Annotated in this window: 33 protein-coding genes and 10 tRNA genes; 5 read left to right on the plus strand and 38 right to left on the minus strand. The window is 44.0% G+C overall.

Annotation, left to right across the window (positions count from 1 at the left end; translation table 11 throughout):
- Window positions 1–267: 267 nt before the first annotated feature.
- The 5 genes from rplS to ffh all read right to left on the minus strand — a co-directional run bounded on the left by rplS (window position 268) and on the right by ffh (window position 3,882).
- A complete protein-coding gene (gene rplS / locus AB4503_RS00940; protein ID WP_004735514.1) occupies window positions 268–621 on the minus strand; it encodes a 50S ribosomal protein L19 in 354 nt (117 codons plus the stop codon).
- 59 nt (window positions 622–680) lie between these two features.
- Entirely contained in the window at window positions 681–1,421 is a 741-nt protein-coding gene (gene trmD, locus AB4503_RS00945; protein WP_102319880.1) for a tRNA (guanosine(37)-N1)-methyltransferase TrmD, read from the minus strand.
- Between the two features lie 26 nt (window positions 1,422–1,447).
- Window positions 1,448–2,002 (minus strand): ribosome maturation factor RimM, encoded by a 555-nt coding sequence (gene rimM / locus AB4503_RS00950; RefSeq protein WP_017063236.1) that lies wholly within the window; start codon window positions 2,000–2,002, stop codon window positions 1,448–1,450.
- Window positions 2,003–2,026: 24 nt separating this feature from the next.
- The gene (gene rpsP, locus AB4503_RS00955) at window positions 2,027–2,275 is read right to left on the minus strand and encodes a 30S ribosomal protein S16 (protein ID WP_004410028.1); all 249 of its coding nucleotides are present in this window, start codon (window positions 2,273–2,275) and stop codon (window positions 2,027–2,029) included.
- A 212-nt stretch (window positions 2,276–2,487) separates the two neighbouring features.
- The gene (gene ffh / locus AB4503_RS00960) at window positions 2,488–3,882 is read right to left on the minus strand and encodes a signal recognition particle protein (protein ID WP_010435884.1); all 1,395 of its coding nucleotides are present in this window, start codon (window positions 3,880–3,882) and stop codon (window positions 2,488–2,490) included.
- Window positions 3,883–4,082: 200 nt separating this feature from the next.
- Here ffh and AB4503_RS00965 point away from each other — a divergent pair, with 200 nt between their 5' ends.
- Window positions 4,083–4,877: an inner membrane protein YpjD gene (locus tag AB4503_RS00965; RefSeq protein ID WP_019825854.1), complete on the plus strand. Its 795-nt coding sequence runs from the start codon at window positions 4,083–4,085 to the stop codon at window positions 4,875–4,877.
- A 127-nt stretch (window positions 4,878–5,004) separates the two neighbouring features.
- Window positions 5,005–6,276, plus strand: a complete 1,272-nt coding sequence (locus tag AB4503_RS00970) for an HlyC/CorC family transporter (RefSeq protein WP_017063233.1) — start codon at window positions 5,005–5,007, stop codon at window positions 6,274–6,276.
- Window positions 6,277–6,391: 115 nt separating this feature from the next.
- On the opposite strand, the gene luxS is transcribed toward AB4503_RS00970, so the two are convergent.
- From luxS to AB4503_RS01130, 32 genes are all read right to left on the minus strand, one after another.
- Window positions 6,392–6,910, minus strand: a complete 519-nt coding sequence (gene luxS, locus AB4503_RS00975) for an S-ribosylhomocysteine lyase (RefSeq protein WP_017056597.1) — start codon at window positions 6,908–6,910, stop codon at window positions 6,392–6,394.
- A gap of 24 nt (window positions 6,911–6,934) precedes the next feature.
- On the minus strand, window positions 6,935–7,585 hold the full coding sequence (locus tag AB4503_RS00980; protein ID WP_372113387.1) for a hypothetical protein: 651 nt from the start codon (window positions 7,583–7,585) through the stop codon (window positions 6,935–6,937).
- Between the two features lie 10 nt (window positions 7,586–7,595).
- Window positions 7,596–9,164 (minus strand): glutamate--cysteine ligase, encoded by a 1,569-nt coding sequence (gene gshA, locus AB4503_RS00985; protein ID WP_372113388.1) that lies wholly within the window; start codon window positions 9,162–9,164, stop codon window positions 7,596–7,598.
- Window positions 9,165–9,263: 99 nt separating this feature from the next.
- The gene (locus AB4503_RS00990; RefSeq protein ID WP_372113390.1) at window positions 9,264–12,122 is read right to left on the minus strand and encodes a M16 family metallopeptidase; all 2,859 of its coding nucleotides are present in this window, start codon (window positions 12,120–12,122) and stop codon (window positions 9,264–9,266) included.
- Between the two features lie 9 nt (window positions 12,123–12,131).
- A complete protein-coding gene (locus AB4503_RS00995) occupies window positions 12,132–12,593 on the minus strand; it encodes a YqaA family protein (RefSeq protein ID WP_017059555.1) in 462 nt (153 codons plus the stop codon).
- Window positions 12,594–12,599: 6 nt separating this feature from the next.
- Window positions 12,600–13,553 carry an NADP-dependent oxidoreductase gene (locus tag AB4503_RS01000; RefSeq protein ID WP_017065778.1) on the minus strand — a complete coding sequence of 318 codons (954 nt, stop codon included), beginning with the start codon at window positions 13,551–13,553 and terminating at the stop codon, window positions 12,600–12,602.
- Between the two features lie 170 nt (window positions 13,554–13,723).
- The gene (locus AB4503_RS01005) at window positions 13,724–14,854 is read right to left on the minus strand and encodes a sodium ion-translocating decarboxylase subunit beta (protein WP_372113392.1); all 1,131 of its coding nucleotides are present in this window, start codon (window positions 14,852–14,854) and stop codon (window positions 13,724–13,726) included.
- Between the two features lie 9 nt (window positions 14,855–14,863).
- Window positions 14,864–16,639, minus strand: a complete 1,776-nt coding sequence (oadA, locus tag AB4503_RS01010) for a sodium-extruding oxaloacetate decarboxylase subunit alpha (protein WP_017059560.1) — start codon at window positions 16,637–16,639, stop codon at window positions 14,864–14,866.
- Between the two features lie 31 nt (window positions 16,640–16,670).
- Window positions 16,671–16,928 carry an oxaloacetate decarboxylase subunit gamma gene (locus tag AB4503_RS01015; protein ID WP_372113394.1) on the minus strand — a complete coding sequence of 86 codons (258 nt, stop codon included), beginning with the start codon at window positions 16,926–16,928 and terminating at the stop codon, window positions 16,671–16,673.
- Window positions 16,929–17,303: 375 nt separating this feature from the next.
- Window positions 17,304–17,380, minus strand: a tRNA-Arg gene (locus AB4503_RS01020).
- An 81-nt stretch (window positions 17,381–17,461) separates the two neighbouring features.
- Window positions 17,462–17,538: transfer RNA gene (locus AB4503_RS01025), tRNA-Arg, on the minus strand.
- 57 nt (window positions 17,539–17,595) lie between these two features.
- Window positions 17,596–17,672 (minus strand) — tRNA-Arg (locus AB4503_RS01030).
- Window positions 17,673–17,730: 58 nt separating this feature from the next.
- Window positions 17,731–17,807 (minus strand) — tRNA-Arg (locus AB4503_RS01035).
- Between the two features lie 79 nt (window positions 17,808–17,886).
- A tRNA-Arg gene (locus tag AB4503_RS01040) sits at window positions 17,887–17,963 on the minus strand.
- A gap of 80 nt (window positions 17,964–18,043) precedes the next feature.
- A tRNA-Arg gene (locus tag AB4503_RS01045) sits at window positions 18,044–18,120 on the minus strand.
- A 67-nt stretch (window positions 18,121–18,187) separates the two neighbouring features.
- A tRNA-Arg gene (locus tag AB4503_RS01050) sits at window positions 18,188–18,264 on the minus strand.
- 89 nt (window positions 18,265–18,353) lie between these two features.
- Window positions 18,354–18,446, minus strand: a tRNA-Ser gene (locus tag AB4503_RS01055).
- Between the two features lie 44 nt (window positions 18,447–18,490).
- Window positions 18,491–18,567 (minus strand) — tRNA-Arg (locus tag AB4503_RS01060).
- Window positions 18,568–18,610: 43 nt separating this feature from the next.
- Window positions 18,611–18,703, minus strand: a tRNA-Ser gene (locus AB4503_RS01065).
- A gap of 474 nt (window positions 18,704–19,177) precedes the next feature.
- Complete coding sequence (gene csrA / locus AB4503_RS01070; RefSeq protein ID WP_004415691.1) at window positions 19,178–19,375, minus strand: carbon storage regulator CsrA; 198 nt, start codon at window positions 19,373–19,375, stop codon at window positions 19,178–19,180.
- Window positions 19,376–19,467: 92 nt separating this feature from the next.
- Entirely contained in the window at window positions 19,468–20,649 is a 1,182-nt protein-coding gene (locus AB4503_RS01075; protein ID WP_017063224.1) for an aspartate kinase, read from the minus strand.
- Window positions 20,650–20,869: 220 nt separating this feature from the next.
- Entirely contained in the window at window positions 20,870–23,452 is a 2,583-nt protein-coding gene (gene alaS / locus AB4503_RS01080; RefSeq protein WP_372113396.1) for an alanine--tRNA ligase, read from the minus strand.
- Between the two features lie 332 nt (window positions 23,453–23,784).
- Window positions 23,785–24,825, minus strand: coding sequence for a recombinase RecA (gene recA, locus AB4503_RS01085; RefSeq protein WP_017056586.1), 1,041 nt, complete (start codon window positions 24,823–24,825; stop codon window positions 23,785–23,787).
- Between the two features lie 139 nt (window positions 24,826–24,964).
- Complete coding sequence (gene pncC, locus AB4503_RS01090; RefSeq protein ID WP_029235115.1) at window positions 24,965–25,459, minus strand: nicotinamide-nucleotide amidase; 495 nt, start codon at window positions 25,457–25,459, stop codon at window positions 24,965–24,967.
- A 414-nt stretch (window positions 25,460–25,873) separates the two neighbouring features.
- Window positions 25,874–26,068 (minus strand): AlpA family transcriptional regulator, encoded by a 195-nt coding sequence (locus AB4503_RS01095; RefSeq protein WP_017088307.1) that lies wholly within the window; start codon window positions 26,066–26,068, stop codon window positions 25,874–25,876.
- Between the two features lie 210 nt (window positions 26,069–26,278).
- Window positions 26,279–27,409, minus strand: coding sequence for a macro domain-containing protein (locus tag AB4503_RS01100; RefSeq protein ID WP_372113398.1), 1,131 nt, complete (start codon window positions 27,407–27,409; stop codon window positions 26,279–26,281).
- A gap of 82 nt (window positions 27,410–27,491) precedes the next feature.
- Window positions 27,492–28,703: a RelA/SpoT domain-containing protein gene (locus AB4503_RS01105; protein ID WP_076653072.1), complete on the minus strand. Its 1,212-nt coding sequence runs from the start codon at window positions 28,701–28,703 to the stop codon at window positions 27,492–27,494.
- Window positions 28,700–29,167 (minus strand): Panacea domain-containing protein, encoded by a 468-nt coding sequence (locus AB4503_RS01110; protein WP_372113400.1) that lies wholly within the window; start codon window positions 29,165–29,167, stop codon window positions 28,700–28,702. Before AB4503_RS01110 ends, AB4503_RS01105 begins: the two co-directional genes overlap by 4 nt.
- Window positions 29,168–29,325: 158 nt before the next feature.
- Window positions 29,326–31,218 carry a hypothetical protein gene (locus tag AB4503_RS01115; RefSeq protein WP_372113402.1) on the minus strand — a complete coding sequence of 631 codons (1,893 nt, stop codon included), beginning with the start codon at window positions 31,216–31,218 and terminating at the stop codon, window positions 29,326–29,328.
- A gap of 5 nt (window positions 31,219–31,223) precedes the next feature.
- Window positions 31,224–34,442: a type I restriction endonuclease subunit R, EcoR124 family gene (locus tag AB4503_RS01120; protein ID WP_372113404.1), complete on the minus strand. Its 3,219-nt coding sequence runs from the start codon at window positions 34,440–34,442 to the stop codon at window positions 31,224–31,226.
- A 12-nt stretch (window positions 34,443–34,454) separates the two neighbouring features.
- A complete protein-coding gene (locus AB4503_RS01125) occupies window positions 34,455–35,747 on the minus strand; it encodes a restriction endonuclease subunit S (protein ID WP_333011765.1) in 1,293 nt (430 codons plus the stop codon).
- 1 nt (window position 35,748) lies between these two features.
- Window positions 35,749–38,358 carry a type I restriction-modification system subunit M gene (locus tag AB4503_RS01130; RefSeq protein WP_372113406.1) on the minus strand — a complete coding sequence of 870 codons (2,610 nt, stop codon included), beginning with the start codon at window positions 38,356–38,358 and terminating at the stop codon, window positions 35,749–35,751.
- 509 nt (window positions 38,359–38,867) lie between these two features.
- Between AB4503_RS01130 and AB4503_RS01135 the strand changes: the two genes are divergently transcribed.
- The 3 genes from AB4503_RS01135 to AB4503_RS01145 all read left to right on the plus strand — a co-directional run bounded on the left by AB4503_RS01135 (window position 38,868) and on the right by AB4503_RS01145 (window position 41,152).
- Entirely contained in the window at window positions 38,868–39,308 is a 441-nt protein-coding gene (locus tag AB4503_RS01135; RefSeq protein WP_372040772.1) for a DUF2787 family protein, read from the plus strand.
- 99 nt (window positions 39,309–39,407) lie between these two features.
- Window positions 39,408–40,100: a hypothetical protein gene (locus tag AB4503_RS01140; RefSeq protein ID WP_372113408.1), complete on the plus strand. Its 693-nt coding sequence runs from the start codon at window positions 39,408–39,410 to the stop codon at window positions 40,098–40,100.
- A gap of 116 nt (window positions 40,101–40,216) precedes the next feature.
- Window positions 40,217–41,152, plus strand: coding sequence for an LPD25 domain-containing protein (locus tag AB4503_RS01145; protein WP_372113410.1), 936 nt, complete (start codon window positions 40,217–40,219; stop codon window positions 41,150–41,152).
- 226 nt (window positions 41,153–41,378) lie between these two features.
- Here AB4503_RS01145 and AB4503_RS01150 read toward each other — a convergent pair.
- Window positions 41,379–41,834 (minus strand): group II intron maturase-specific domain-containing protein (locus tag AB4503_RS01150; protein WP_372113412.1); only part of this gene is annotated, 456 nt, incomplete at its 5' end.

Here is a 41,834-nt window from a genome sequence, read left to right on the forward strand (position 1 = left end):
GAGTAGCGAGTAGCGAGTAGATTTTGAAGGGTTGGCGTTTAACGTCAATCCTTTTTTATTGCCTATAACACGGCGTTAGTAGAGATTCCCTACTCCTTCCTTCGTCAGTCTAGGGAATGACGGTTAAATATGAGTTTCGTCTGGTTTGTCATCCTCAAGAGTGAGGTACGAGCGAATTGGGGATCTCTTACCTGCTAAGCTCCAAATAACAGACACAAAAAAGCGGAGCCAAATGGCTCCGCTTTTATCGATAGAATGCAAAAAGAATTACTTCTTAGTAAGCTTCTCTTTAATACGAGCTGACTTACCAGAACGCTCACGTAGGTAGTACAACTTGGCACGACGTACTGCACCACGGCGTTTAACTTCGATGCTATCAACCATTGGAGAGTGAGTTTGGAACGCACGCTCTACGCCTTCACCGTTCGAGATCTTACGAACTGTGAATGCAGAGTGTAGACCACGGTTACGAATAGCGATTACAACGCCTTCGAAAGCCTGTAGACGCTCACGGTCACCTTCTTTTACCTTAACCTGAACTACAACAGTGTCACCTGGTGCGAATTTAGGAAGGTCTGATTTTAGTTGCTCTTCTTCAAGAGCCTTGATGATGTTGCTCATTTGTATAAATTCCTAGAATAAACTGATACTAAATTTAATAGGTTACTGCTTGCTTTTCGTTAAGAGCGTTGCTCTTTAATGAATTCAGCCAGTAATTGTTCCTGTTCGTCAGTCAGAGCTAGGTTTTCCAGGAGTTCTGGTCTTCTTAGCCAAGTTCGGCCCAACGATTGTTTTAATCGCCAGCGACGAATGTCCTTATGGTTTCCAGACTTGAGTACCGATGGTACATCTTTATCGTCTAGCACCTCAGGGCGCGTATAATGGGGACAATCTAGCAAACCATTTGCAAAAGAATCTTCTTCTGCTGAAGCGAAATCTCCAAGTACACCCGGAACAAACCGAGATACTGAATCAATCAGCGTCATGGCTGGCAGTTCGCCACCCGTCATCACAAAATCTCCAATCGACCATTCTTCGTCAACTTCAGATTCAATGATGCGCTCATCTACCCCTTCATAGCGACCACAAATAAGAAGTAAATTCTCGTTTGTTGCCAGCTCTTCAACACCTTTCTGGTCGAGTTTACGACCTTGAGGTGAAAGATAGATAACTTTCGTCTTTCCCGGTGCTGCTTGCTTGGCAGTTTTGATAGCGTCGCGCAAAGGCTGAACCATCATTAACATGCCAGGACCACCACCGTAAGGTCTGTCATCAACAGTGCGATGTTTATCATGAGTGAAATCACGAGGATTCCATGTCTCAATAGATAAAAGACCTTTTTTAACCGCTTGACCTGTTACTCCAAAATCAGTAACAGAACGGAACATTTCAGGAAAAAGGCTAATAATGCCAACCCACATGTGTTCTCTCGCTCTGTAATTTGGAGTTAGAATCCAGGATCCCAGTCAACTTCGATCCGGCGAGCTTCGCGATCAACTTTCTTGATCACTTGCTCTTCAAGGTACGGTACTAACCGTTCCTTTTGGCCAAAAGCATCTTTAAGATTTGCTTTGATTACTAGAACATCGTTCGAGCCAGTTTCTAATAGGTCAGTGACCTCACCAAGGTCGTAACCTTTAGTGGTAAAAACTTGCATACCGAACAATTCGCGCCAGTAGAATTCATCTTCTGACAATTCAGGTAACGAAGCAGGGTCAATAGCAATTTCAAAGTTAGTCATCAGTTGCGCGTCTTCACGAACATCTAATCCCGCTAGCTTACATACATAACCTTGGCCATGACGTTTCCAGCTCTCAACTTTGTACTCAACCCACTTACCCTTTAGGTTTAAATACCAAGGGCTGTAATCAAATATGCTTTCAGCATTGTCTGTGTAGGAGAACACTTTAAGCCAGCCACGAATACCATAGGTAGACCCAAGTTTACCCATGACAATTCTATTGTTTTGCTCGCTCATAGTTTCTTTACCCTTCATCGACATAAGCTATTTCTCTTTAAAAAAGAATTAAGCCGCTTTTTGAGCGTCTTTAACTAGCTTAGCTACACGATCAGATAGAGATGCGCCTTGACCAACCCAGTGGTTAACACGATCTAGGTCTAGACGTAGACCTTCTTCTTGACCTTGAGCAGTAGGGTTAAAGAAACCTACTTTCTCGATGAAACGGCCAGTTGCAGCGTTACGGCTATCCGCAACTACGATTTGATAAAATGGGCGCTTCTTTGCACCGTGACGTGCCAAACGAATGGTTACCATGTCGTCCTCTTTGCTTTCTTAATAAAATAATTAACCCCAAGTATAAGTACATAGCTTGGGGTCTCGTGCCAAATTAAAGCCCCGGAATTTTACTCTTATTCCGGTGCAATGCAAGGGCTTTAGCTATTTTTTCACCAACATAGCTGCCGTACACTTTCTGTGACACGGCTAACACTATGAAAAGTAACGTAGCTAAAGCTTACATTTGTAGATTATCGACCAAACGGGTTAAAGCCACCACCCATTCCGCCCATACCTCCACCGCCGCCCATCATGCCTTGCATGTTGCGCATCATGCCTTTCATGCCACCTTTCTGCATCTTCTTCATCATCTTCTGCATTTGGGTGAACTGCTTAAGCATACGGTTTACATCTTGTACCTGTGTACCAGAACCAGCGGCAATACGCTTTTTGCGTGAGCCTTTGATTAAGTCAGGGCGTTGACGTTCTTTCATGGTCATAGAGTTGATGATCGCTTCCATCTGCTTGAACATCTTGTCATCAACTTTATCTTTAACGTTATCTGGTAGCTGAGACATGCCTGGAAGCTTATCCATCATGCCCATCATGCCGCCCATGTTTTGCATCTGACCTAGCTGTTCACGGAAGTCTTCAAGGTCAAAGCCTTTCTTCTCTTTGAACTTCTTAGCCAGTTTCTCTGCTTTCTCGGTATCAACGTTTTTCTGTAGGTCTTCAATAAGAGACAGTACGTCGCCCATACCTAAGATACGAGAAGCAACACGATCTGGGTGGAACGGTTCTAGTGCGTCAGTCTTTTCACCAACACCCAAGAATTTAATCGGCTTGCCTGTGATATGACGAACAGACAGAGCAGCACCACCACGCGCATCACCATCAACTTTCGTCAAGATAACACCGGTTAGTGGTAACGCATCACCAAAGGCTTTTGCAGTGTTCGCAGCATCTTGACCTGTCATTGCATCAACAACGAACAGTGTCTCTACTGGTTTAATTGCAGTATGAAGCTCTTTGATCTCGCCCATCATCTCTTCATCGATAGCCAAACGACCCGCAGTATCGACAAGTAGCACGTCGTAGAATTTCTTCTTCGCGTGGTCGATTGCAGCGTTTGCAATATCAAGAGGCTTTTGATCAGCTGAAGATGGGAAGAAGTCTACGCCAACATCGCTTGCTAACGTTTCAAGCTGTTTGATCGCCGCTGGACGGTAAACGTCGGCAGACACAACCAAGACTTTCTTCTTGTCACGCTCAGTTAGAAGCTTAGATAGCTTACCTACCGATGTGGTTTTACCCGCACCTTGTAGACCCGCCATTAAGATAACGGCTGGCGGCTGCGCTGCTAGGTTAAGAGCCTCGTTAGACTCACCCATCACCGCTTCAAGTTCAGCTTGAACGATCTTAATGAATTCTTGACCAGGCGTTAGAGATTTAGAAACCTCAACACCCACAGCGCCTTCTTTTACGCGCTTAACAAAATCGCGGACAACGGGCAGTGCAACGTCGGCTTCAAGTAACGCCATACGTACTTCACGCAGCGTCTCTTTAATATTGTCTTCGGTCAGACGACCTTTACCGCTGATGTTCTTCAGCGTTTTGGATAGACGATCCGTTAAATTATCAAACATAGTTTTCTCTTCGCTCAAAACTGCGACTATTACTGTGAGTATACATTAGCGCGGATTAGAGTCATACCCGTTGTAGAGCGTTAATCATCCGTGCTTGTGATGTGAGACATTATTCACTTGGAATTGAATGAGGTTCGCCATAGCCCCAAAGAGCGATGCGAGGTATAATTCGCCAATTAGTAATCATTAAAATGGATACCATGGACAGTCTTATTGCGATCGCAGCAGCCTTTCTTTATACAATGGCGATTTCCACGATCATTCCAGGTCTCGTGCACCAAACAGGAATCCGTGTAAAAACGGTGTTTATCAGCGCATTACTTGCTCTAGCTTTCCATGCTTGGTTGCTTGGCGATTTGATTTTTAATGCCAGTGGCCAAAACCTCAGTATCTTGAACGTTGCTTCATTAATCAGTTTAATCATATCTGTGGTAATGAGCGGTGCAATGCTCAAAACCCGTCTGTGGTTTATCTTACCCGTCGTCTATAGCTTCGCTGCGCTGAACTTGATGGCTGCCACTTTTCTTCCAAGCACCTTCATCAAACATCTAGAGAATGACCCAAAACTGCTCGTGCACATCTCTTTGGCTCTATTCTCATACGCAACGTTAACTATCGGTGCGCTATACGCCCTGCAACTTGCTTGGCTAGATCACAAACTTAAAAAGAAAAAAGCCTTAGTGATAAACCCTAACCTACCTCCTTTAATGATGGTAGAGAGACAGCTTTTCAAGATCATTCTGATTGGTAATGGTTTATTAACGGGTACTTTGCTGACTGGCCTTATCTTCGTACAAGATATGTTTGCTCAAGGAAAGGCGCACAAAGCGGTATTGTCTTTTATCGCTTGGGTTATCTACTCCATCCTTTTATGGGGTCACTACCAAAAAGGTTGGCGTGGACAGAAAGTCACTTGGTTCGCACTTGCCGGCGCCAGCATGCTCACATTGGCCTACTTCGGTAGCCGCTTCGTTCAGGAAATCATCCTGAACTAGTCTGTAAAATAAAGGCAAGGTCTCACACACCTTGCCTTTAAAATATTGAGTCCGTTAGATTCAATTGACATCTCGACCATGTTCGGTCATAAATTAATCAAGATACACAAATAGGAAAAGAATAGTTTTGGACGACATATCAACGGGTATCTTATTTGCGCTACTCGCGTGTCTCATTGTAATTTCTGGTTATTTCTCTGGTTCCGAAACGGGCATGATGTCCCTGAACCGCTACCGTTTAAAGCACTTGGCCAATACGGGTCATAAAGGTGCCAAACGTGTAGAAAAACTTCTGAACCGCCCAGACAGATTGATTGGCCTCATCCTCATCGGCAACAATCTCGTCAACATTCTTGCATCTGCGATCGCTACTATTCTTGGTATGCGCATCTACGGGGATATCGGTGTGGCTATCGCTACTGGTACCCTGACTCTCGTGATCCTAGTATTCGCCGAGGTAACCCCAAAGACCATCGCTTCTCTATTTCCTGAACGTGTCTCTTACGCGAGTAGTATCCTTTTGATGATACTGATGAAGGTGCTATCACCATTGGTGATCTTAGTGAACTTCATTACCAACGGCTTCATTCGTATCTTAGGCGTTAAAGCCAGCCATGATGCAACCGACCACTTGAGCTCCGAAGAGCTTAGAACCGTGGTAAATGAAGCCGGTAGCTTAATCCCTCAACGTCACCAAGATATGTTGGTGTCTATTCTGGATTTAGAGCACGTCACCGTGAACGACATCATGGTGCCGCGTAATGAGATTACTGGTATCGACATCAATGACGACTGGAAATCGATCGTTCGTCAACTTACCCACTCGCCTCATGGTCGCGTAGTGCTGTACCGTGACCAAATAGATGAAGTGGTCGGCATGCTTAGGCTGCGTGAAGCTTACCGTCTGATGCTTGAAAAGAACGAATTCAATAAAGAAACCCTGTTGCGTGCCGCGGATGAGATCTACTTTATTCCTGAAGCGACACCACTCAATATTCAACTGCTTAAGTTTCAACGCAATAAGCAGCGCATCGGTTTGATTGTTGATGAGTATGGCGACATCAATGGTTTGGTTACATTAGAAGATATTCTAGAAGAGATCGTAGGTGAGTTTACCACCTCAATCACCCCAAGCTTATCTGAAGAGATTACTCCGCAAAGCGATGGCAGCTTCTTGATTGAAGGCAGTGCCAATATCCGAGATATCAACAAAGGCTTACAGTGGGCACTGCCTACCGATGGCCCAAGAACGCTGAATGGTTTGATACTGGAACATCTTGAAGATATTCCTGAGAGTCACCTGAGTGTTCAGGTTGCCAGCCACCCAATGGAAATTGTTGAGCTTGAAGAGAACCGCATCAAACTGGTTCGCGTGTTCCCACAGATCGTGAACGGCTAACTGAGTTATCACTGAATCTCTGTCTCGCCCTAAAATACGTTGACGAAAAAGGCCCGGTTCATTGAACCGGGCCTTTTAGTATCTAACTCGCCCTATCTAGGGTAGCTATCAATGACTAGTCGATCTTAAGCTCTTGCAGCATAGACTCTGGCAGTGCCAGTTCATCATTCTTGTTTACAGAGATGCCTGCAGCGATGATCGCATTCGCGATCTCTTTCGCTTCATCCAAAGAGTGCATTGCCGCGGTACCACATTGGTATTCGTTCAGCTCAGGGATCTTATTCTGGTTCTCAACTTTCAGTACGTCTTGCATCGCTGCCAACCAACCGTCAGCCACTTGTTGTTCTGTAGGCGTACCAATCAGGCTCATGTAGAAACCAGTGCGACAGCCCATCGGTGAGATATCGATGATCTCTACATCTGAACCGTTCAATTGATTACGCATGAAACCAGCATATAGGTGCTCTAGAGTATGGATACCTTTCTCAGATAGGATGTCTTTGTTTGGCGCAGTAAAACGCAGGTCAAACACAGTGATGGTATCCCCTTTTGGGGTTTGCATTGTTTTAGCAACACGAACGGCAGGTGCGTTCATGCGTGTGTGATCAACAGTGAAACTATCTAATAAAGGCATTGCTCTTCTCCATGACGGCTGGCTTTAGAAAAACCAGCTTCGATTGTCTTCTAGTTCTTTGCGGCACTGTTTCAGCTGCCATCCATAATCTTTTGCTTGCTGTTCGACTTTGCGCGCCACCTTAATTAGCGATGGCTTGCTGTTGTATGACTTACGCTTATAACCACCACGGCCTTCATGATAAGCCAGGTATTGGTTATATGGGTCCCATAGTGAGATGCCCAATTGACGACGCGTCTCGCTGGTATACCAACCGATGAACATCAATGCATCATCAAAGTTGGTTCTTGAACCACCGTTATTGGTCGCCTTTTGGAAGTCTTCCCAAGCAGGATCTTGAGCTTGTGCATAACCGTAGGCACTGCTTACACGCCCCCACGGTATAAAGCCAAGAATGTAATCTTTAGGTGGGCGCGCATCATGACGATAGCTACTCTCTTGTTTCACAAAAGCCATCGCAACGTTAATCGGCGTTCCCCACTCTTCTTGCATATCCAAGGCATCTTCATACCATGGAGGGTGCTCTCGAAAGATGCTACACAAATTATCTTGCTGCTTTGGCGGTGGCGTTGCACATCCAACCAACAGGCTAGAGACAACACCAACAGTCACTACAGGTAACCATTTACTACTCACTCGAGTAGGCTGACCTAATAAGGCTTGCTTCCTTTCCACCAAAGTCTCGCTATGCTTTTAAATACGAAAAATAATCCGCTAAGAAGCTATCAAAATCTTGAGTGCTTGCTTCTTCACTTTGTTGCTGAGCAATCACAGAACGTTGAACTTCTGCTTCCATCAACTCAGCTGAATATACTTTGTATTGATGAGCTTTGTGTTGCTGAGCGTACGTTTTACCTAACGCGCAACCCACTTTACCTAAGCCGCCCAATTTTTTGGTCTCTTCTAGCAACTGGCCAGAAATAGTTAGCTCAGGGTTATCAATCCAAGCCTCAAGCGTATCGCATGTTTCTTGGTATGCACGACCGCCTTGTTCTGCGTCCATCATTTCGGCAATAGAGCGTAGATCTTTAAATACACGCTTCGCCCAATCTTGCAGAGACAAGCGCTCGCCATGACAACCAATTTGCAGCTCTAGACCAGCTTGACGACCTTCTAAGATCACCTTGTTCCAGTTGTCGCGCCAGCACTCAAGTTCGCAGTTATCCATCTCAGCAGAGTCTGTTAGTACACTCCACGTTAGGAATAGATCCAAGAAGCGAACTTGCTGTTCGGTGATACCGATTGAGCTGAATGGGTTTACATCGAGAGAACGCACCTCGATGTACTCAACACCGCCGCGAGCCAACGCTTCAGATGGCTTCTCACCACTTTTCGCGACACGCTTAGGACGGATTGGAGCGTAAAGCTCATTCTCAATTTGCAGTACGTTGCTATTTAGCTGACGGTATTCACCATCAACCTTAGTGCCAATTTCGGCGAATTCTTCTGATGGCGTACGAATCGCTTGATTCAAACCTTCAAGGTACTGACCCAGGCTGTTGAAGCCAATCTTCAATACACTTTGCGCACTGTTCGTGTAGCCAAGGTCGCTCAGGCGCAGTGCCGTTGCTTTTGGCAGATACAGTGTCTCGCCAATCTTTTCAAAAGGCAGATTTGTCTCTCTTCCTTTGATGAAAGAAGAACATAGCGCAGGTGAAGCACCGAAGAAGTATGGGATTAACCAACCAAAGCGGTAGTAGTTACGAATCAAACCAAAGTAAGCATCTGACTTAGATTCACAACGCGCTTCTTCAGTTTGCTCTCCAAACAGGCTATCCCAAAAGCTTTCTGGGAAAGAGAAGTTGAAGTGAACACCAGAGATAATCTGCATCAGGCTACCGTAACGACGTTTTAGGCCTTCACGATATAGGGTCTTCATCTTACCGTTATTCGAGGTGCCGTATTGCGCTAGCTGAATGTAATCTTCACTGCCAACGTAACAAGGCATAGAAAGCGGCCATAGTTTTTCGCCGTCTAACTTGGTTTGCGTGAAGTGGTGGATATCAGACAACTGATTCAAAAGCGTCGGAACGTCGTTAGAAACAGGCGTGATAAATTCCAGTAGCGACTCAGAGAAATCGGTCGTTACCCATTCGTTCATCAACGCAGATCCCAAAGCCTCAGGGTGCGGCCCAGTAGCAAGGTGCCCATCTTCCGTGTAGCGTAATGTTTCCCTTTCAACACCACGACCAAATTGAGAGAAGGTCTTAGGGTTGGTTGCAACTTGCTTTAGTCGCGCAGCAAAATCAGTCAAAATTCAGTTCACTTATCTTATATTGTTCTGATTAGAACTATCATAAATTAGGTTGGAGGAGAAAAGTAGAGTCTCTTCCCTCCCCCTTTAATGTGTACTCTAACGAATGATTTCAAGCTCTTCTATTGGAATATCTAACTTTTCTAATTGCGGGCGAAGCGAAGTCGCGTCACCAACAACGATTATTTGATAATCATTCGGGTCAAACCATTTCTTAGATAGCTCGTTTAAGGTCTCTTTTGAAACCGTTTCAACTATCTGATTACGCTGTTGTAGGTAATCTTCATCAAGGCTCAATGCAACAATATTACTCAACAACCCCGCCTTTTGACTTGGCGTTTCGTATTTAAGTGCATCTTGTTGACCGACGGCAAGGCGCATAAATTTCACCTCTTCGTCAGTTAATCCACTTTGGCTAAACTCATTCAGCTCATTAATAAACTCTTGAATCGATGGAACCGTCGCATTCGCCCTTACCTGCGCGCTAAATACCACTGCGCCAGTTTCACGAGTACTTGCGAAGTAACCGCTTGCACCGTAAGTGTAGGCTTTGTCTTCACGTAGGTTCTGGTTGATACGGCTATTGAAGTTGCCCGCTAAGTTAAAGTTAGCTAACTGGCTCAAATACAATTCGCCCGTCGCATCAAACGGCAGGCCCTTACGAACCAAGCGAACAATGCTTTGCGGCGCACCCGGTTTATCAACTAAGTACAGGTGCTGACCAGAAAGCTCTTTAACGATCTGTGGACGCGTTAATGGTGCCGCATCGCCTTGCCACTCTTCAAAGAATTGTAGCTGTTTCCCTACCTCTTTCTTCGAGATGTCTCCCACCACAACAATATTGGCACCTTCTGGTGTGTAATGTTGCGCATAGAATTTTTTCACATCGTCTAAGGTCAATTTCGATAGAGATTCCTTAGTACCATCACTTGCACGAGCAAAAACAGTGTCACCAAACAGCACTTCACGGGTTGCTTGAGAAGCCATCCAGCTTGGCTGCTGATGCTGATACACAACGCCTTCTAGCATCTGTTTCTTAACGCGCTCAAAATCTTGCTCATCGAACTTAGGATCGAATAGAACCTCTTGCACAATCGCTAAGGTTTGAGGCAAGTTTTTCTCTAGCGTCGAGACTGAAATATCTGTGGTGTAGCTGCCCGCACTAATGCTCACGCTGCTACCAAGTTTATCTAAGGTCGCTTGTAACTCTTCAACGGTTCGTTTAGTTGAGCCTTCTTCCATCATCGAAGCCGTTAGGTTCGCTAGGCCTTCTTGCCCTTTGCGAACATAGCGTTCGCCTGCAGGCAATTGAATTTGCAGCTGTACTGTCGGCGTTTCACTGGTCACGGTACCAATTAAGTCAGTGCCATTTGCAAAGTGCATGCGGTACAACTCAGGCATGGTCGCCTCAACACCAAAGTTCACTTCTGGCATCACACTGCGATCAAAGGTATCCGGTGCCTTTCTGAAATCCAGTTGATCTTCCGTCACCTTGCTGTATTCCGGCAACATACGTGGTGGCGTGGTAAAGGTCGCTTCACGAACCGCCAAATCGAGCTTTTTCTTAGGAACCACACTCAAGGTAACCTTGTGCTTACCTTCGATGAAATCTTGGTATGCCTTGCTCACGCTCTCAGGCGTCACCGCTCGGATTTGATCGAGTTGTGATTCAATGCGATCAGGCTGACCATAGAAGGTTTGGTTCGACGCGAGTTGCGACACCTTACCTTTAACGCTTTGCAATGCAAAAACAGCATTCGCTTCGGCCATGCCAGTGATCTGGTCTAAACGCTCTTGCTCAACGCCCTCTTTCGAGAATTGCTCCAGGGTATCCATCAGCTCTTTATTGAGAACCGTCAAATCGCCTTTTTCACCTGAGTTGCCCATTGCATACACGTACATGGTACACGCCAACTCAGCACAATCATGGAAAGAGCCAGCGCTGACGGCCTTCTGCGTTTTTACGAGGTTTTGATATAGGTAACTGTTGGTACCTGAACCTAACACGTTAGACAATGCATTCAGTGAAGCTTGCGTCTCTTCACCGCGATACGTTGTTGGCCACCCCACCAGCACCATCGGCTGACGAATATTGTCTTCTAAGGTGATGTATTTATCTTCTGTTAGAACAGCAGGTTGCTTCTCTGCCGCCTTCACTTCAGGGCCTTGAGGAATTGAACCAAAGTACTTGTTAACCCATTCTAGCGTGTCATCAACGTCGATATCACCACCAATCGTTAACACGGCATTGTTTGGGCCGTACCAACGCAGGAAGAACGCTTTAAGATCATTCACGTCAACACGGTCAAGATCTTCAACATAGCCGATTGGTTGCCAAGAGTAAGGGTGACCTTCAGGGTAAAGCGCTTCGCCCATGCGTTCCCACATCAAGCCGTAAGGACGATTTTCGTAGCTCTGCGCTCGCTCGTTCTTGACCGTGCCTCTTTGCACCTCAAATTTCTTCTGAGAAACTGCATCCAACAAGAAGCCCATTCGGTCTGATTCTAACCACAGCATTTTTTCAAGTTGGTTAGAAGGAACAGTTTCAAAGTAGTTGGTGCGGTCACGATTGGTCGTGCCGTTTAACGAACCACCCGCTTCGGTAATGATCTTAAAGTGCTGTTGGTCCCCAACGTTCTCAGAACCCTGGAACATCATGTGCTCAAAGAAGTGAGCAAAGCCCGACTTGCCTATCTCTTCACGTGCTGAACCGACGTGATAAGTCACATCAACATGCACCAACGGATCGGAATCATCAGGGGAAAGAATAACTGTCAGGCCGTTTTCAAGCTGATACTTGGTGTAAGGAATCACCACTTTATCTTTAGAGGGCTTTACCTCTTCTAACAGAGTGACACCTTCAGGTAACGAGGAAAAGAAGGGCGTTGAGCTAGGTACATTGTAAGAACAGCCTGCAATGGCGATAAGAGAAAATGTACCAAGTAAAACCTTTTTCATAGGTTCTCCTTAGAAAAAACCGAAGTAGATAGCAGCAAGTAAGCTATAGCGAGCGGCTTTGCCAATCGCTATCAAAATAACGCTAGGGATGAATTTCATTCTTAGCCAACCCGCCGCTAGACACAAAGGGTCACCAATGATCGGTAACCAACTAAATAACAGTGTCCAGTAGCCATAACGACTCAGCCAAGCCATAGCCTTATGACCATGCTTTTCAGATTGAGTTCGATTAGGCAACCACAAACCAATCCAATAGTTAGTCAGGCCGCCTAAGGTATTGCCTAATGTCGCCACTAGAATGATCGATGAGGTTGAAAACTGATCTAAGCTCAATGCAGCCACAAGGCTAGCTTCTGAACCACCGGGGAGTAACGTGGCACTCAAGAAGCCACTAATGAAGAGTACCCACAGCGCCGAGTCCGAGAACCACAGCGCGATATTTTCAAAAAGGGAGTTAAAAAATTCTAACACTGCCTATCAACTTTCTTGCATTTTAAGTAGCACCTTGCCTCTGGTGTGTCCGGTTTCAACCTGCAGGTGCGCCGACTGCGCCTCGTCTAACTGGTAGATACCTTGAATTTCTGTTTTGAGCAATCCGACACTGACCATGTAAAGCATGGTGTCCATTTGCTCAGGGTTTGGTTCAACCAGCATGCCTGATGCAGTAAAACCTAATAGTGTTGCTTTCTCACAGATAAGTTCTGCAGATAGAGTCGGTACTGTCACTACTCGCGCGCCATCTTTTAGGCACTTCAATGCATCAAGCGCGGTATCGCCACCGACCAAATCAATCAACACATCGACATCAGATACTCTTTCTGATGCTGGCGCAAACTTATAGTTAATCGCGTGAGCACCTAGCGTCGCAAGGTAATCAAGATTGGCTTCGCTGCAGGTTGTGTAAACCTCAGCTTTTGCTGCCACTGCAATTTGAACCGCAAGGTGACCAACGCCGCCCGCGCCCGCTAAAATAAGCACGCGGTCGCCTTCTTTCACTTCGGCTTTGTTGAGCGCTTGTGCCGCTGTTTGACTCGCAAGTGGTAATGCAGCTGCCGCTTCTAGAGTGACAGAATCAGGAACCATACTTAATGCAGCTTCTGGAACACACACATATTGGCTGTAACCGCCACCTTGCAGTGGAAAACCAATAAAGCCAGCCACGTTATCACCAACAGTAAAGCGTTCAGCCTGTTCGCCTAGCGAGACAATTTGCCCTGAAATATCGTAGCCAGGCACCCAAGGCAGGTTATCTTTGTTTTGTGCTGCCGCCCAACCAAGACCCGCTCGGGTTTTGACATCAATCGGATTAATGCCTGAAAAGGAAACTTTAACCACCACTTCTCCAGCCTTAGGCTCAGGGATCGCACTGGTTTGAATACTTAGGTTTTCGACGCCGCCGAATTGAGTAATCGCAATCTGTTTATTTTCCATTCCACATTTCCTTGATTGATAAAAGCCCTAGTGAGCAAGCACCCTAATTAATAAAAAGAAAGGGATGCGAAAGCATCCCTTGACTATAAACCATTTAATAAGGCTAAGTTAACCGCTCATTCGTAAATTGACGACCAATTAACGTAACGATACATGACCCAGCAAATCCACTAGCCCACGAGAGCTAATAGAATGCCCGCCGCAACCGCACTACCAAGTACACCGGCTACGTTCGGACCCATTGCATGCATCAATAAGAAGTTCTGAGGGTTTGCCTCAAGACCAACCTTGTTCACAACACGTGCCGCCATTGGAACCGCCGATACGCCAGCTGCGCCAATCAGTGGGTTGATGTCCTCTTTCGAGAATCGGTTCAACACCTTAGCCATCAATACACCACCCGCCGTACCGATACTGAACGCGACCGCACCTAAACCTAGAATACCCAGTGTTTCTAAGTTCAAGAACGTATCCGCTTGAAGCTTAGAACCAACCCCTAGACCTAGGAAAATAGTTACAACGTTAATCAGTTCGTTTTGAGCTGTTTTTGAAAGGCGATCAACCACACCCGCTTCACGCATTAAGTTACCCAAACAGAACATACCAACTAGAGGTGTTGCTGAAGGTAGGAACAAAATCGTCATCAGTAGTACAGCAAGCGGGAAAAGAATCTTCTCGGCTTTGCTAACGTGACGAAGTTGAGCCATCTTAATTTTGCGCTCTTCAGGAGACGTTAACGCTTTCATGATTGGTGGCTGAATGATAGGAACCAAAGCCATGTAGCTATAAGCCGCTACTGCAATGGCACCTAAAAGATCCGGAGATAACTTGCTTGCCAAGAAGATCGCAGTTGGGCCATCGGCACCACCAATGATCGCAATTGACGAAGCATCGGCCATCGAGAACTCCATTCCTGGAACGTAGTTCAGCAAGATCGCGCCAAATAGCGTCGCGAAGATACCAAACTGAGCCGCAGCCCCTAGCCACAACGTTTTAGGGTTCGCAATCAACGCACCGAAGTCCGTCATCGCACCAACACCCATAAAGATCAGCAGTGGGAAAATACCTGTCTCAATACCAATGTAGTAGATGTAGTAGAGCAAACCACCTGGATCAGTAAACCCAGCATTTGGAATGTTTGCTAATACAGCACCAAAACCAATAGGCAGTAGAAGTAACGGTTCAAATCCTTTACGAATTGCCAAAAACAACAGTAAGCAACCAACCAGCATCATACAGATCTGGCCGAACTCAAAGTTCGCAATCCCTGTTTCAGACCATAAGGTCATCAATCCTTCCATGGTACTCCCTTACGCTAAGCTTAGTAGTGGAGCGCCTACAGTAACTGCATCGCCTTCTTTAACATTCAATTCTTGAACGATACCACCACGAGCAGCACGAACTTCCGTTTCCATCTTCATCGCTTCTAGGATTAGTAGAACGTCGCCTTCAGAAACCTCAGTACCCGCCTGAACGTTTACTTTAAAGATGTTACCCGCCAATGGAGCTGGAACCGCTTCAGCGTCAGACGCTGCTACTGGTGCAGCCTGAGCAGGTTTTGCAGATGGCGCCACCGATGTCAGTTCACCTTGTGGGCCAACTTCAACATCGTAAACTTGACCATCAACCTTCACGCTGTAGCTTTCAATACCACCAGAAGCTTGTACAGGAGCTGCAGCAACTGGAGCCGCAACTTCTAGCGTTGGTGCAGGTTCAAATGCTTCAGGATTACGACGGTTCTTAAGGAACTTAAGACCCACTTGTGGGAAGAGCGCGTAAGTCAGTACATCATCAACCGTATCTTCAGCTAGAGAGATACCCTCTGATTTCGCTTTCTCTAACAGATCCGTCGTTAACGTATCCATTTCAGACTTAAGTAAATCAGCAGGACGACAAGTAATCGGCTCTGCACCGTCTAGAACTTTCGCTTGCAGTTCAGCATCCACTTCAGCAGGAGCTTGACCGTATTCACCTTTCAGTAGACCAGCAGTCTCTTTCGTGATGCTCTTATAGCGTTCGCCCGTTAAGACGTTAATAACCGCTTGAGTACCGACAATCTGAGAAGTTGGTGTTACTAAAGGAATGTAACCAAGCTCTTTACGTACGCGTGGGATCTCTTCTAGAACTTCATCCATGCGATCGGCGGCGCCTTGCTCTTTAAGCTGGCCTTCCATGTTAGTTAACATTCCGCCAGGAACTTGAGCGATTAAGATGCGAGAATCGACACCTTTTAGCTGACCTTCCCATTTCGCGTACTTTTTACGTACATCACGGAAGTAAGCCGCGATGGGTTCGATTTGGTCTAGTTTAAGATTCGTGTCGCGCTCTGTACCTTCTAACATCGCAACAACCGTTTCGGTTGGCGTATGACCGTAAGTACAGCTCATTGAAGAAATAGCGGTATCTAGAATGTCGATACCCGCTTCAACGGCTTTAACCGCTGTTGCAGTCGATAGACCAGTTGTCGCGTGGCTATGCAGTGCCAGAGGAACGTCACACGATGCTTTGATACGTGTAATCAGCTCTTCTGCTTCATACGGCTTTAATAAACCTGACATATCTTTGATACATAGTGAGTGACAACCTAGGTCCTCTAGGCGCTTAGCCAAATCAACCCAAGTATCTGAATTGTGGACCGGACTGGTTGTGTAAGACAACGTACCTTGAGCGTGGCCACCAACGTCGATCGTTGCTTTCACTGCTTTTTCAAAGTTACGCACGTCATTCATCGCATCAAAGATACGGAATACGTCCATGCCGTTTTTATGGGCACGTTCAACAAATTTTTCTACTACATCATCCGCGTAGTGACGGTAACCCAACAGGTTTTGACCACGCAGTAGCATCTGCATTGGTGTGTTTGGCATCGCTTTTTTCAGTTCACGCAATCGCTCCCATGGATCCTCTCCAAGAAAACGAATACACGAATCAAACGTCGCGCCGCCCCAAGTCTCTAAAGACCAGTAACCGACTTTATCCAGTTCTGCCGCAATTGGCAGCATATCTTCGATACGCATACGAGTAGCAAATAGTGACTGGTGCGCGTCACGAAGTACCACATCTGTGATAGCTAGTGGTTTAGACATGCTCATAAACTCCTTTTTAATCCTTTAAATGCTACTTAGCAGTTGACGCACGGTATTGATGAACCGCGGCCGAAATTGCTGCCACTACCTGTGGACTAACAGCTGAAGGGTTTGATTGTGATTTTTGAATTTTTTTAGGTGCTGCGATCGGCTCAGGTACTTCTTCTGGTACCAGTTTTGACATCAACCGAACGAGGTAAACTAGAATAGTTAGGAAAATAAAGACAACGGACATCCCCGTTATCATTAGAGTCGCCGCATCTACTAGCAGGCTTCCAATATTAGTCATGTTGCTTCCTTTCTTCGTCATCCTGACATACGTACAGGATTTCAGCGAATAGTGATCCCGACCCATGGATTATCTCGATTGGTAAAAGTTTGTCAATTTTGTTTAAGGTTCTGTTACGGATAACGCACACATAAGGTTAATTATTCGCCTATCAGATCACATAAATCTGTCAAATACGTCATTTTTAGATATTTAAACTGTGACTTAAACGGGGCTTTTCTGGGAATTGATATGAGAAAGGTGGAATAACAAAGAAGCAATCAAGAACTACTTTAAATACAACAAGTTAAACAACTAACAAATTTAACATTGTCGCAACAAATTTACAGCAGACATAAAAAAAGCCTCGTATAAACGAGGCTTTTTCTAATAATGTGGCGCGCTCTGGAGGATTCGAACCTCCGACCGCCTGGTTCGTAGCCAGGTACTCTATCCAGCTGAGCTAAGAGCGCACGGTTTTAATATCAATTCATTGTTACTAACAAGAGATCAATATAAGGATTTCATTCTTATAAGAAAAAAGCCCTAAATAGTGGCGCGTCCTGGAGGATTCGAACCTCCGACCGCCTGGTTCGTAGCCAGGTACTCTATCCAGCTGAGCTAAGGACGCACGGTTTTCGATATCAGTATTTCCAATATCAGGAGTTCACAAGGAAACCCTAAAGAGTGGCGCGTCCTGGAGGATTCGAACCTCCGACCGCCTGGTTCGTAGCCAGGTACTCTATCCAGCTGAGCTAAGGACGCGCAGTTTTCGATATCGGTATTCCCAATATCAGGGGTTCATAAAAGAAACCCTAAATAGTGGCGCGCTCTGGAGGATTCGAACCTCCGACCGCCTGGTTCGTAGCCAGGTACTCTATCCAGCTGAGCTAAGAGCGCACGGTTTTAGTATCAATTCGTTGTAAACAACAACTCAATACAAGGATTTCTGTTCTTATAAGAAAGAAGCCCTAAATAGTGGCGCGTCCTGGAGGATTCGAACCTCCGACCGCCTGGTTCGTAGCCAGGTACTCTATCCAGCTGAGCTAAGGACGCACGGTTTTTGATATTAATTTTCGACGAACGATTTATCAATATCAGGATTCACATTCTTATAAGAACTAAACCCTAAATAGTGGCGCGCTCTGGAGGATTCGAACCTCCGACCGCCTGGTTCGTAGCCAGGTACTCTATCCAGCTGAGCTAAGAGCGCACGGTTTTAGTATCAACTTAGTCAATACAAGGACTTTCATTCTTAAAAGAAATAAACCCTTAAATAGTGGCGCGTCCTGGAGGATTCGAACCTCCGACCGCCTGGTTCGTAGCCAGGTACTCTATCCAGCTGAGCTAAGGACGCACGGTGTTCATTCATTAAGAATGAAGTTGTGAAATATATCACATTCTTCTTGCTACGAAGAAAAAAAAAGGCCATCGGCCTGTAATGAATGGCGGTGAGGGAGGGATTCGAACCCTCGATGCAGCTACAAACCACATACTCCCTTAGCAGGGGAGCGCCTTCGGCCACTCGGCCACCTCACCTAATTCATTATTCTCAAATCACTTACAAGTAAGAGAAGAGAGAATGGCGCGTCCTGGAGGATTCGAACCTCCGACCGCCTGGTTCGTAGCCAGGTACTCTATCCAGCTGAGCTAAGGACGCACATTTACATTGTCTAAATTGCTAATTTTAGACTCGCAAGAAATGGCGGTGAGGGAGGGATTCGAACCCTCGATGCAGCTACAAACCACATACTCCCTTAGCAGGGGAGCGCCTTCGGCCTCTCGGCCACCTCACCGTCTTGCGGAGGCACATATTACGTTTTACCGAAAATATGTCAAACACTTTATTGAAAAAAATTGGACAAAAACACTCAACCGTTTGCTATTTAATCAAAGCGCTTGCAAATTGAACTTATAAGATTCAAATCGCGCTTTTTCCCTTAAAAATTAAGGTGAAAGATTGGCAATAATAAACAGCCGAAAACAATTATCTAATTTCTCCAGCAGCAAGTGCTACAGCTGATGGCACAATACTACGGGATGCGTATTTTCGCCATAGGGGAAGCGAATAAATCTTGAGTTTTGCCAAACAAAATACAGAGCAACAGTTCTGTTCAACCTTGTCTGTATCTCGCAGCATCACAAAGCATTCACTTCACCACTTTGAGACCGATCCGTTATCCAACCCATCTATGTCCCAATCAGTGTTTCGGTTCCCCAAGATCAAAAAAGGCTAGCAACAATGCTAGCCTCTTCTCTACGCAAAAGTATTAGTAGTTGCCAGATGCAACGTTACCATTACCTTTTTCAGCTTGAATGCGCATGTAGATCTCTTCACGGTGAACAGATACTTCTTTAGGTGCGTTAACACCGATACGTACTTGGTTACCTTTAACGCCTAGTACAGTAACTGTTACTTCATCACCAATCATCAGTGTTTCGCCAACGCGGCGAGTCAAAATTAGCATTCTTTGCTCCTTGAGTAATCTCTAAATTTATCTAGCTACGAGAGTATTATCCAACAAAAGTTATATTTTCGTAAACTATCGATTGAGTTTATTTAACCAAAATGCACTTCTTTTTTAGGATAACCCTGTGTTTCACGCGCTACGATGTATGCATTGTGTAATATGTTAGCAGCCATATCGACTTGCGTTGGTGATATCACCAAAGTTAAAGACTGCTGCTGCAATAAGTGATGCTGTACATCAATTTCGCCTTCAGACAACAATCCATGTGAACTGACCACAATTTCTTGTGTTCGGCTTCCTACCACAGTTAACAAACTAACCTGTTCACTATTACGGATTTTCTCAGCAAAAACTAGTTTTAATTTGGCACTTATGTCTTGTTTAATAATGAGTGCTGCCCGTTCTGTTTCCTCGATCACACTACAGACTTCGATCCCCAACAGTTGGCAATGTGAAATGAAAGACGGTAAATCTTCATTCAAACACTCGATACGCACCATATCTCTTTGGATGGCGATGCCAGCAATATCATTCAAACACTGATTACCCGCGATCAATGTGCCCTCGCCTTGTTCAAAGCTTGAAAGCACTCGCAATGACACGTTGTGCTGCCATGCATACTGAACACAAGGAAGGTGCAATACCTTAGCGCCTCGGCGAGCCATCTCTTCCATAGAAGGAAAGTCTAAAGTATCTAATTTCTGAGATTGTTTTACGACTCTAGGGTCACAAGAGTAAACACCATCTACATCAGTATAGATCTGGCATTCTTTCGCCTGCAAGGCACCTGCAAGCGCGACCGCTGTAGTATCTGAACCACCGCGGCCTAATGTCGTGATATCACCTTTCGCATTGAATCCTTGAAAGCCTGCAACAATAACAATCTGGTTGTCATCTAGCAGAGCTTGAATCGGAGCAGTATCAATACGCTCAATCGCCGCATTATTATGATTAGAATCCGTGTGTATCTTGGCTTGATAGCCAGTCATCGATGTCGCTTCATAACCTAACTTGTGTAACGTCATTGCTAACAAGGCCATGGAAACTTGCTCGCCAGCCGTTAACAACACATCCAGTTCTCTAGCGTTTGGTACGCTATCAACTTGCGTGGCTAAATTAACTAACCGATTTGTTTCACCAGACATAGCAGAAACGACAACCACGATCTGGTTCCCTTCATTTTTCGCTTCAATGATTTTTTCTGCTACATGATGGATTCGTTCAATTGAACCCACCGACGTTCCACCAAATTTCTGCACGATAAGAGGCATTTTCACCCGTCCTCACCTTCCCAAGACCAATGTCTATATATGACAAAAAAACACATACTCCGCGTCAGGGCGAAGCAATAAAAAATTAACCAAGGAGTCTAACGCCACCATTAGACTTCTTGGTTAATCTCAATCAAACCTTGTTTAAACACACTTCCAATAGGCAAAATAAAAGATGCCCAATCAACTGATTGGGCATCTTTGTATCAATTACTTAAGCTTAAAGACGCTCTTCTAGCCAAGTACGCACAGATTTAAGCGCTTCTGGCAGTGCTGCAACGTCTGTACCGCCCGCTTGAGCCATATCTGGACGACCGCCGCCTTTACCGCCAACTTGCTCAGCAACCATCTTGACGAGATCACCCGCTTTTACTTTGCCGATTAGGTCTTTGGTTACACCAGCAATCAAGCCAACTTTACCGTCTGCTACGTTCGCGATCAGGATGATGCCGCTACCTACTTGGTTTTTAGCGTTATCAACCATAGTACGTAGGTTCTTGTTGTCTGCGCCTTCAATTGCAGCAACCAAAACTTTAGTACCAGAGATGTCTTCTACTTTGCCCATGATGTTTGCGCTTTCTGCAGCAGCCATCTTTTCTTTAAGCAGTTGGATTTCTTTCTCTAGCGATTTCGCTTTCTTAGCTGACTCAGCCAGTTTCTCTTCGTAAGCGTTAGCTTGAGCTTCTACTGCATCTAGTGCAGCTTCACCTGTTACCGCTTCAATACGACGAATACCCGCAGCAATACCACCTTCAGAAGTGATCTTGAATAGGCCGATATCACCTGTGTTTGAAGCGTGGATACCACCACAAAGTTCAGTAGAGAAATCGCCCATAGATAGAACGCGAACTTCATCATCGTACTTCTCGCCAAACAGTGCCATTGCACCTTTTTCTTTCGCTGACTCGATGTCCATGATGTTCGTTTCAATCACATGGTTCTTACGAACTTGTGCGTTAACTAGACGCTCTACTTCTTTAATCTGTGCTGGTGTTACCGCTTCAAGGTTAGAGAAGTCAAAACGTAGGTTGTCTGGCTTAACTAAAGAACCTTTCTGAGCAACGTGCTCACCTAGCACTTCACGCAATGCAGAGTGAAGTAAGTGAGTGGCAGAGTGGTTTAGTGAGATAGCAGCTCGACGCTCAGCGTCAACCGTTGCTTCTACTTTATCGCCCTTAGCAAATACACCTTCAACTAGCTCACCGTGGTGCGCAAATGCGTTACCTAGCTTCTGAGTGTCTTGTACTTTGAAAAGACCCGACGCTGTTTTTAGTGTACCAGCATCACCACATTGACCGCCTGACTCAGCGTAGAATGGTGTCTCTTCAAGGATGATGATTGCTTTGTCGTCAGCCGATAGTGAAGCAACCTCTTCGCCGTCAACGAATAGCGCAGAGATTTCACCAGCACCTTCAGTTGCTGTGTAACCACAGAACTCAGTGTTGGTGTCTACTTTGATTGTCGCGTTGTAATCCGTGCCGAATTGGCCTGCTTCACGTGCACGCTTACGCTGTGCTTCCATCGCCTTCTCAAAGCCTTCTTCATCGATAGTAAAATCGCGTTCGCGAGCTACATCGTTAGTAAGGTCAGCTGGGAAGCCGTATGTATCGTAAAGTTTGAAAACTGTTTCGCCGTCAAGCTCTTTGCCTTCAAGTGCATCTAGTGCGTCATTAAGAATAACCATGCCGCGCTCTAGCGTACGACCAAAGTTCTCTTCCTCAATGCGAAGTACTTTTTCAACCAGCTCTTGCTGTTTCTTAAGTTCATCTGCCGCAGAGCCCATCACTTCAGCCAGTACGCCCACAAGTTTGTGGAAGAACACGCCTTGTGCGCCAAGCTTGTTACCGTGACGAACTGCACGACGGATGATACGACGTAGAACGTAGCCACGACCTTCGTTTGAAGGCATAACACCGTCAGCAATTAGGAATGAACAAGAACGGATGTGGTCAGCAATAACGCGTAGCGATTGGTTAGATAGATCGTCATGACCAACAACTTCCGCAGTCGCTTTGATTAGCTTTTGGAATACATCAATTTCGTAGTTAGAGTGAACGCCCTGCATGATTGCAGAAATACGCTCAATACCCATACCTGTATCTACAGCAGGCTTAGGTAGCGGTTCCATTGTGCCGTCAGCGTGACGGTTGAACTGCATGAATACGTTGTTCCAGATCTCGATGAAACGGTCACCATCTTCTTCAGGTGTACCAGGACGTCCGCCCCAGATGTGCTCACCGTGATCGTAGAAGATTTCAGTACATGGACCACAAGGACCTGTGTCACCCATCGTCCAGAAGTTATCAGACTCGAACTGTTTACCGCCTTCTTTGTCGCCAATGCGAACGATACGGTCAGCAGGAACACCTACTTTCTTGTTCCAGATATCGAATGCTTCATCATCTGTCTCGTATACCGTTACCAGTAGACGATCTTTTGGCAGTTGAAGAGTTTCAGTCAGGAATTCCCAAGCAAATCCAATCGCTTCTTCTTTGAAGTAGTCGCCAAAGCTGAAGTTGCCTAGCATTTCGAAGAACGTGTGGTGACGAGCCGTGAAACCTACGTTTTCAAGGTCATTGTGTTTACCACCCGCACGTACACAACGCTGAGCCGTAGTTGCTCGAGTGTAGGCACGCTTTTCGGCGCCTAAGAAGCAATCTTTGAATTGGTTCATACCTGCGTTAGTGAATAGCAGGGTTGGATCGTTATGTGGAACTAACGATGAACTGTCTACGATTTGGTGTTCTTTGCTCTCAAAGAACTTAAGGAACGCGTTGCGAACCTCATCAGTGCTCATGTACATGCAGCTCTTCCTGAAAATAGTCGAGTTAGAATTTTGCCGTATTGTAGATCATGGTTAAGGCTTCGACTAGTTTTCTTGTAGAAAAGACACCCTTGGGCAGGATTTTAGTGGGAATTCGATAAAATGAAGAATATTCCACTATATCTTGCCGTGGAAAAGCAGAACTAAATTGACGACCTAGTACCGAAGAAACTCAGTCAACGAGAGAGATTTGACCAAAGACATGCTCGACGGAGCAGATCCAATAAAAAAGCCCCGCATAAAATATGCGAGGCTTTAAATTCTTTCAAAGCGGATGCTTCTTTCAAACATCCACTCTATAAAACGTGAGCTTATAGCTCTTCGTTTTCTTCTTCTTTCTCTACGTCTTTCTCTTCAAGAACAGCAGGAGTCAGTAGTAACTCACGAAGTTTAGTATCGATCTCTAGAGCAACTTCTGGGTTTTCACGTAGGTATTTACCAGCGTTAGCTTTACCTTGGCCGATCTTATCGCCTTTGTAGCTGTACCAAGCGCCTGCTTTTTCTACTAGCTTATTCTTAACACCTAAGTCGATAAGCTCACCTTCGCGGTTGAAGCCTTTACCGTAAAGGATTTGAGTCTCAGCTTGTTTGAATGGTGCAGCAATCTTGTTCTTAACGACCTTGATACGAGTTTCGTTACCAACAACTTCATCACCATCTTTAATCGCACCAGTACGGCGAATATCAAGACGAACAGATGCGTAGAACTTAAGTGCGTTACCACCTGTTGTTGTTTCAGGGTTACCGAACATCACACCAATTTTCATACGAATTTGGTTAATGAAGATAGCCATACAGTTAGACTGCTTAAGGTTACCCGTCAGCTTACGCATTGCTTGAGAAAGCATACGAGCCTGAAGACCCATGTGGCTGTCGCCCATTTCGCCTTCGATTTCTGCTTTTGGTGTTAGGGCTGCTACTGAGTCAATAACAAGAACGTCGATTGCACCTGAACGAGCCAGTGCATCACAGATTTCCAGCGCTTGCTCACCAGTATCTGGTTGAGAAACAAGAAGTGCATCGATATCAACACCAAGCTTTTGAGCGTAGATAGGGTCTAGTGCGTGCTCCGCATCAACGAATGCACACGTCTTTCCCACTTTCTGTGCTGCAGCAATAAGCTCAAGCGTTAGCGTTGTTTTACCTGATGATTCTGGACCGTAAACTTCTACGATACGTCCCATCGGTAGGCCACCAGCACCTAGTGCGATATCTAGAGATAGAGAACCTGTAGAAATAGTTTCTACGTCCATTGTGCGGTTATCACCAAGACGCATGATAGAACCTTTACCAAATTGCTTTTCAATCTGACCAAGGGCTGCGGCTAACGCTTTTTGTTTATTCTCGTCCATTTCTATCTCCACATAATCGGTTGTCTCAACAAGCGATCTAGAATCTATTTCTAACCCACATAGGGGTGACTAATTGGCTTTCATTATACTGTTGATTCATACAGTGTCTATACCTGTATGAAAATAATTTGTACAAATGTTACTTACCTTCCATTGATAGGTAATCATAAATAACTTGCAGGGCATGGTGCGTGGCTTGTTGGCGTACTTGTGATCTGTCGCCTGTAAATACATGCGTTTCTACTTTATCCCAGCCATTTAGCGCTTTCCACGCGAAGCACACCGTACCAACAGGCTTATTTTCGGTCGCGCCACCTGGGCCAGCAATGCCACTGATTGATACAGAGATCGTCCCGTTTGAATGTTGTAATGCCCCGCTCGCCATTTCTATTACGACAGGCTCACTAACAGCGCCAAACTCCATTAAGGTTTTAAGTTGTACACCTATCATCTCTTGTTTGGCTTCATTGCTGTACGTAACAAAAGCGCGATCAAACCACCCAGAGCTGCCCGCAATATCGGTGACTGCACTCGCGACACCTCCGCCAGTGCAAGATTCAGCCGTCACTAACACGTGTTTGTGTTTAGCGAGTAAATGTCCAAGCTGCTCACTAAGGTCTTGAGTCATCTGCATCATCTGCTTCCCTTTATTTACTGTCATATCATTTGGATTCGCATCTTTTCGCATCAGCCGCTTTTCGCACGAAACGCTTTCACGTATCCTAAGCCGCAATAGAAATAAACGAAAGAAGTTAACTGTGAAAGCCGATCAAAAACATACTCCTGATGCATTAGTATGCAATTACTTTAAAAACAACAACTTAAATTAACACATATTTAAAAACCACACTTTTACCTACACTAACCAAAAAAGCTAACTCATTGATAGAAAAGAAACCTTAGTTCTCTATCTCGAATTCCAATCGGTTGCTTTTTGTCCGCACCTGCAAAGTTTCCAGTTACAAACTAAAGTATTCGGCAAACCTAAAACCGTGACATCCTATATCCTCGAAACAAAAAAAGAGGGCCTTAACCTGCCCTCTCAAATCTATATGTTCTGCCTTTCCGCGACTTGTGCTTTTATCCAGTTCTGAATGTCACTTTCAACCCAAGCAACTGAGCGACGGCTCAATCGTACTTGCTTTGGGAACCGACATTCTCTTATGCCCCTGTAGATAGCAGAGCGACTCAAAGTCGTCATTTCAATCACAGCTTCTAATTTTATTAACTTAATTTTATTCATGTCATGCCTTACCTGAATATTGATGTTCACGGTAATGACATATATCTAAAACATTTTGGATGACGCCGCCAACTCCTTGCCGCATTATCTATCGCTAAAAAATGAAACCCTTCCAACCAATATGACTGAAAGGGCTTTTTCATTAGCTAAGAACATAACCCGCATAATAAATTGCTCACCGAAATACAAAAGAGAGCATAGGGTTTCACATCACAACGTAGGCGCTTTACTGTCTAACCACCCTTGTTCACTCAATCGATTCCAAGCAGCCAAAATATGAGCTGATTTCATATTTGCTTTTCTCGCACTCCATCCATGAACACCATTAATCACATCTTCACTCGTTAGAACTTTATCACCATATTCCTGAGTTGCTACCCAATGAACAGTTGATAGTAACTCCATACCATTTTGAGACTCAAACCCTTCAATTAGCTTAGCTACCTTATCAAAGCGCTGTTTGGTCTCTGTATGCTGCTCAAGGTAATTAAGAGCCTCAATTACAGCATCGCCTTTAGGCTCAATCGGTGTTTCGGGCTTATTTAGACCATCGGCATAACCTGATATAAAATGGCCTTCCATTTTATCAAGCACATGACGAAGTACGTCAGCATAAGGACCATAGTGATGCTTTTGAAAGACAACCTTGTTTAATGGCTCACCAACCGCTGTTAGAAAGTACACGAGCTTCTGCACTTCAAGTAAAGATAAGCGATAACCAAATCCCGTTGACACATAGCGCTCTATCAAGCCAAGCACAGCCGCTCGGCCCGTTGTCATAGCAGGTCGTTTAGTTTTATTTAGCATAGCTTCTGCTTTAGGTGCTGCTTGTGGTGGGTAGATCCGCCATTCAACATCAGGCATATCAGCTAAATGTTCTTTAATGAGTAACTCGACTTGTTGCCAAGGTAATCCTCCCAAGCCACTACCTAATGCTGGGATAGCGACCGATTTAAGTTCTAAGCGCTTTACTTCTGCTTTTAAGCTATTTAAACCTTGCTCTATAAATTCAAGCTTAGAGCGGCCTTTCCAATGTGCTTTTGTTGGAAAATTAATCACATAAAATGGTGCACTGATTGAGTTTAGAGGTACGGATAATACTTGCCCGATTACGAGAGATTTATCATCACATGCTTTCTTATAAGCTTTAAAGTTATCAGGAAATGATTTTTTAAATTGCAGAGCTAAGCCTTTCCCCATCACGCCTACCGTATTTACGGTATTGATGATAGCGTCAGCCTGATCATGTAAAATATTACTTGTCTGATAAGTGAGCATAGTAATCTCTAGTAATACTATTCGGGTCGAGCAAGGACCTCTGGCCAGTGTTCCTTGAATCAAAATACTAACTTCATTGGCTATAGCTTGTGTCTAACGCTAGCTTACTTATAGATACAATAACCATTGGGAGAAGGGATCTCTTTTAACTACCACTGAACTGCATAGCCTCTTGAAGCAATAACATAAATGAAGCACAGTCACCTAAATAGTTTGGGTAAGCTTCTGATAGTTGTCCCATATTCTTAGTGGATATTAGAAGGGTATTTACTCCAGAATGACTACGAGTCATCTTTTCCGCAGCATTGTAAACCGAAATGGCTTTGCTGTAATTATCGAACTCCTCACTAAAGATAAGCTCCAATGAGTTCTCATTGACCATTAACAAAACATGTTCAGTTGCATCATCGCAACAAGCTTCTACTTTTTCAGATAGGATCCTAAAAGTTTTAAGCCTACCTAGCGCATTAATCTCGTCATTTAGCTCACGCAGCCTGATTGAGAATTGATCTTTATCTTCTTGACCTAACTCTATAGCCCCTTCAGCATCCGCTATATAACGACTCATGATTGAGAGAAGCTCTTCCCATTTAATTTGTAGGTCGTCTTTATCTTCATTGGCACTATGAGAATGAGTCTTTATCTTAGTTCCTTCCAAGATATCCACTATTTCAACGGTGGTCGCCCAAAGGTGCTGAAGCCTAGTCCGCAATTGAGCTTCTATGTTAAAGCTCTTGCCACTCGTATGATCATATCGATAAATTACATGTAAGCTTCTGTAACCACAGTCATTTGGCTTTGGATTAGAAATATAATTATCAATATCTTTAATTCTCACTCGACCTACTTTCTCAACAGTGCCTTGCAATTGAGATATTGCTAACTCCAATGACATCAAATCAGGGAATATCGCTCGACAGCCACCAATATCATTCATATTGGTGACACATGTTGCGTTCGCTGTGTTGCCATCAAGTGATTTGCGTTGAAGCTTATCGATTATAGTGTCTAAACGCTTTAACCGAGTTACAGGCTTAACATCGATACCAAGTTCACGACAACAACGCCCAACAAGATAGGCAATAGTATTGAGTGGCTTTTCATGAGCAGCGCGAAACTGTTGGATAGTAGCGGTGGCTGACTTAAGGTCACCTTCTTTTTTACGAAGTCGTCTACCTGCTTTTTTCACTCCATTATTGGAATAAAAAAAGTCTTCAGCAGCACGTTCATCTACCGTACGTTCAAGGAAGTCTTGAAAGTTCAGCTCGTAGTCATCATGGAAGGTCTTGGATGCTTGCTCAGCCGATGGAGTGTCGTCAATGAGGAAACTGACGACACTTTTTTCTTTGTCACTCACAGGCTGGCAGTACGCCCTGACTGTTTGATTTGCGTGTAGTGGGATTGAATTAGATGATCTGGTATCACTTTCTGGTGTGTCCCGTCCCATACTTGATGCCATGGGCTACCATCACGGTGTGTTAAGTCCACCAACTGTGGTCCACTTAAATCGCCTAATTTAGATACAACATCCTTCACAATAGATTCGCTTTCAGCATCTAGAACTAGATCGCCATATTCAGTAATGACGTTCGCTCCGTACGATTTAAAACGGAAATACACAGATGGCACAACTGGGCCAAACTTCCATGCAAATACGTCATCAACCACTAGAGGACGTTGAAAATGCGCTAAAGACAAGCCATGGCATACGTAAGTGAGTTTCTGTAGCTGCAAATTGGAGAAACATTTACCTTGCTCTTTCGCGTGCTTAAGCAAGCTCAATGCAACATCTACAGCGTTGTAGGTATGATAAGTTTTCATTTTATTTATCCAATTTCGTCTAAAAGGTTTACATTTTTCAGTCGATGCAACGAAAATAGTGTAAACCATAGCTGTATTTTAAGACAGTGATTTTATTTGAAGTTTTAGATGCTCATTCGTAAAGATTAGCAACCTGTTCGGTAAGTTTACTCACCACATCATTGAAGCGAAGCGTTATATGACGTCGAAATCCTCTTCCTTACGCGCTGTATAATAACAGCATCATGGCTGGTAAAATGATTTAAGCTTGAAAGTTTGGTGAATATCGGGCTATTCGTTAACTGGAGTTCATCGGCATATACATTGAGTGCATTGAGTAACCAACCTCCAAGCGCAACGACACCACCGCCTTTAATTCCCACTAGCTCCATTCCAGCCCCCGCAGCCACCGAAGGAAATCCTGATATGTTGAGTCGCGACATTCGGGTTTTATTGCTTTCAATTCTAGTTACCTCATCCTTAAGCGCTCTCAATTTATGGAATCGCTCACTTTCATCCATATTGGCGAACTGGTTAACGATACTAGGTAAAGAGCGAATCAGGCTATTTGAAAGCGCAGAATCAAGTTCAAGAATATCCATATCGTTATCAATAGCAAATATCTCATGAAGTAACATACCCAATTCAGATTCATGAATCTGCTTCGAGTCAGTACGAACACCATTGTAAAACCCACTAATCACCTGACACGCTGATACTTCGGAATATTGCTCCCCGTCAAAAGGAAAATGATGTGCGCTAAGTCCTTGAGCATATTCATACGCCATAGCCGCTGTTGATAATTCAAGATAAATATCTCGCCCTCTCAGCTCAAAACCTTTAGCTGCAATACTGGATAGCCCGAGTCGATGCGTTGATACAGCCCCCTCTCTATTGACCATATATTCGCCGCATTGCCATTGCTCTGAGAGTGTTTGAGCAAGGCTTTGTATTGAAGGGCTTTCAATACGAGAGCATTGATGAAGGAAGTGGTATTGCTCATCACTTGAGAAGGTTGTACCAATTATTCCTGATTTACCTTGTATACCTCGAATGGTTGAGGCCGCGAGCCGCCTTGAGAAAATGATAGAGCAAGGATCAACCATAAGGATATCAGACAGTAACTCTTGAGAATATCGCTCAAGGTTTTGTGGTGCCACAAACAACAACCGTCCACGTGCCACCAGCTCTCGAAATTCATATTTCCCCAACTGAAACATCTTATAAAAGTATTCAGAGTCTTTATTAAGTGGTAGTGCAATGATGACCTGTTCATATAAGGTTAAATAAACCCTCAAGTTTTGACGCGGAAAGACAGACGCATCCACAAAGCAGCGAGACTTTGGCTCTTCAAACTTGGGTAAAAGATATTGGCCTTTTTGGTCAACCTCATCTCCACTAAATACTGATTGCCTATTTTGAGCCCAAAAATCTTCATCCTCTTCATATCTAGTTAGCAAAGGTTTGGAGAACTGCTTTTGCATTAAACCACTAGCTGTCAGTACTAGATTGTTGCGAGTATTGGGTTCGTGTTCAACTTTTCCCGGAAAGTCAGGCATTGTAAGGTCAACATTAAAAACAAAATCATAACCTTGATAGCCTAAAGCCTCGCAGATTAGCTGCACCTCTTCTTGTTCACTACGAGTCAACTCAGATTTGAAGGTCAGGTTAAACTCGTTTGTGTTGAATAGGAAATCCACATGAAATGGGTGATACTTTTTAGGAATATGCAATACGAACAAATTAATGGTTTCATCGATAGTCATGGGCTGACCATGCGTGAGTGTTTTTTCCAGCTTGCTGCGAGACTCTATTAAACGAAACCCTTGTGTTATCTCACCCACGATCTTCGCTGGTGGTATACCAACGGTATGATACTTATCATAATGCTCCCTGAGTTCATCAAGAAGTGCATCATTATTCTCCGCATCCAATATAACCGCATACAGCTTCTCACCATCGGTAAAAAGCCCTTGATGAGAATACTGGTGGGTATCAAAACGAAATCGTTCATAATCATGCCTGATCGCATCCATAAGGGGGATACTGAAAGGGAGTGCTTTAGTATTCATCCCACTTAATTCTCACTTAAGAGCACTTCAGCTTGCCCAAAGATAAACTCTTGAAGGTACTTATCAATGCGCATGTTCAGTTTGAAAGGGGGGATCGTCGCGCCTTCAAGACGCTCAAAGTAGACTTTTGCCTTACTTCTATCGACCGTTGATTTCAGGGTATCAAAGCGACCAAAACGGTTAATGCTCTGCTCATTCACATTCCCGCCCATCAACTGGAGAAGTAAATCCCTATCTAAACCAAGAGCCTCAACAATAGCGGCTATTCGTAACTGTTCCTTCTGATTTTGATAGTCATTGATGTAGTCTCTAAAAGTATGGCCTTCAATTAACTGCGCATCTCCACGCTGCAAATCGTGCAGAAAGAGCTTGGCATACTTTTGTTCGCTTTGGCTCAGTGACGCAAATGACTTATGTAACTCATTGAGTGTAGTTTCAACGCTAGTAGAGTCTTGGTGCTGATTAAGCTCTTTTAGATATTTATCAAAGCGACTATTCATGTAGTCAGCGTCGATTTTGCCAGTGTCTATTTCAGTTAGATAACCACTGATATCAAAAGGGACATCACCACCTGAACCTTCACCATTGCCGTCCCCTTTGCCAGCAAGCTCTTTATAACGCTGAACTAAGCTCATGTAAGTGAGTTCATCGATAGCCAGAGTGACCTCACGCTCAGCACCATTCTCGCTTTCTAACGAGTCAGTGTAGGTAGACTGCTCCCAATTCAGACCTTGTACTTTGGCAGCTTCCAGGTGCTTGTTAAAGGTATTAAATAATTCGGTAAACTTAGCGCAGAGCTCTACATCGTCTGGCAGCGTTTCAAAATTTTCAATACCAGCATTAACAAACAGTTCAGAGATATCCGCTGACACCCTATTCATAAGTTCAATATTACTTGCTAGCCTATCAACAAACAGTCCAATAGGTTTGTCGCCGGAGTAGAGTTTGACAGCATCATTAATGTGCTGCTCCATGGTATGTGGATAGCGATAATAACGAACAATGCCATGAGGTTTGTCGGGACCAAACAAACGATTAGTGCGTGAGAAAGCCTGAATGATATTCTGATACTTAATCACTTTATCTAAATACAGCGTATTCAACCACTTGGAATCAAAGCCAGTCAGCATTTGATCGACCACGATTAGTAGGTCTAGCTGCTTTGAAGGCTCTTTGTGAATATTCTTGTATTGCTCTTTATGGGCAAGACGCGCAGCGATGTCTTTTTTAAAGGCCGAGTGACGGGCAAAATCAAACTCTAGGCCATAGCGGGCGTTATAATCGGCCATAATCTCTTCTAGACCATCACCTTTAAACGTAGGGCCACGGTCACCACTACCATCGTTCTCAATGTTAGGGTCAAATAGGGCTGATATTTTTAGCTCAGGTTTTTCTGCTTTTAAACGGCGATAATAATCAATCGCTTCAGCAATACTATTCGTGGCTAAAATGGCGTGAAATTTACTGCCTTGGCTCAGCACATCCCATTTATCCAAGATGTCAGCGACGACTTTTTCTTGGTGAGCATCCGTCAAATACTGGCTTTTTGGGACATAGTCTTCAATGCCTTTATGATATTTGCCTGCGGCGTCTTTAAACCCCGCCATCGGCACATCATTCATAAAGTGATTAAATTTTTTCTTTTTGCCAGACTCTGCCATCGCATCAATAACCGAGTCGGCCTTAGCTTGCTGTAAAGCGATCTTTTCTCTTAGTTCGCTATCCTTGAAGGTAGACACTTTGTAAGGGTCAAAACCCAACACGTTTCCATCACGAATACCATCGGCAATGCTATAGCGGTGCAATTCGTTACCAAACACGTCAGTAGTCGTATTACTGTTAACTTGGTTTTCTTCATGAATGGGCGTGCCCGTAAAACCAAAGAAGAGGGCTTTAGGGAAGGTTTTTTTCACCCTGACCAACATGCCATCTTTATTTTCTTCACCTGCACTCATCGTCGAGCGGTGTGCCTCGTCGATAATAAAGACCAAGCGCTTAGATCGAATTTTTTCAATATCAGCCGAGTTTGTTGCTACTCCCTCATCACCCGCTTCTTCAAAGATATTGCTCATTTTTTGAATGGAACTAACAATCAAAGTATCAGCAGGTTTAGTGCTCTTTAGTTTGGTCACCAGTACATGGGTATTCTCAGTGGCTTGTACCACTTCTCCATCACTGGCAAACCCTTGATATTCAATGAGAGACTGAGTACCAAGCTCGATACGGTCCATTAAGAAAATCACTTTATCGGCATCTTTTGATTGAGCAATCAACTGCGCTGACTTAAAGCTGGTCATGGTTTTACCAGAGCCTGTGGTATGCCACACATAACCACCTAGCCTGTCTTTATTGTTTACACCACCTAACTGCTTCCAGTTGGTTTTTGCCACTCGATCCGATATCGCATTCGCAGCGTAATACTGATAGCTGCGCATGACTTTAAGAACCCCATCAGTATTATCAGCGACGGTGTAAAAACCTATCAACTGATGTGCCATTGGGATAGATAGCAACTTAGAGGCAATATCCTTCCAATGATTCACAGGCTCGTTATTATAATCGGCCCAACTGAATTGATAGTCAGGGTTAAACTTGCCATCTAGTCCGGGGTTAGCAAAGTATTTAGCCTCATCCGGCTCCATGGCAACAAAGACTTGGATAAGCGAAAAGAGGCCGCTAAAAATGCCTTCTTTAGAGTACTTTTCAATTTGGTTGACCGCTTGACTCACCGGAACGCCGCTGCGCTTTAGCTCAATATGAATGACTGGCATTCCGTTTATTAACAACAGTACATCACCACGACGATCGTTGCGTAACGGGCTACCTCGTTCGAACTTGGGTTGCTGCACAATTTGGTAACGGCTTTGACCTGCTGCAATTTCTTGGCGGTCATAAATTTTCAAACTGACTTCTTTGCCATAGTGCAGCGAGTCATCAGGGTTGTCTCGTTTAATCGCGACCGTTTTACCATTAATTAAACCGTTGAGTTTGAGCGGCGTTTTCAACTCTTTTATCTGCTCAATAATCTGCTGCATTTCAGTTACAGTCAGCGGCACATCGTTTAAACGATCTTGTTGGCGGTTGTTTTCAAACAAAATGTTTGCCCAGTTTTGCAGCAACTCCGCTTCCGTTTTGTTTTTGAGAACTTCAGATTCCCACCCTGTTTGGGTGAGAACTTCAATAAAAGCCTGCTCAAATTGTGCTTCGGTTTTAAAGGTAGTCATACACGCTCCCTGCTAGACAAACATTTTGCTCAAGCAGGCCTGCTTGATGTTATTGAGTTTAGTGATCTGTTGTTGGTGTTGATTGATCAGTGCATCGAGTTTTTGGAAATAATTACCTATAGCAGCTTGCTCTTCAACGTTATTTGGAAATACGACAAGAGTGTTCTGTATTGCGGTCTTTGATATTGATAGTACTTTTGTTCCTTGCATCAATGATGAAAGCTGGTCATGGTATGAACCTGAGTTTAAGTAGTAACCAAGATACTTAGAACCAAAAGGCTGGGTTGGCCTAACTGCAATAGTGTGCAATCCAGAAAAAACCAACAGATCACCTACATTGATTAATTCTACACACTTCCCAACAGTATTATCTTCGGCAGCATCAGCAATCACTATGTCACCACTCTGCAAAGCGGTATGTTTCAGCTTATTAGCAACATCATTATTTGTAATAAACGGTATCAGTTCACTATCTGCATCTAAAGTTTCACCAAATTTAATTAATATGTCTCCATAGTGAATGTTTTTTGCCAATCCAGTTCGGTAGTTTAGCTCAGCTCGAGAAAGGGTATTGTTTGGTACGTTAGCAAAGCATGTTCCAAAGGGCTTCTCCTCCCACTCCCCACCAAACCCTTTAAAACGGATTTCTGGAACGGTTTCGCCTTGTTTGGGGAACATCTTTTCCAGCATGGCTTTTTTCAAGTGACTGAGCTTGTCATGCTTTTGTTGATGTTGGTTGATCAGCGTATCAAGTTTTTGGAAGTAGTTGCCGATTTGTTCTTGTTCCTCTTTTTTAGGGGCAAGAATTCTTACGTTAGAAATATCGCCAAGCGATAAGTTCGGCTGTGCACCTTGTGAAGCTGAAGCGTCTACAAAATCTCTAAAATCTTTAGTTTTAGTGAAGTGATATAGGAATTCAACTGTAACAAGGGAATCATTTTTTAACCTAACAATAGCCAGTGCCTGATTGGTATTTGCTGGTAATATTTCTTTTTTTACTATTGCAGCTCTTCCTAAGGCGCCCGCAATCGATATCAATAAATCATTTTCATTAATTCTTGATCTTGCCAAAATTTGGTCTGTCTCAACATCAATATATGCAAACTTTGATTGATTTATATTGCCTATTTCATCTACTGATTCGACTTTTACGAAAGAAATACCACTATCAACGAAACTCCTACCTATGGTCATTGGAGTTGTACCTTTAGTTATCAAACTGGAGCAGCACTCAATAGAAAAATGCTCCCATTCCCCACTAAATCCCTTAAAACGGATTTCTGGCACATTTTTATCCACACTCATCTTATTCGCCCTTCAACAAGCTAGTCAGTTCAGCTAAGCCCTGCATATCAAACTCGTTACCCGTAAGCCCGTCCATCATTTCCGCTAATTCATCTTCGGTGGTTTTGATGTCACTCGCGACTTGCGAATAAGTTACAGCGTATTTATCCGCAAGGGCTTGTACCTTATTAGTAAGCTGGGTAATCAAACTGCTTGGCATTGCAGTGAGCTCGTTACTTAATGGCGCGATCCATTTTAGGTGCAGTAGATTGTTCACTTGCTCGTCGCTTAAGCCCTCAATGGTAGTCTTGGTTTTAAGATGCAGTTTAGTTGCTGCCTCTTTCACTGCTTTTTTCAGTGTTTTTTCTTCATTGATAAGTTTGTTAGTGAGGATAATCTTGGCCTTATAGCTTTCTTCAGGCACAAGGCTATCTTCATTGAACTTAACATTACTGTCTTTCTGCTCTTTCAAGAAAGTCTTAGCAGCCTTTGCTACTTCAGCATTAACAAAAGCATCTTTGCTTTCTTTTACCGTAGCAAGCTCTTTATCTTCTTCACTAAGCGATTCTAAAATTTCTTCAAGAGAGCTTGAGATTTCAGCCAAACGATTCTCTTGTTTAGCCAACGCTGCTAGGTCATCACTTAAGTGAGTTTTTTGCACTAAACCAAAAGGTAATATATGACCTTTCCAGCCATCTTGTACCTCAGTATCTTTACCGTTTTTCTTTTTGATAACGATATTCGGTTCAACTTGCTTAGTCGCGTCAAAACCTTCCGTTTGCATCATTTCTAAATCGGCACTAATGATTTGCCATTGGTTATTCAGGAGTTGGTAGGCTTGATATTTGTCGATTAAAGCAATAGGACTTAGGCGGTTAAATAGTTCAACACTTAATGAAGCCTCTTGTTGATTGCGTTTAACCCCTTCCCAACCTTTAATGAGTTTGGTATTTAAGTCGTCATCAAACCCAGCAAAAGCCTGTTTGTAACCTGCGATAAACTCTACCACCTGTGGGTGACTGCTAATGCTTGTATTAACCGCATCTTTAGCAATCGCCAGCTCACTGTACGCTGAAGATTTAGCCGTAAACAAAGAACCACGTAGCTGTGGTAAAGCAAGCCAGTATGCATTGAGTTCATCTATCTCACTGTTAGGGATGCCGCCTAACATGGTGGCGTGTAAGTCCCAGCTTTCAGCCGCTGCTGAAGAGTCCACATAGCGTGGTATGTTTAAGTTGTAGCCATTGCTGCGCAAAGTTTCTTTACTCACGACTTGTGAGAATTTATCGATACTTTCACGATTGATAACAACATCAACAATACGCTTAATATCACTCGCTTGTAGCTTGTTGTTTTTGCCTTCTTTAATAAAGTGTTTAGACGCATCAACAACCAAGACATCGGTATTCTGGCGCTTTTGCTTCAGCACTAAAATCACGGTTGGAATACCCGTACCAAAGAAGATATTACCCGGCAAACCAATAATGGCATCGATGTGGTTCTGCTCAATAAGCTGTTTGCGGATCTCCCCCTCTTCACCACCACGGAACAACACACCATGAGGTAATACAATGGTCATAATACCATCGGGCTTTAGGTGATAGAGATCGTGCAATAGAAAGGCAAAATCGGCTTTAGTTTTTGGGGCTAGACCAAAACGCGAATAACGAGGATCGCTATCTTTATAGCTAGGGTCCCATTGTTGTGAATACGGCGGGTTAGAGACAACAGCGTCCACGTATAATGCATCATAAGTGCCTTGTGGGTCATTCTCATCAAAGTATGGCCAATCGTCTTCTAGAGTATCGCCATTGCGGGTTTTAATGTTGCTGGCTTTAATACCACGCATGATCAGATTCATACGGGTAAGGTTATAAGTATTCGCTTTTAACTCTTGCGCATAATAGGTAATGCTGTCTTTGTTTTTAGCGTATTTTTCAACGGCTTCACCAATATTGATAAGGAGTGAGCCAGAGCCGGACGTTGGATCGTAAATCTCAATGGTGTCTTTATTTTTGAGTTCATGAGCAATGATGTGCGACATAAGAACCGAGACCTCATGAGGCGTATAAAACTCTCCAGCTTTTTTACCCGCATTAGCCGCAAATTTTTCAATCAGGTACTCGTAGATGTAACCCAGAACGTCATAGCCTTGCTGACCGTTCATAGGGATACTTTTGATTAAGTGCAGCAAGTCGCTGATAGCTTTAGTTCGCTTGCCCGCACTTTCGCCAAGTTTGCTTAACCCTGTTTCTAGGGTAGTAAAGATGCCTTCAAACAACTTTTTGTAAGTAGGGGAAATCAAACGGCTAAAAGCAGAAAGTGCATCACGCACGTTAGATTCGTCAAAGTCGGACGTTGGAGCAACCCACGTTGAAAACAGATTTTCGTAAGCAATAAAATAGCCAAGATTATCTTGAATGTATTTGACTGTTTCAGCGTCTTCTTCAGTTAGCGCTTTGATTTCATCAGACGTCATCCCTTCTTTGGTGACAAACTGCACCTGTTGGTCGCTGAGATACTTGTAAAAGATGAAACCTAAGATGTAGTCTTTGTATTCGTTTGCTTCGATCTTTGAACGCATCTGGTTCGCTGATTCCCAGATTTTTGCCGCTAATTGTTGCTTATTCATATTCTGCTCAATTCATTTCAACTATTGACCGACATCGTGAAAACAGTCGGCACATGTTCGTCATATTGTGTTTAGGGATTCAGTTAAACCTGAGCTTCTTGCTCTGGTATCTAGGCTTTGAGAGCTTCACTTTTAAACGTCAAAAAGCCACCGAGTTTAAAACTGATGAGAGCCTATCTTTAAAGGCAAGTCTCTAAGTGTTTTTCTAAGCTGACTTTAACTATGTCGCTGATTTTTTAATCGCTACTATTTCAGCAACCACCGAGTTGTACTCTCGTGAATTCTTTATCCATTTTGAAACACGGAGAATACGGGAGAATTGAAGAATCAACAATGCGCAAAACCAAACTTTCAGCACTCCGGTTTTATATATGAATTTTTTGTTTTAGTCGAAATGACTCCCCATTCAGTATCACGCCCTTCTACCCCTGCCATCCATTTGAATCAAAATTTTTTCAAATATATTTAATCACTATGCATAACCCCACAGATAAAGAAAGGAGCCGCTTATGCATAGGAATCCCTTGCCAACAACTTCATTCATCAGGACGGCTTTGCCTATATCTCAGGCTCTTCTGGATACGTTAAACAACGTTCTAAACAAACACACAAGACTCGTAGAGGGTCATCACATCATCCATTTCAGTAACAAGCACTACACCGCTGAACATGGAGGCTATCACCCTGTTGAGATTGCATTGTCAAATAACATTAACAACCTCTATTCAATCCTTTGCATCACAGATTTTAGCTTCAATGGATACCCTTACCCGACACTTGAGCGAGACATTGAGTTCGATTTCACTCATGACACAGTCTTCACGCGATACTCCGGTTTAAAGAGTATCAGCGCACCCAACACCGACAAGCTATACACACTATGGGAATCCAAATTTATCGTTAATTTTGCCAAGGGAGTCTACAACCCAATCGAGTTGCGTAACCGCTAATACCTGTCAGTAGTTGATAACAACACCACACTACCGCTCCCTCGCTTCTAGCTATCACCATGATTTTACTACCGTACTCTTTCACAGGAGAAATACCTTATGTCCTATGACATTGTCTATGAACTACTGGCACTGCGTGTACCAAAAGAAGACGTCGCTCAGCAAGCCTGTACCTTCTTCACAGAACGTTTAAATCACACCACCACTCAAAGCGCCAACGAACTCAAACAAGCCCTGTATGAACGTTACATACTTAGACTGCGTGAAGACGACCTATTTATGCTCCACATGCTCATTGGCTCTAGCAATCTCTTTGACACGGAGACAAACAAACGAGCACGTAGCTGGCAGTTCTGTGGTGTAAACACCTTCAACCAACTACTCGTGAAATACGGTTGTGACTGGTCAGCAGCCGCTGAATCAGGTGAAGTCAAACTCAATGGTCGCGATACCAAAGCAGAAGGTTGGATACGTGCATTACGTAATACTCTGAATCTCGCTAAAGACTATGGCGTGATGCCGTATTGCCACACTCTAGAGATATGGCTTAAAGCGCCATTGGACACCTCGAAACAAACCCAACTAGATAAGTTAAAAACGCAGCTAAGTGATTTAGATGCAACTTGGAAAGAACGACAACGATTTGATGACGATGGCTTTGATGTCTCAATAAAACCCAAGTCTGCTTTTGAGATGTGGCTCTTTCAGCAGCTCATCAATGGCTACCAAGGCAAGTGCTGGATAAATGGCTCAGAGCCGCCCTATCACGCTGTAAAGAAGCATTCTATCTAATACGTTAAAACACAACCCACCAGCTTAACGACCCACAAACACGTTCACCCACCACTCTAGAGGCCACCTTGTTATCAAGGTGGTCTTTTTATTTTATTCGTAAAAAGGAAGCACTCATGCAAACAACACAACCAAACAGCTCATCCAAAGACCAACATGATTCTTTACTCACATCAGAGGCAAAAAAAATTAAACCGATCACGGTACTTGTCCAATGGTCAGAATCTCGCGGGTTCACTGAAGAGACACTCTATGACTTTAATGAGTTCGAAAAGAAAGCGCTGGAAGTTGCCAAACGTAACCCATTAGGCGGGTACGATAAAACAAAAGTAACCGTGACCTTTGATAATGAACATCAACATGAATGCCGCTTAGATTTAGGATGTGGTGGTAATGATCAAGGCTTTGCTGAGCACTGCTTAAGTATGGCTCGTTATTACCGTCAGCATAAAGGGGATGTCGATAAGCCTTGGCTTTATGACAAACACCACCAGCAGTTAATCGAACTCATAAACACTTATGAATTGGACCACTCATTCGTAGACGTAGGACGTATGCAGGTTAAACAGGTCGAGGAGCAAGCTAAAGCCGAAGAAGCTGCAAAAGAAGAAGCCAAACAACAGGAGCGGGAAAGAACGTGGCGTGAACACCAACAAGCGGAGGAGGCGTTTCAAGAGACCTTAGAAGTACCACAATGGGCAAAGGGCGTGATTGTTGCCACACTCACGGACTATGACGCTGAAATCAGTGAACCGTATGCTGGAGAGTTTCACACCAAAACGCTAAAGACCATCATTCTCGCTTGGTCGAAACACTCTCGAAACCTATTTCCAGAGCTGCGCAAAGCATGCCTTAATCACCCTGAAACGGCTTTTCTTAATGACCCTGAGAAAAGCGTTGAACACCGTGAGCGCTTTGCCATGGGAGAAGGCTATTACCTAACCGATACCAAATACATTCGTTACGGATGGCAAATAAAAAAGCAAAACTTTTACAGAGAGGACAACAAAGCACGTTATGTGCCCTTAGGTGAGATCGCGATAAACGAATAAAAAAAGAGAGGCGATCTATTCGCCTCTCTATCTAGACGGTGTTCTTTTTTTTCTGTTATCAACGACAGAATCGCTTGGTGATCACAATCAACCTGCAAAGTTTGAAAATAATTTCTGTCGGATAGACGGCACCTGTTGCTAGGTGCCACCCTCCTCAGAACCGTACGTGCAACTTTCACTGCATACGGCTCAAGCCTCCACTAAGGCATCATTGATACCCAGCAACTTATAACGCAGTCGGGACAGGCTCTTTCCAAGAGTTACGAGCTAGCCTTTTAGATTTTCTCTTCACCAAATATTCTTGGTATTGAGGGTCAAAAGGGGTCGCTGCATTCCTGATTTTTACGTGTCGCTCGATGGGCACTTTAGCTATTTGGAACAGATTGAAGTGACAGTCCATGTCCATGATTTTCTGCCAACCGTGAAATTGCCACTGGCCTTTACGATTGAGAAAATACTTATGAACAACCCAGTCTTTGGACTTGGTTGGATGACGTCTAACTGCCCAGTGCCATAACGCTTGGAATAGTTTGTGGCCGACATACCCGAATACTTGTTTAGCAACACAGTGGCGATAGTAATTCGCCCACCCTCTAAGTTTCGGATTTATCAACTTGATAAGATCGTTAACAGGGATGGTTGCGTGAGTTTTGATGAGTCTACGCAAGTTACTTAAGAATGA

Source organism: Vibrio sp. 10N.222.55.B11 (assembly GCF_041473705.1).
GTDB classification, from domain to species: Bacteria; Pseudomonadota; Gammaproteobacteria; order Enterobacterales; family Vibrionaceae; genus Vibrio; species Vibrio crassostreae_C.

What these genes read in the sequence shown, in the direction of transcription:
- rplS (WP_004735514.1), bottom strand. Translation starts at nt 621, where the DNA reads ATGAGCAACATCATCAAGGCTCTTGAAGAAGAGCAACTAAAATCAGAC.
- trmD (WP_102319880.1), bottom strand. Translation starts at nt 1,421, where the DNA reads ATGTGGGTTGGCATTATTAGCCTTTTTCCTGAAATGTTCCGTTCTGTT.
- rimM (WP_017063236.1), bottom strand. Translation starts at nt 2,002, where the DNA reads ATGTCGATGAAGGGTAAAGAAACTATGAGCGAGCAAAACAATAGAATT.
- rpsP (WP_004410028.1), bottom strand. Translation starts at nt 2,275, where the DNA reads ATGGTAACCATTCGTTTGGCACGTCACGGTGCAAAGAAGCGCCCATTT.
- ffh (WP_010435884.1), bottom strand. Translation starts at nt 3,882, where the DNA reads ATGTTTGATAATTTAACGGATCGTCTATCCAAAACGCTGAAGAACATC.
- AB4503_RS00965 (WP_019825854.1), top strand. Translation starts at nt 4,083, where the DNA reads ATGGACAGTCTTATTGCGATCGCAGCAGCCTTTCTTTATACAATGGCG.
- luxS (WP_017056597.1), bottom strand. Translation starts at nt 6,910, where the DNA reads ATGCCTTTATTAGATAGTTTCACTGTTGATCACACACGCATGAACGCA.
- AB4503_RS00990 (WP_372113390.1), bottom strand. Translation starts at nt 12,122, where the DNA reads ATGAAAAAGGTTTTACTTGGTACATTTTCTCTTATCGCCATTGCAGGC.
- AB4503_RS01000 (WP_017065778.1), bottom strand. Translation starts at nt 13,553, where the DNA reads ATGGAAAATAAACAGATTGCGATTACTCAATTCGGCGGCGTCGAAAAC.
- AB4503_RS01005 (WP_372113392.1), bottom strand. Translation starts at nt 14,854, where the DNA reads ATGGAAGGATTGATGACCTTATGGTCTGAAACAGGGATTGCGAACTTT.
- oadA (WP_017059560.1), bottom strand. Translation starts at nt 16,639, where the DNA reads ATGTCTAAACCACTAGCTATCACAGATGTGGTACTTCGTGACGCGCAC.
- AB4503_RS01015 (WP_372113394.1), bottom strand. Translation starts at nt 16,928, where the DNA reads ATGACTAATATTGGAAGCCTGCTAGTAGATGCGGCGACTCTAATGATA.
- csrA (WP_004415691.1), bottom strand. Translation starts at nt 19,375, where the DNA reads ATGCTAATTTTGACTCGCCGCGTTGGCGAAACACTGATGATTGGTGAT.
- AB4503_RS01075 (WP_017063224.1), bottom strand. Translation starts at nt 20,649, where the DNA reads ATGCCTCTTATCGTGCAGAAATTTGGTGGAACGTCGGTGGGTTCAATT.
- alaS (WP_372113396.1), bottom strand. Translation starts at nt 23,452, where the DNA reads ATGTACATGAGCACTGATGAGGTTCGCAACGCGTTCCTTAAGTTCTTT.
- recA (WP_017056586.1), bottom strand. Translation starts at nt 24,825, where the DNA reads ATGGACGAGAATAAACAAAAAGCGTTAGCCGCAGCCCTTGGTCAGATT.
- pncC (WP_029235115.1), bottom strand. Translation starts at nt 25,459, where the DNA reads ATGCAGATGACTCAAGACCTTAGTGAGCAGCTTGGACATTTACTCGCT.
- AB4503_RS01095 (WP_017088307.1), bottom strand. Translation starts at nt 26,068, where the DNA reads ATGAATAAAATTAAGTTAATAAAATTAGAAGCTGTGATTGAAATGACG.
- AB4503_RS01110 (WP_372113400.1), bottom strand. Translation starts at nt 29,167, where the DNA reads ATGAAAACTTATCATACCTACAACGCTGTAGATGTTGCATTGAGCTTG.
- AB4503_RS01115 (WP_372113402.1), bottom strand. Translation starts at nt 31,218, where the DNA reads ATGAATACTAAAGCACTCCCTTTCAGTATCCCCCTTATGGATGCGATC.
- AB4503_RS01120 (WP_372113404.1), bottom strand. Translation starts at nt 34,442, where the DNA reads ATGACTACCTTTAAAACCGAAGCACAATTTGAGCAGGCTTTTATTGAA.
- AB4503_RS01125 (WP_333011765.1), bottom strand. Translation starts at nt 35,747, where the DNA reads ATGAGTGTGGATAAAAATGTGCCAGAAATCCGTTTTAAGGGATTTAGT.
- AB4503_RS01130 (WP_372113406.1), bottom strand. Translation starts at nt 38,358, where the DNA reads ATGAATAAGCAACAATTAGCGGCAAAAATCTGGGAATCAGCGAACCAG.
- AB4503_RS01135 (WP_372040772.1), top strand. Translation starts at nt 38,868, where the DNA reads ATGCATAGGAATCCCTTGCCAACAACTTCATTCATCAGGACGGCTTTG.
- AB4503_RS01140 (WP_372113408.1), top strand. Translation starts at nt 39,408, where the DNA reads ATGTCCTATGACATTGTCTATGAACTACTGGCACTGCGTGTACCAAAA.
- AB4503_RS01145 (WP_372113410.1), top strand. Translation starts at nt 40,217, where the DNA reads ATGCAAACAACACAACCAAACAGCTCATCCAAAGACCAACATGATTCT.